The organism is Dictyobacter sp. Z7_2 (genome assembly GCF_057551105.1).
This window is the reverse complement of the sequence record NZ_BAAJPE010000001.1, coordinates 57,277-114,947: the sequence shown is the minus strand read 5'-3', so window position 1 is coordinate 114,947 and position 57,671 is coordinate 57,277. Positions and strand designations below refer to the sequence as shown.

The window sequence follows — 57,671 nt, the reverse complement described above, 5'->3', positions numbered from 1 at the left end:
AACACGAAGTTGAGCTTGCATTCACGAAAGAAAAAACTCAACGGCGCGAGATTCTTTTTCCTATTCGTATCGACGATGTCGTTCTCCAACGAACTAGTCACTGGGCCACGACACTCCAAGCCACACGTCATATTGGTGACTTTACCAATTGGACAGACCCAACAATCTATCCACACATATTTGATCGCCTGCCAAGGGATTTGAAGAAAGCTGATGAGTCGTAGCGTGTTTCTTTGAAGCATTGGCTCTCTTGATTATTGCTTTGTGCAAGCTTTCCCTGATTTCTGAAGATGTACATATGAAGGATGGAATTATTCGCAAAAATTAATGGATTTCTGGATGTTGATGTGATATATGGGGAGGCGTGACGGACAAGAAGGATTTCAACCCGTGATAGTGTTAATCGTGGGGAAGCGTTATCATCGAGATTGCAAAGCAGTTGCTGTCTTCTCCATAAAGAATGATTTTCAGTGCATAACATAAATGCACCAAGATAGTTCCTTAAAATTGAGCGAGACGAGAGAGATCAAATATACAGATATGCCCATGAGGCTGCGACCAAAGGAGAGGTGACGTTGCAACCTCATTCTGAGTTAGAAGTACTGCATAATATGCTTCTTTTCTACAGCCGAAGAGGGCAGCTGGTTGAAGCAAGTATCATGTTTGATCAGACATTCGAACGTCTTCAACGATTAGAAAAATTAACCTCAGAAGTGTATGCTCTTTTTTTATTTGACAAGGGAAGATTGATGTCCTATATGGCAGATCAGGAAATTAAAGCAGAAACATCATTAAATTTCACTCAGGCAAGTGCGAGTTATGTCAAAGATAGTATTACGAATTGGCGATCTAGTCTGAAGAACGCTTTGCCATTACAGGAGGGCTTCTACCAGTTTAAGTTGGCTCGAGCTCTTAATGACCTAGCATGCGATCTACGCACATTAAAGCAATATTCCGACGCACGTCAAGCAATTGAGGAAAGCATCAAGCTAAAGAAAAAAACTGGCACACCTTCTTATTCCATCGCGACAGCTTTAAGTGAGTATTCTCAAATACTGGCAGCCCAAGGCAAAATCCGCGACGCGCTTTCCATTAACGATGAAGCAAAGAACCTGTTAGAACAATCAGTCACGAATGGTGATGATTTGCATAAACCAGAGCTCGGCCTCGTTCTTAAGGAACAAGCTGATATTTTTTTGCTCCAGGCCTCTTTTACAAACGCAAAGTCTCTGCTTGAGCAAGCAGTAGAGTTAATGGGCAATAAGCCATTACGGCAAAAAGACAAAGCAAGAGCAAAGGCGCAAATTGAGCACATCCGACTGATCACAAGCTCTTCACAACCTTATCAGCTAGATAAGCGTTGGTTTTCTCGTTATGCCGATCTTGTCGACTTTGACGATACCAAATGGCTTACTCAATCGGGTCTTTTCACTGAAGCCGAAGCCGAGGAGTGGAAATATCTGAGCTCTTATGAAGATGAGCAAAGCCGCGATCGCAAATCGGAACTCATGGCGCTCTCTAAAAAGCGAGAGTTCCAACGCAGCTTGGATGAGAAAAGCGAGCCAATTATTCTACATCCATCACTTCATCTAGATGAGATAAGAAAATATGTCAATGGTTTAAAGAATTACCGTCAAGAGATCGAGTCACAGGAAGAAAATATGGTTGTACGCCATTTCTACCTTGATGCTATTGATGATAACTTGACCTTTTTGCTTCTTTGTGAGGCTATAGCTTTACAAGATCCAGTAGCCGCAATGCAATACAATATAAAGTTGTATGGTAAGCCCAGTGAGCGTGAATTTAAAATTGCTCTGCAACAACTCTGCCAAATACTTTTTGAAGCTAGTACCCATCCCCTTGCGAACACTCCAGCATTAGATGCCTTGGAACAACTCAAAGAATGGGGAATTTCGCCTGAGGATATTGTGACTAGAGATTTGTTCATTCCATCATTTAGTCCAATTCAACGGCAGATAAATCACAAAATGCTTGCTAACGAGAAAAAGAAGTTCTCCACAGCTACTATTTGCAGATTTTTCCAGGCGGTTCTAGAGCAATATGGCGAAAACGATTGGCATGTTTACGTCAATTCTGCTCGTGACCATACCACCGTTGATCCTAACATTAAAGAATTGATTTTGCCGGAAACAAATTTTTCTGTACGAAAAGTACGTCAATTGCTCGCGGAGGAAATTGAGACGCATTCCTATCGGGCAATCGCTGGACGGAACTCTTCGCTAGCGCTCTTGGGCTCCGGACTTGCCAATCATCTTGCTGCTGATGAGGGGCTCGCATATCATTATGTCCAGAGCGTAAGTAGTGCTGTGTATGGTGAATACGAAGAAAAAAGATGGAACGCCACCTTGACGACAGGCCTAGTTGCTGGCGTTCTTACACATGCGCTTTCGTTTCCTGAACTACGAAGCTTTCTGGACAAAATGTTTTTGGTGAACAAATTTTTAGAAGGCGATACCTACGAAGACGCTCTTGCATTTGCCATGCAAGCTGCATGGAGACGTTGTAATCGGGTTTTTCAAGGTGGTGGATGCGTCTCACTCAAAGACCGCGTCTACTTGCAAGGACATTTAGAGATAAGCGACTACCTTTCTCAAGGAGGAGAAGAACAGCGGCTCTATGTTGGATGCGTTGGGATTGAGCATTTAGAGGATTTGGCTGAATTAGGCATCACGGCTCCAAATTATCCGCATCAGCATCTTGCTCTTGCGACTGATCTTGCAGAACAACTTGCTTCATACGATAGATAAATCTATAGAATGCATGCTATAATGGTCAATAATGAAAAAATTGAATATTTCAATAAAATAATGTATACTAGTCGTAAGACAGGTTGCCAAGATACTTTTAAATGAAAGGAAGTATATATGGATACCACAAAGTTTTCCATCGATTACGGAAAAGATGATGATGATCCACCGGATAGCGATCCTCGGGGTAAAGACGACGACGAGGATTGATCAATTAGCCAAATTGTTTTCTTTGTAGAGCGAATAGAATGCAGAAAAAGCCTTGCAGCGCAAATCTGCAAGGCTTTTTCGTTTCAGGAAATCACCAGGTATATTTCCGTATTTCATGTCCAGAAAAAGAAGAATGCTACAAGACGTAAGAAAGGAAAGCACAAAGACATCGTGCTCATCTACGTATACAATGTGATAGCTCGCAGGACCAATATGAAGCCATTCGTATCGTTGCAACAAGTGTCTTCGCTTGTGGATGAACTGGCTAGCAAAAACGTCGCAGGGAGGAATAGATCTAGTCTGGGATTGACATTGTTTAATGGAACGTGCGTCTATTTTAAAAATGCAAGGTCGTAGGGAAGAGGCCTTCTCGTCTGAGATTGACATAACCAGAATTAGGCACTCGGCACACCGCTGGATGTGGTCGCAGGGAGGAAGGTATCTCGTCTGAGATTGACCTTAACCATGGACTCGGAGCCACACCCGATTTTGTCATGCGTCGCAAGGAAGAAACTATCTTATCTGAGATTGACATACATATACCGTTGCCAGAAGAAAGGCACTTTCGCTCACATTTGAGATTGAAATATATTGTCATCAAGAGTACTGGTCAGGCTGTCTTTGTGTCGCAGGGAAGAAGGTATCTCATCTGAAATTGACATATTGGAACAAGAGAGCCAACCCTTGAAGGGCAAAAAGTCGCAGGAAGGATGGTATCTCATCTGAGATTGAAATAGACAGGCAGTGGTTCTCGCATTATCAAGAACTCGGTCGCAGGGAAGAAGCCATCTCATCTGAGATTGAAATGAGCATATCGTACTCCGGCTTCCTCCCTGGACATCGCCGTCGCAGAGAAGGTGCCATCTCGTCTGAGATTGAAATCTGCAATGTGGCAATATGTCGTCATATCTACTTTTCGTCGCAGAGAAGGTGCCATCTCGTCTGAGATTGAAATTTCTTTCTTTGAGATCCAAGCGTCACCTCTGCCACGTCGCGGGGAAGATCCTATCTCATCTGAGATTGAAATCGTAAATAATGTTCAGCAGATCGGCAACGTAATTGGTCACAGGGAAGAAGCTCTCTCATCTGAGATTGAAATATAATGTATGGCTTGTCCGCGAGACGGGAAGGATTTAGTCGCAGGGAAGAAGCTCTCTCATCTGAGATTGAAATACTTTTCCCATGCTTTGGGGTCCTTGTCGGAAAGAGTCATAGGGAAGAAGCTCTCTCGTCTAAGATTGACATTACTTGAGTTTCAACGCGACCAGGGCGCATCGAAAGGTAGCCGGTGGGATGAAGACACTGTGCATCTGCTGTGAGACCTCTTCGATGATGTTTGCGAGGCACGCAGTGATGGACGTTCCAAGCTTGCTGCCTCGCAAATGAAGAGGATGTTCCCGAACGCGCTTGACACGACCTTTTATGCGTTGCATCCCTCTGCTCTACTCCTTACAAAGCCATCGCGTTTCTACATATATGAGGAGATTTTCTAGTGATGGCTCGCAAACGACCTTCTGAAGCAGCCTCCGAGGGGGATCGAGGCACATCGCCGTCGCGGGGAAGATCCCATCTCGTCTGAGATTGAAATTCCATACATCTTGTTGAAACCCTTTCACTGCCCCATGTCGCAGGAAAGATGTCATCTCTTCTGAGATTGAAATCGCAAAACTATTTATGAATGGCGGTACGACGATTCGTTGTAGGGAGGATGCTCTCTCATCTGAGATTGAGATTTATAAGGGTCTTCTAAATCAGAAAGGACTAGTTTTGTTGCAGGGAGGCTGAGCTCTCGTTTGAAATTGACATTTGCCGACTCTTACCTTTTGTGATGCGACGGCGATAGTCGCAGGGAGGAAGAGGTCTCGTCTGAGATTGACACAGGAACGCAGTGCAGGTGGCTACAGACCTTGGAGGTCGTGGAGAGGGAAAGATCTCATCTGAGGGTGGGCATTCATTCATTTGTAAAATTCCTGTGTTGATTGATTGCGCCCGTTGCAGTGCTCGTGTATTAATGATGAGATAGATGAGCGTATTGAGAATGTGGATGGAGCATCGGTTGCGCACTTTGGGTCGTTCAATTCCTCGTTCTTTGGCTTGACTGTTGATTCGTTCACACGACGTGCGTTGCCGGTAAATTGCCTTGTAGAGCGGGCTGGTGCGATCTATTTGTACACGCATCTGCCCCCCCAACTCGGCGTTGACATCCTTGACACAACCTTTCTCTTTGAGAAACTGAGGATGGTCACACGTCTGCCCATTCTTCTGAGGATGTAAAAGAAGGCAGCGATAACGTTGGGCTCGATACCCATTGGTGTGATGAAATTGATAGGTGGGGTACATACGCAGTTTCTTTGGACAGAGAGGAACCCCATCAGCATCACGTTCATAGACCGGATGGCCATGCTGATTGAGAGGAACGGCTGCTATTCCACCATGGTGGACGACGCGTTGGTACACATACCAGGCATCATAGGCAGCATCAGCGGTAAGGTTGATGGGAAATGCATCGATGGCTATCACCGTTTGCAGATACAATGGCTCGAAGTACGTCACATCACCTTCGTTGAAAGGTAAGGTGTACTCAGCGAGTACAACATCACCATAATCGGCGGTGGTGGCGGCGACCACGCCGCTTCCGTAGCCCCAAAGGCATTCCTTTTGCACCTTTTTTGACCCATCGGCTTGTTCCAGGTTCGTGCTTTTTTTGACGCCGACTTTGCAATCGGGATCGCCTGTCGGTTGACGATCAGGAAAGAAACGACCAAGAATGTTTACACGTGGATTGTTCTCTTTGACCCAGGCATAGATATGCTTGACATCGATAGCAATGGTTTCTCCCAGCGCAGGAATTTCGTGTTGTAAGGCATGAACGCTGGCCTGGAGAAGATCTTGTAAGAGTCCGTGATCAAGCGTCCTCTGCTTGGACGCCAGCCAACGCTTTTTCGGAAGCGTCCGCTGGACATCAAAGCCATGGGGTTGGTGAGGATCAAGGACCAGACGAAAGCCGAGCTCAATGATGAGAAGAGGATGTTCCAGCAAAAATGAGCGCAGTTATGTCACATACGGTTTACCTTCAATGAGTTTGACAAGGAACGCTTTGATGTAGGCAATCTCTGGATGAGCCGGTCGGCCACGAAACGTTCGTGGCTCGTGGCTGGTCAAAAGAGGGCGCCAGTCAATACAAGAAAAAAAGGTACGGTAGCGCTGAACCACAGCATCATGCTCAATCATGGAGGCAAGGGTGGGCTGGTCAAACGTCAGAGAGTACGGTATCATTGGAAACAACTCCTTGGGAAGGGGATTTTGATGATACATATACTCTGCCAAGGTGTTCTTCTTTTGTCAAACAATAAGTGACTTTTGAGTTTTAATCATATTCTTTTGAGTTTTAAATTAATGCGCACCCTCTCATCTGAGATTGAAATATGAAAACATGGTGGTCCAAAGCTTGGCAGGCTAAGTCGTGGGGAAGAGCCTCTCTCGTCTGAGTTGACAGTTAAGTAACACAGAACGATCACATTCCTGCCCTTAGCATTTTCCAATGTACGTGCTTTATGAACATGTTCCTGGTCAAAATGTACTTTGTGGTATATGGTGTTGCTACAGCTCATGTAGAAAGATGATGATCACTTGGTATGGTGTGCTGGTAGAAGCATACCTGCAGGGGTATTCTTGACCCATCAGGGGCATGCGAACGAGAGGTGTGCTGGTTTCGCATCCTCTTCGAAGCGTTGGCATGTCTTTTCTTGCCTTTTAAGGAGACACAATTTTGGCTTTTTGACAATGCTTTCTCTCTTTTGTTTATGCCCTCTGCTTGCTCGTAACTATCTTATTGCGTATATCGTGGGATAGAGAAGGTCTTCCTGGATATGATGTGATTATTCTACTTATTTATACCCTGGAGAGGTTTTTGCACACATTGAATGAAACTCGCTTCAAACTGTTGAGGACCAATGAGGGCAAACACGCATCCGAACGTATCATATTTTTTATTTTTCGGCTTATTTAGATGAGGTTGCCTTGACTTAGAGATCAACCAATCGTTCGCTGCTTTTCTTCTCATTCACAGGAGAGGATGTAATAGATAAAGTAGTCAAATCTTGCGGAACACGGCGTGGGTTATCCCATAAGAGGGTAAGATAGTGCGTAATATGATGTGTATGGTTCTGTTCTATGGCCATGGTGCGCTCTCGCCATAGGTGTTGAGGCAATGTGAAAAAATTCAGATTCAACAATAGTTTTTCACAAGCCTGCGCAATCTCTACCTCACTAAGTTCGTCAGAAGATCGTCCAAGCCAGAAAGCGATAGGGGTTCCTGCGTTAAGCATAGTAAGAATCGGATGAGGTCTATCAATTACAATTGATGACGGTACAAATGTGAAAATAGGCAATTTTTCCTGATTTAGTGCTCCTCGTAACACTGTAATAAAGTTTCCCTTCGCTTTTTGATAGGCTTCCTCGCTAAAAAATTTAAACTGTTGTATCCCGCTAGTTCGTTTTTCAAATTTGTTCCAATAGTTGCTCCATTTCCTACGCCTCTCCTCGTTCTGATCAGTAACACGTTCTAAAGATCTAACTACCACTGGGTACTCTTTAGTAATTGAGTTGAGTTCGTTTTCACCCACATCGATCATCCACTGATCGAGATCGGAACAAAGCAAAACGTAGGGTAGAAACAGCTCAATCACCAATTGGACTGATCCATCCTTAAGTCGGCCCGCAGCTTCATTGATGATGTTAAAAAATGCTGCTGATAAAGTGGTTATTTGCAACGCAATATGTTTGTGATAAAAATATGTTTTTGGTTCATTAGAGGCATCCCAAAGCCAAGCCTTCACTTCGAATGACGCCTGCTCTTGCCAGTTACCCGTTACGTCTGATGCCGGCGGTGTGAACGCAATTTGGAGAAATGAAACGCTCTCAGTTTGGGCCTCCAGCATATCTTTGTCCGATAAGCTTTCTAGAGTAGACTCGCGAACACAGGCTCCTCCTGAAGAGCTATGATAGCGCTCTTTTTTGGAAAATGACGTTCCATCACGCAATGCCGTTGTACTTTCGTTATTTTGACGTTCGTCAGTTAATAGCTTACCTTTCAACTTTGGACGATCTTCCAGTATCTTTCCTACCAAAACGCTATAGTTATCACGGTGTTCAAAGTGCTCAATTAAGACATAGGCCTTTTGAAGTAACGTATCTGCTCTCTTAAGCTTAGGTCGTAGTTCTTGTTCTACTTGTAGCGCTTTGCATAAGGTTTTGAAGTCTATATCATCATGAGTACGTCCAATTTCCTTAGCTAAAGCATCTCGATTTACTTTAGATAGATCATATTGGTTTTCTGGCTGCACTTTGATGCTCCATCTTTTCCATCGAAGAGACATGCTCTTATGATCAAACTTTTCTATTTACCCCTGAAAACTAGAGAAGCTTATTCTTTAAGGGCGGACGATCTTTGAGAATCTTCAGAACCAGCTGGTCATATGTTCCTTGACGCTGAAAATAGTCAATTAAGACATAGGCTTTCTGAAGTGGAGTTTCTGCTTTCCTAAGTCTACTCTGTAGTACTCGTTCTACTTGTAGCGCGATACACAGGGTGTTGAAATCAACATCATCGTAGCTACTCTCTATTGCCTTTGCTAGCTGGGATCTATCTACCTTTAGAAGGTCAGAAATAGCTATTGTATTTGATGCATTGGATGTATCGTTCACCTGATCTGCCATGTTTTTTCTCCTCTGAGGAACAAACGCAATCACAAATCTATCTCCTCGCATATTAATCTGAGGTATCTGAACTATCCCCTTTCCATAAATTGTTTGCACTGTTTCTGGCACTTTTTTACTGACATAATCGAAGATGCTTGCAACCGTTATCTCTGGTTCATGCGCTGAATTCGTTTCTCCATGTAGTACGGTGAGTAGATGATATGTAAAGATACTATGCTGTTTGTCTTGCATTAACCATGAGGATTGGTTCTGGTCAGAGGAGAGCATAATAGTGTATCCTCTCCCTGCTCCTAGTTGTTCATAGGTGAGTCTTGGCTCAGCGCTTTTGGTAAATGCTTCTGGAAGCTCAGTATCTGGCATTTTAACGTTATTGAATCCCCCGGCATGACAGCAATCCAGAATAATGAAGATCTTTTTGGCGTTGATGGGCCTTAGTGCCTTTGCTAGTTCTTCCAAAGAAATGGCGGTGTCGCTCAGATTTTTAAGATTGCAATTTCCTGGAATTAAATAGAGTAGCCCATCATCTTTAGAATGATCTGGTTCAACAGTCGAAATCCTTTTTGCGTGGCCTGAGAAATAAATGATTACAGTTGACGTGTTTGTAGTATTGTCTGCAAGCCATTCTAAGCCACCCAGAATATTATTTTTACTTGCCAAGTAGCTACCAGGGGTCTTGTTTACCAGCAAGCTTACGTGCGCGGAGGGGTAGCCACATGAATCTGGATCTATTAATACTTTCGCAAGTTCACTTGCATCATTGACTGTACCTGGAAGCGATAAACGTGGATCTGTACAGTGTCCTACTCCAATGAGTAGGGCAAAGCCATCTTCAAACAATTTTGATGCTGGTGACATTGTTCCCTCTTATAGCATTTACGAGAGCAGATAGATGTAAAAATCTCACTGCATAGCTGCGCGTAGCGCTAAACCCACTGCCTTACTACTTAAGTAGTTTGTAGAAGCATGGTGATTATCAGGACGATTGCGTACCTGTGCCGTTTTTATAATTTTTCCTGAGGTACTGAGGAACAGCGGTGTAAGCTCAGGAACTAGTGTGACAATGTCATCGGTATCATAGAAATTGTACCAAAACCCTTTTACGTTTTTTGGAAAGGGATGCAGATGCTCTTCTAGAGGAAGAAGCTCATTGTAAATGTAGCGTTGAATACCTAAAGGGGAGCCTAACGTGATAAACGCTAAAATGGATATTTCTGGATGAGTATTGATCACATCATAGGCAACTACAGTTCCCAGACTGTGTGCAACAAGAATGATTTCTCTTCCCTGTTCCACCTGATGCTTCAATTGATTAGCAATGCAATCTATAACCATCTTCCGGAGTCCCGGAAGATGAAAATATCTATTGACATCCTCAACCAAAAAGCGTAAAGTGAAACTTGAAAAACCCGGAAGCCTATCAAGTGATCTCAAAAAGGGTTTGGATTTCGCGGTAAGGCCTTTTTCGACCATATCCTCTTCTAAGGCTGAAGCAGCTTTCTCCCAATTGGTCCGATGAATCTGGCCACGATTTTCCGCCTCCTGAATCAAAATGTCTGCTAAACCTTCCTCAAAGGTATTATTGAGATCTGCCAACTCTGCTTGCAAGGGGATGCCTTTGCCCATATCATTAGCATCGGGTCGAAATAGGTCTCCATAGAATGCTAGAACAATTTGATTATCGAAGAGTGCTACTGGATCGGCTTGGCTACGTTTGATTCCTAGACGAATGGCATCGCGCCACTCACGCTGCAGAGCATCCTCTAAATGCCATTCTTGCGCTCGGCCATGTACGCAAACGATGCTTTTTTTCATTGATCTACTCCCTTAAGTACATGTTTTCTCAAAAAATTACATAATTGCATCTCCTCTCATATCTTAATAATACTTTACTTTAGATATTTTGTCACGGAATATCTGCTTCAATTAGGGAAGCAAAAAAATAAAATTTTCCAGATAACCTCTTGCTTAAGCATGGCATAATAGAAGTGTGGAAGCTATAGGAGGCTGGAAGATGGAATAATCAGAAGAAGTGAAATATTTATTGTTCAATATAACAAAATAATTCAAAGGGAGTACCTTTGTCTTTTTATGGTACAGGCGGTAAGAGTATTGGGTAAAGAAGGTCAGCAGTGAGCAGAAGAGGAATTAGGGTGGAATCGTGAAGATATCAGAAAAGGCGACCATGAATTCAAAAGTAGGTTGGTATGCGTGGATATCTTAATCAACGAGGGAGAAAACGTAGCGAAGAGCATCAGCGAAACTTGCTCAAGGACATCATTGCCATCGTGGATAGGCAAAGCCAAGCGCTGATCCTCAGTTGCGCAGTGCTTGCTTGTATACCCATTTGATGGCTGCAGAATTTCGTCGCCAACTGATTGCAATCTATCAGTACACAGATGCGCAATTACCAACCACCACTATTATCATGATCAAACCCAATCCCCTGGCCTACCTGCTCAAAAGCGTGGCGAAGACGCAATCCCAAAAAAATTCCAGAAACTAATGCCATCTTCGAACACTTAAAAGAGATCAATGTAGAAACCTATAGCGAATCTGGCGCCTTACGTATCTTGATGGATGCCAATGCCATCGTCAATGTTGGCCCCTTTGCACGTGGCGGCAAGACACGCTTCCTGACTAAAGCAGCCGATAATGATTTTGAGGCCTAATCAACGGTCACGCCTGTCGGCATTTTTCTTCCTGCTTTCGATGAGTTGTTTTGGTATGCAGTGACTTCCAATGCGACGAGCGACTGCCTCGTTGATCGGCTACTTAAGTGGTGGGAAAGTGCGAAAGAGCGTTTACTCAGATCAAACGGCTGGTTATCAATTTGGATAATGGGTCAGAGAACCACAGCCATCGGACCCCGTTTCTGCAACGTTTGCTCGAATTTGCTCACACATCTCAACTCACCATCTGTTTAGCATATTATCCGCCCTACCATAGTAAATACAATGCAGTTGAACGCTGTTAGGATATTTTGGAACATCATTGGAATGGGCCGTGCTCGATTCAGTCGATGCCATTGTCCACTTTGCTCAAACGATGACTTGGAAAGGAAAGCATCCGGTGATGGCTTTGGTCACGAACGCCTATCAGGCGGGCACGCTGACCAAAGAAGCCATGCCGGTAGTAGAAACCTATCTCCTGTGATGGCCTTCCTTAGAAAAATGGTTTGCTGATCTTCCTTCTTCTCTGCCATCGCTTCCATCCTTGCAAAGGAAAACATCGTCACAGAAGCGATCACGAGGTTGTCCTCGCACCAAGCCACTTCCTGGTCCAACACAGCCAAAACAATCACGAAGTCGTCCTCACAAACCTGTTCTGACGGAGAATATCAGCTCTGAGTTAGTGAAAACTATCTTTGTTTGATGGAGCGATTTTTTTTTTGCGTCCCTAAAGCCATTAACTAATAATTAAGGTGAAACGAGAAGTAATATTCGGGCGTATTCATGTGGTGTCAGATGAATCAATAGAGAGAACTCGTAAGTTGGAGTTGGAGCGTTCACAGCTAACTGCTTATAAAACTTGCTCTAATTTCAATATGAGGATTTTTGATCAGTCACAACAGAAGCTGGCTATTCCTCTTTTATGTTTACAAATCGTAGATGGCTCACAAATGCTCATGATTGACGTGAGAAAAGGGCACCATACGAGTAGCGGGTCTGTCGAGGATTTCTGGACAAACAATATAGAGGTCATCAAACATTTTGAACGTTATTTTGAGACTTTTTGGTCATTATGCACCGTTCTTAAAGAAGGCGATATTGTCGAGTGGAATAACTTACCGAAGGTATAAAACTCTGACAAAGAGCCTTTCTTCTATTCTAGGATGACTCATTTCCTCTTTGGCAATATTTCAATGTTTTTGCCGTTTTCACCTAAGCCATCTCGTTATTGCTCCACCGTACATCTCTTTAGAGGTGAAACACATCATCTAGCACCCAATCATAATCATGTAGCTGTTGTATCGCCTCATCTGCAGCGATGTGGATACAGGATTGGGCAGTTTCTTCCTATAGTTTTCCATATACCAAAGAGCATGTATCGCATTGGCACCTACTCAGATGTCGCTGGAGACGTGGAGCGCGAATCAGCAGTTGCATTGTCTCTTCGAAGGTGCTGATTGTTGAAACATCCATAATATGTGGTATGGGGTTAAGAAATCTTCGTTTATTCGCCAGGTAGCTGGTAAAAGAAAAATTCTTTGTTGGCATCTATTAATATATAACGATATTCAGTTATATAACGTATATTATCCCATCACTTATTCCTTGTATCTCTTGATCCAACTATGAGGATATAGAAACATTTCATTTCGCATTGTAATTTCTACTCTCATTAGAGATCTCTTCTCTTTTTACGCTGCTAACTTGCTGATAGCTCGTTGCGTATCCCGTGGGAAGAACTGAGCCATAGGGGAATTTCTATGTCTTTGCACGTTCTATAGGTGGGACCATTATCTTCGTATCTAGTATCGATCATCCTATTGAGAATTTATCCCCTTTATCTCTTATTTTGCATTACTTTTCCATTTGCTGGCAGAAGGTGATCGAGCAGTACAGGATATCGGGGCTTGGGCGGTATTCAAAGACAAATTTGGTTCAGTGGTGGCAAAGTTCACCATTGAGCGAACAGTCATGGAACAAAGAAAAGTGGCCGCATATTCTGTTTTGTATTGTGGAAGTCAAGGACTCCGAAAAGTTCGAAGAAGGGATATCTGATGCATAGATTCTTGTTTGCGCTTGGCCTTTCATTCCTCGTAATCTGCCTTGGCCTTTTCATTCTCTCTTTACTAGAGTATGGCTTAATACCTGCTACAGGGAAAAATTCTCTTGTGCAGCCAGTGAGATGTGTCCGATGTGGTTCTGGGGGTCCAGATTTCCCCCTTTACTTGATCAGCGCCGGTACTGTCAGTCCAGGCCTCATAGTTGAATATGACTGGCCTAAACACATGAATATAAATAGCTCCGAAAGCATTTCTGTGGCTCTAACCGTAGAAATACCGTCATCATCAGTTGATATGCCTTCTCCCGCTCCCATAGGAAATGTAAGTGATCGTGAGAAAAAGAGTCTTAGTCCAGTTAGTTTAGCAACAGAAGAATACGGTAGATGCACGGGAGATGCGAGAGCATGTCAGTTAAGCAAGCTGTTTGGCGACGGATATACCATGTCTATCGCTTCCGCAAACATAGTTGCAACCTCATTTGATGTCCAGTTGATGGGGCCAGTTGAGAGATCGACAGATCAGCCCTTGATTGAATGGGATTGGAATATCTCGCCCAAATTGGTAGGTTCGCAGGTGCTTACCATGGGTGTGAACTTGCAGTGGACACCAATCGGCAAAGCTAGAGGAGCACCTATAGTGCGACAGTTTTGGCAATCGTTTATAACTATCGATGTGCAGAAGCCATTCCTGGAGGCGGGACAACTCACCTTGAGTTCTGTTATTTCAGGTGTTGGTGGAATTGTACTCACCGGCATCTCACTTCCATCGATTCTAGGACAGTGGCAGCAAAAACGGGAGAAGAAGAAACAGAAAGTAAAATATTGCCAAAAGTGTGGAGCAGAAAACTCACAAGATTTTGAATATTGTCAAAAATGTGGAAAGCAGCGAACTTTTTCCCCAAGTACACCCATTTCCGTCCAGACAAAACCATTATCTTCGAGGTCTACGGAAAAAACGCATTCTTCTAGTGGAAATTCGACAGAAATTTAATACATTGAGAGAGGGAAAACGATGCCTTTTTGCGCCAATTGTGGGAATCAGGAATCAGAGGAGACAGTATTTTGTAGCACCTGTGGGCAACCAATGTCTACATCATCCATAGCGGCTCCAATCGGCCACATAATTCGAGCTGTTCCAAAGGCACCAAAGAAAGCTGAATCGCGTGACTCTGACGAAGGATCTAGCCCGAAGTGGAAGCATTGGAGAGGGTGTTATAACCACTCTACAAGTTGGCTTGTCGACAAGATTTTGATAGTCAGAAGTCTTCTCATACTGATAGTCTTGGGAGGAATGGTGATAGCAGGGATAAAGATTATTCCCTCTGCCTTTCATTTGAATGGTAACTCCAAATCTACTCGACCTAGCACTATTAGTAAGTTTGTCATCCCCGGTTCCCATTATTATCCTGGGGTAATTACATCTGGGCCGGATGGTAATCTCTGGTTTGCGGGCTCTAATGATAAAGATAGGTACAGTTTAATTGGACGGATTACCCCTGCTGGGGCTATCAAGACGTTTCCTCTGCCCAAGCTAGAAAGCGTCCCCGCTAAAATTTCGTCTCATCGCGGAGTAAGCAGGATTATATCTGGGCCCGATCGTAATCTCTGGTTTATAGAGAATATAACAAATTACGATACAACAATTTCTAAAGGTGACCCCCAGGGATTAATTGTTTCAAAGATGACCAAAATTGGACGTATTACCCCCTCTGGAGTTATAGCTGAATTCTCTGTACCCGTACCAGATGGATATGTAAATAACGTAGGATATGGTGATCAGCTGTTTTCTTCCACGATGCTGATATCTGGGCCGGATGGCAATCTCTGGTTCAATCTTGCTCTGGATACGATTGAAACGATCAACTCTGGCCTTTCCCTTCCGTCAATTCCTACTCTATGCGAAATTGGGCGGATAACTCCGGCCGGGGTTATTACTAAAATTTCTGTAATGGGGCACCAAAAATTATCTGATAATATCACATCTTCTTGTACAATAACTGCTCTAACATCCAGCTCTGACGGTAACCTCTGGTTTAATCTTAATAGCCGTCAAAAGAATAAAACAAATGGAGAGATCATCTCTACTGACCATCAAATTGGACGGATCACCCCTGCCGGGGTTGTTACTGAGTTCCCTATACCCAGCAGTGATATTTCTCCTGGATTGTATGATGATATATTGAGTCAAATTACGTCCGGTCCCGATAGCAATCTCTGGTTTATTTTGATAAGAATGCAAATTGACAATTCCTCTAGAGGGGAGACCTACTGGGGTAGCAAGATTGGGAGGATTACCCCTGCTGGAGTTGTTACTGAGTTCTCTTGGCTCCATGATAAATACGAGATTAACCCATTCCACCCAGACATAATCCCTGGTCCAGATGGCAACCTTTGGTTTACAACGCTGGAAGGCATCGGACGGATTACTCTCGCCGGAGTTATTGTCGAGTTTCCGGTATCTAATGGTTATGGGCCGGATAGTATCATATTTGGGCCGGATGGCAACCTTTGGTTTACAACACTGGAAGACATCAGACGGATTACCCCTGTTGGTTCTATCACTAAATTTCCGGCGCCAGATCCGAATGCATTCACATTCGGATCGGATCACAACCTCTGGTTTCTCGGAAATGGAAATAGTATCGGGCGGCTCATACTGCCTTCGGTGCCAAGAAGCTCTCCATGACATGGACGACATTTCCTAGTTCGATTGCTCGATTTGTTTTCATGGCAAAGGTAGATAATATCAACTTATTCATTGGAATGAACTATATTGATAGGGTAGAAGCTGTGCCATAAGGCATTAGAGGCTAGATTGTGCTAATCTCTGAGTCATCAAACGGAGGATCACACAGACATATATCCATTTTTTACTACTTCGAGGCAATAAATTATAATCACGGTGTAATCGATAATGAAAGGTGGGAAATGCAAAGGCTCGTTCCAGTTGCTCCCTTCTTTGGAAGGGGCGGGGATTGAAACATTAGGGATGAGGCACTTGGTGAGTGTAGTGGACCCCGAAAGTTGGTTCTGCGTCATCTTCCGTGCAGGATGATCTTATTAGAAACCTTCTCTCTTTCGCTCTCGGCTTCCCGAGCCGATCACTGTTTTTCAGTATGCTATTGATGAGATTTTTGCACACAAGATGACGCAGAGCCGATAAAATGGTTCTGGCTCACTTTTGATACCGCTGTCGAACCTTCTCAAGCTGCATCATAGAGGCGAGCAAAAGTGGAACGCCAGAGATAGTGCCTCTTTCCACGGATAGTGAGAAAGACCTCATCCATATACCATTTATCGCTGCAGCGAGGGCGGCGGCGACGCAATTCGTTCGCGTAATTCTGCCCGAATTTAAGACACCACTGTCGTACCGTTTCGTAAGTGACGATAATCCCACGCTCGGCCAAAAGCTCTTCAACATCGTGAAAACTAAGCGAAAAGCGGAAATACAGCCAGACTGCGTGGCTGATGATTTCCGCAGTGAACCGGTAGCCTTTGTAATCAGGGAGAGTGGAGTTTGTTTTCATGAGGTTATTGTAGCACACAGTTCAACGACGCTCCCAAGCTGACAATGCCCTTTGAGATGCACTGTAAGCGCTTTCTCATAGGTCACCTGCCTGTATCCAGATCGGCAAATTGAGGGACCATATCTCGCAACAACCTATACATATCGTCTTGTATCGTCGCTGGTAACGATCCATTTTCTAAAAGCTTCACAATATATGGTATGTCTGATACATTTGCTTTGTTTGTAGAATAAATGAAATGATCTGCAAGATATCCATGCACATTTTGTTGATGAAGCAAAGTAAGTACTTCTTCTACAGCGAGTGCCTTGTCGCGATAAGGAGCGTTATTCACAAGAAGTGGTATACTGGCAGCTTGAAGACGTAGGTCAGAAGCGATGCTCTGATTTTGTGCTAATTGCCAAAGCGCTTGAAAGGCTTGTAGCCGTTTATCAGTATCTTTTTCGCAACTCTTGTAAAGAGCTTGAGCAGCTAGTAGTGTTTGTTCAACAGAGTGGCCAGGGCTTTGAACAAGAGATGAGAGTATTTGCCTTGCTAATTCCCTTTCATCAGCGTCTTCAGGCGTATTCTCATAAAGAAACCAGCTTAAAGATATGAATTGCTCAACAGAAAGATCTGTACTCTTCGTAAGAGCTATGAGCATTTGCTTTGATGATTTCCATTCGTCTGTGTCTTTTCCACTTATTTTATAAAGAGCTTGAGCGGCCATTAGAATCTGCTCATCCGAAGTTTTTGAGCCGTAAGCAAGAGCCGAGAGTCTTTGAAATGCGACAAGCACTTCATGGTTGTCTTTCGGATGATCTTGACAAAGCGCCTGTGCGACGAGTATCGTCTGCTCGATGGAAAGGACGTTATGATGAATAAGTGTGACGAGTACTTGCCTTAGTGCCTGGTGTTGCTCCGAGCTTTGATTGCGAAGTTCCTCAATAACGAGCAAGACTTGTTGGATTGATATGGATAAATCTGGACGACTGGCCCACTGCGAGAGGATGTGATTAGCCGTTTGTCTCTCTTTTGAGCCTGAGGAACCATTTCTATACAGAAGACGAACAATCTCCATAATGTGGTCAATACAGAGATCAGGTTGCTGGGCCAATCTTGAGAGAATTTGAGTCGCCCAGTGATCGTATTCTTCTTCAAATATAGTCTTACTCATGCTTCTTACTCCACCCATAATTTCCTTGATAGAAATGCCAGGTTGCCTTGAAGGGCTTAAAAGAGTTTGGGCGGCCAACTCATATTCAGGAATACTGAACGAATAGAGAGCTCCTGCTAATTGTATCGTATTCTCAATAGAAAGGTCAGGTCGCTCTGATACGTGTAGAAGCGTTTGAAGAGCCTGTCGCTCCCCATTAGAGTCGAGAATACTATACAGATAGAGAGCTTTTGCGATTTGTATAATATTCTCAATAGAAAGATTAGGCTTTTGTAATATGGATGAAAGAACTTGTGTGACGATGTTTCTTTCCTCTGATTTCTGAGAAGTATTGTGCCATATGAAGTGAGCTGCTTGTATAACATATTTGATGGAAAGATCCGCTTGTCGAAGCATGTTTAAGAGCTGCTGGATAGCATTGTTCTTTTCTTCTGATCCTGTTGGACTGCGTATACAAAAAAACGCCACGATTTGTAATGTCTGGTCAAAAGGTATGCCAGGATGCTGGATAAGCTCCAAAAGAACGTGAATGGCTTTCTTCTCTTCTGCGGATCCCCTTGGACTTATATAGTAAAGCATTTCGGCAGCGTGAGCAGTCTTCTCAAACAAAAGATCAGATCGTTGTGACAGTTCTAACAACATTTGAAGTGATCTTTCTCGCTCTTTTGAAGTACTTATTCCACTTTGATAGAGTGCATCAGCAACTTGAACAGTCTCCTCAAACAAAAGATCAGGTCGTTGTGACAGTTCTAACAACATTTGAAGTGATCTCTCTCGCCCTTTTGAAGCAGATTTGCAAACACAATAGAGCGCTTCAGCAACTTGAAAGGCCTGCTGAAATGAAAGATCAGGCCGTTGTGATAGCGTGGATAGGAGCTTTGCTGGTATCTCATCTAGATCGCGAGGAATAATTTCATCTTGAGGTAAGGATGTACGCCATTCATAAAAAAGCTTAGCCACTTGCATGGTTTGTTCAAATGAAAGACTGTGATGCTGAACTAAGCTCTTCAATCCTTGCATGGCTAGTATTACATCTGACTCATCCGGGCTATTCTCATAAAGAATCTGCGCAGCTCTTATATTTGCAATAATATCGCTTAAAGGATCCGCTGTAATAAGAAGCATTAATGCTTGCCGAGCTAAATGCGCATACTGCCGCGTCCACAACAACGAGTTGAGAGTCTCCAATGCCTTCATCCTTTGCGATGAGTACGGAGATTTTCTTGTAAGGTCACTCAAACGCGAGATAATGAGCTCTGCGAACTCGTTTTCTACAGTAATCTCCTCTATGAGACATGTGCCCAGAAAGAGGAGATCCTGCTGTATAAAATGAGTGTAATGGCTACGATCGCTTTTTATTTTGTTCTCAAAAACCTGACGTAGTTGAGAACTGACAGGTTTGCGTTTCGCCTTAGCGAGAAGCAATACAATTACCTCTTGCCAGTGAGGATCATGTAAATGTGCCTGGAGAAATGCACTAATGATAGATGGGTCTTCTTCTTGCTGATATTGTTCATAGATATGAGCAGCTGCAAAATATTCTTGGAAAGTGCGGTGCACGAACCCATAGAGCAATTCCCCTCCTTCGTCTGTTCCTCGTTCAACAATGAGCCCTGCTTCAACCTGCATTAACTCAATAAAACGTTTTGCTTCGCTGCGCTGTTCTGCAGTTGTGGGAAACAATCGCCTATTACTGAGAAAGCGCTCAATTTCTTGTAACAGCAATCTTGTTGTTACATCATTGGCGTTATTATCCTTGCCATCTGTTTTTTTTGTGCTCCTGCGATCGCTCATGCAGTACAAAACCGAGGTATGCAACACATGCATATTGGTCCTCTTTGATCATCCTCATCTCTTTCCAGCGAGTATGTGTCCCTTTGATTTTAGCCCAGGTTTCTAATAAAAGGTCCGCACAGCGATCGTAAATGAGCACTCTTCGATCTGGAAGCCGTTCATATCGATGTAACGCAGCGATCACAGTAAGGAGGAGGGGATTGACAGCTAACTTATGCAGTCGAGGATTCTCCTGAAGCGTAAAGAAAAGCAGTTCTAGTTCATCTTGATCGTCCTGAAAAAGGGGGGTTAGCCTTAGTACATGTCTATACCACTGCTCTAAAAATTGTCGAATCTGCTTGTTGTCAAAGTCTAGGATCTGAGCGTGGGCAAATTCTTGAGCAGATAAGGGTGTCAGTTCATAACCAACTGGACGGGAGGTAACAATGACACGATTGCCTGGATAGCTCATCGCAAAATGCTCTATTTCCTCAACAAGCCGACGACGCTCATCGAGAGTAGCTACTTCATCAAGCCCATCAAAGAGTAAAAGCATTGCTCTTCGCTCAAGCAGTACCTTAAACATCTCAGGATGAATATCAATACCCTCTCGTCCTAATAAGACTTTTGTCGCGTAGGATATAAAGTTGTATTCTGGTTGTTGCCTTCGATCTTCGTTAAGACGACGCAGTTCAATGCGAAGTGGTAATGGATTGCCTGGAAGGAGGGGAATATTTGGTAAAGAAGTTGATGATCGGAGATGTACGAAGACATGGCACCAAGTAAGGTAGCGTGTAGCGGTCGATTTTCCTGAACCTGGTCCCCCCAACAAAACCACATAATCAGACGCTTTAAGCCGTGAAATAATGGAATCTTTTGTAAGATCAATCGAAGCTCTTAAAAAATCATTATCGTCATCATCGTGGGCATATCTCATTTGCTTTTGATTTCCAAAAGGTGCAATGTTGAGAGGCACAAAGATACCACTTAATTCAGGATCTACATTCTTTTCAGTTCGATCTTTGGGAACGATACCGACTAACTTCAGGTGGCGATAAATTCTTTCAATGTGTGCTGTATATGTGGCGATATCTTGTTCAAATGTATCAGGAGTATAGTGATCAGAGATTGCTTCGCCTATGAGATGAAGCGTTGTAATAACTTCTGTTAATGAGCGTTGAGCATCTAGAGCAGAGCGTACTTGAAGTGCGTCACTTATCCGTTGCCGAAAAAAAGGATCAACATATAACTCAGCGACTATGGCCTCGAAAAAACGAATAAGGTAGGGTGCAGCATCTATCTCGGAGGGTGGAGTTGGGCGTGAGAGGGATCGTATACGAAGTGAACGATTATACATATCATTTAAATTGTCGTAGTTAGGTGCGTAGGAAAGCGTAAAGAGAGAGAGAGCCTCACGGCGGAGTTCCTCGCTATGGATGCCAGGTTCAGAGAGAACAGTGAGGACGCTGCGGTACTGATCTCGCTCTTCAAGTGTATGAAATTTAGCCAAGCCTCGCTCCACCGCGTTTTTTAAGACCAGTTCTAAGTGGCGCACCTGTTCTTTTTCATCGAGATGTAGAATGCCTTGGCCATAACCAATACTCTTTTCTATAAGAATCTCTTTCCCTTTACCAATCAGTGTTCCCCCAATACTATCTAACCAAGCAGGCGCATTTTTGACAAGATACCCTGCTGCGATAGCAAGAGAAATTGGTTCTACCATTATCTTGGCCTCTTTTTAAAGTCAAACCATAATTCTGATATAAAATCAATCGATGTACCATATAAGTGCTATTATATGATATCAGACGCAATTTTGATAGTTTTTTTCATCTACTCTCTTCGCCTGCCTCTAATCTTTTGGCGTGATCTATATAGGTCGTGTGTTTTTGGTAGTGCCCCGCCCTAGCTCCTAACCGCTTGATGCTAGCAGTCGCCTCGCTTCCTCACGGGAGTGAGACCACCCTTACGGGTGTGGCTACATTGTCCCAGACGCTCTTGATTCAGCCTGGTAGGGCACTGGAGGCAGAACTCCAGGTAAGATCCTCCTTTCAAGAGTCCTTACAGCTACACATGCGACTTCGTGTCGCACAAAAATCATCAATACCAATCTGTGAGACCGGCCCAACTCGCTCTGTAGGCAACGCCATGATGCGCCGAAGGATGGTCGTTTTGCTGGTCTGGATGCTCAGGCGGTCGGTCACACGAACGCCGAGCCTGCCGCCGGTAGCAAGATCAATCACTTGAACAATCTGAAAGAGTCGTGTTATTACGCGTGCCCAAGGGGCGACGAAAGCACTCAAACGCTCCGTAAAGATTTTTCGCTGACAGGTCTTTCTTTCACAAAAGTATTTGCGCACCAGAACCTGGAAACGGACATGCTGTCCTCCACATGGTACGTCTGCGATCTGCCGAATGTAGCGACTGTGTACGCGTGAGGTTGGCCCACTACACAGTGGGCAGCAGGGAGAGATCTGTGTGGAAATAACTGTGATTGTTACCATCTCATCACGTATCTCGATTTCTTCCAGTTCCAATCCTTCTTGTAAGGCAAGGACATGTTTCACTTCCATCTTCTTCTGATCCTTCTCCAAAAATATGCCTATTCCTGTAGAACGATCTATCGATCTATTTGTAGCAAGCGAGTATCACCAAAAGTGACACTGTTGGGAAACTCCTTTAAGCTGCGAGATAAAGCTTCTGAAAAGTCGAGACGCGTGTGGGAGCGAGATCATCCCCATCGAGCCATGCCACTACACGTACTACGTTGATCGCAGCAGCAATCCCAAGGTGTTGCACATGTGTTTTGGCCTGGCCGATATAACGGGAGCGGCGCAGACCAAAGGCCCGCACGCTTTGAGAAATCGTTGCTTCCACGCCTTCTCGCAACGCATACTGGCTGGCAAAAGCGGGCGTTTTTTGCCGACGACGAGCGGCTTGAAGCGCTTCATGTTGGGCTTGGGGTCGAATGGTGAGAGTGCGCCGCTTGTACTTCTTTTCAGAACGGATACAGTCGCCCTGGCGCGGACAGCGACCGCAATCGGTGGTGGAGAACTTGATCTTGATCACCTCATTTTTCCGGTCGTCGATGGCAGGAGTCCAATTGATACTGTGTTGCCCTGTGGGGCACATGGCCTGCTGATGTTCCCAATCGATGTGGAACTGGCTGGCATCGATACCTCCCTCGGTATTGGCTTGCCACTTGACATCGGCACGAGCGGGACCAATCACTTCAATCCCATACTGGTGTTGACTGCTGACCAGGATAGGTGCTGTAATATACCCCGAATCGAGCCAATGCTGCTTCGGGGTGAGCTCACTCTGCTGAAGCTCGGCATGGATCGTCTCCGTCATCGCCTCATCGGTCGTTGCCGCAGCAGTCGTGGTTACATGAATGATGAAGTGAGGGGCGTCTTCTTCGCACGTCTCAGTTAGGTGGACTTTGTAGCCAGTCCACCTTGTCTCGCGCTTTTTGCCATAGCGAGCGTCCAGATCATAGGGCGAGTTGATGAATTGGTTGCTTGGAGGAAGATTGTCATTACTTCTCCAGTGGAGCTGACTATCGGCCCAGGCGTAGTTTTGGAGCCAAATACGCCGAAGGGTCACAACTGCTGGGATCTCACGCAAAAAGAGAGGGGCATCGGCAGCAAAGATATCTGCTAACAAATTCGAGCCATCTCGACCGATGAGTTCGGCGACTGCTTCGCGCTCCCCCTGGCTTTTGGGGAGGCGCATCTCCTCAATCCGATGTCCATAGCGATCAACCCATTCGAGCTCACTATGGGCTAGCAGCCAGTCACCCGCAACAACGGCGAGGCTATTGAGTGCAAAGCGCATAGCCTCACCAACGCACATGAGTCGATTGAGCGCACGCACTTTCGCTAGCACATGGGTCGAGTCAGTGCGTTGGCGTTGGCGTTGTTTGAGCCAGCCCTGTTCTTTGAAGGTTGCCAACATGGCATCTAACAACACCTGTTCAGCTTCCCTTTCCACCAAACGCTTGCGAAAGTCGGACAAGATGGTAAAGTCAAAGCCAGTATCAGTCAGTTCCAAGCCGAGGGCATATTTCAGATCAATTCGCCCCCGAACAGCGTCAGCGGCTTGTCGATCGGGAAGTCCCTCAATGAACTGGACCACGGTAAGGAACGCAAGTCGCCAGGGAGCCTCGGCAGGGCGTCCATTGTGAGGAAAGATATGGGCAAAAGACTCATCCTGGTACAAGATTCCCAGAGTATCGCGCATCTTCATATACAGATTCCCTTTGGGGTAGGCTGCACGCGCCACACGGATCGTTTCTTCCGGAATTGAAAACTCGTTTTGACTGTGTAATGTCATCTTTCGTCTACCTTTCGCTATTTGTTCTGACACCTTCTTTCATTTCTTATCCTAACATTTTCAGGCAGGTGAGGCGAGATGGGTTTCCCAACAGTGTCACTTTGGTGAAGCAATTTGATACAAAATAAGATATAATAGAGAAGAAACACAATCTTCTTCTTTCTCCCTGGAGTTACATATACACACGATGCAATCTTCTCTTCTTCTTGCCTTACCTGATGGACTTGAGCTTTCTTCTGTCTCTCAAGAGAATCAATCTCTGATTGTCTCTCTTGCGTCGCTCGCACCTTCTTCGGTTTGTCCGATCTGCTCTCAGCCAGCACAACGTATTCATAGCCAGTATCATCGAACGCTTGCCGATGTTCCTTGTGGTGGACAACACATTCGTTTGACGCTGACTGCCCACAAATTTTTCTGTGATACACAAAGCTGCTCTCGCCGGATTTTTACTGAACGATTTCCTTCCTTTGTTCGTCCTTGGGCACGCACAACTCAACGTCTGCGTGATCTTCTTACCACATTGGGATTTACCATGAGTGCCGAGGCCGGATCTCGCTTTGCTCAGCAGATGAGTATCGCAACATCGCCATCAACGCTGCTTCGTCTCGTTCTTGCTCACACGCCATCCTTGCCCTTTTCAGGAACGTCAGTTGGCATTGATGACTTTGCTTTTCGTCGCGGGCGGACCTATGGAACACTTCTCATTGATCTTGAAACGCATCGAGTGATTGATATGCTTCCTGATCGGTCAACATGTCAAGACGAGATTAGAAGCCACAAAGAAGCCTGTCCCGTGTCTCGTTCCATCAACAATCTTAAGTGTACACCTACGTAGCAGATCGGTGAGTTGTCTGTACATCGATATTCCTCATGGGATGCTAGTGAGTTGCGGCTTCGCCCCACTCTAGGGTGATTTTCAACGTTGAGGTTCCTGTCCCTTTCACCAGAGGTGCGGTGAGTTGCCCCACTTCCAATGCGATTTCCAGCCCAAACTCGACACAAGCTCGCTGCGGTTTCACTTTTTGTAAGGTAGTCACGACGGATGTTGCAATTCCCTCAATGGCGTCTGTGATTGTCTCAAAAGAGGGTAAAACAGATGCCACGTTTTCTTCGCCTCCTAAAACAGTTGCCTGTACATGCACGAAGGCTCCATTTTCTAATTCTGTCTTAATCAGCTCTGTTTTCGTTTCCATTGCACCCTTTTTCTCTCTTCTAAAGGGAAAATAGCGTCACATAAATGTAAAAGGAGTAAAATATAGCTTTATTCTCCTTACAACAACCAGGCCTAAAATATCTTTAGCTACTCTTATTTCTCCTCTAAGTGTTGTAAAAAGCGAGAAGAGCAAGCCTCAAAATAAACGTATTTCAAGATAGACTTGCCATCCTAGAAAAAAGCTGCCTTTTGAAAAACTCCAAGGGAGGGATCAAAGAATCTCTCTTATTTTATAAACGTGCTAACGTGGTGAAATTCATAAGCGAAGTATCAGAGGTATGTTATCACAAGACAAAATATCACGATCTCTTTGACTCTCTCCACTTTATAGTTCAGTTCAAATAGCGATCGTTTTTGGGAGAGTATTCGATACTCTCTCAGTGTTTTTGTCTGTGATAGGGTTAATACCATAAGATAGTAAAATATCGGGCAATTGCAGATTGAGGTGGAATGCATTATACTCTGGGTACAAGACTTTGTTTTGTTGTGGGGAAGGATATTATCAAACGTATGCCTCAGTCACTCGCACCCGTTGAAATCGTCTGCTCCTATGTTGAAGAAGACGCTTCTTTCCAGGAGATGCTCGAACGGCATCTCAGTGTGCTGCAACGTTCAAAAACCATTGTGCTTCGGCATCAGCGGAAGGTCACAGCCGGAGGAGACTGGAAACGCGAAATTGATGCTCATCTGAATACGGCATCACTGATTCTGCTACTCATTAGTCCCGATTTCCTGGCCTCTGATTCTGCTTATGGGGTTGAGTTGCAATGTGCAATGCAGCGCCATGAGAATGGCCAAGCACGGGTGATCCCGATCTTGCTGCGTCCCTGTGATTGGGAACAGACTCCCATCGCCAGACTTCAGATGCTCCCTCGCAATGGCATTGCCATCAAGCTCTGGAGCAATTACGATAAGGCATTCAACCAGGTGGTCAAGGAAATCCGTAACGCATTGGAAACTATACAATATGTGATACCAACCACTCCATTGGCGATGTTCCCAAAGATTTGGCAGGTCCCCTATCAACAAAATCCATTCTTTACAGGTCGGAAGCAGATTTTGGCACATCTTGCCAAAGCATTGCAGACGAGCAAAGCGACGGCATTATCCCAACCACAAGCACTCAGTGTCTTGGTGGGATTGGGAAGACTCAGATTGTAGTGGAATACGCCTATCGCCACCGCCAAGACTACACGGCGGTGTTCTGGACACATGCAGATACCCGCGAGGCGCTCATTTCTGGCTATGTCGAGATTGCTCGCGAACTCAACCTGCCACAAAAAGATGAACAGAATCAGACCCTGATTGTAGATGCGGTGCTCCGATGGCTCAAAACACAAACCACATGGCTTCTGATTCTCGATAATGCTGATGAATTGACTATGGTTCGCGAGTTCCTGCCCTCCTCCGCAGGACATGTCCTATTGACGACACGTGCCCAGTCAATAAGCAGGCTGGCGAAGCGGATCGAGGTAGAAACAATGGACATGGATACGGGAGCATTATTGCTCTTGCGTCGTGCTGGCTTGATTACACAAAATGCGTTCTTGAAGGCAGCTTCGTCTTCAGATAGTGACTTGGCTAGAGCACTGGCACAGGAGTTGGGTGGACTGCCCCTCGCTATTGATCAAGCAGGTGCGTATATAGAAGAAATTCCTTGTTCCCTCTCAGAATATCAGATGCTCTATCGCACCTATAAGACCAAACTGCTTTACGAGCGCCGAGAACTGGTGAGAGATCACCCAGATCCAGTTGGCACTACGTGGTCTCTTTCCTTTCAAAAGATCGAACAGCAGAATGTCGCAGCTGCAGATCTCCTGCGTTTTTGTGCGTTTCTCGCTCCTGATGCGATTGCCGAAGAGATCCTAACCGCCAAGCCAGAGGTGCTGGGACCTGTGCTGGGACCTGTGGGGATTGATGTACTGCAACGCAATCAAGCTATCGAAGCCCTGCGTGCCTATTCACTGATCCGACGTGATCCTAGAGAGAAACTGCTCTCGGTCCATCGATTGGTGCAGACCGTCCTGCGAGAGACACTGAAGAATGAAGAACAGCAGATTTGGGCGCAACGAGTGATGCTGGCCGTCAATGCAGCATTTCCTTGGCCAGAATATACCACTTGGTTACAATGCGAACGGTTGCTGATCCAAGCTTTTTCCGCCGCCGAACTCATCGAGCAGTATCACCTCACCACTTGGGAGGCCGGGCAGGTACTGAACGCATTAGCCTCGTATTTGGATGATCGTGCACGCTATTCGGAAGCGGAACCGCTCTATCAGCGAGCGCTGCATATCTGGGAGCAGAGGCGAGGTCCTGACCATCCCGATGTGGCCTCTGTGCTCAACAACTTGGCAAGCCTGTATTACCGACAGGGCAAATATGCAGAAGCGGAACCGCTGTGCCAGCGAGCGCTGCACATCTGGGAGCAGAGACGGGATCCTGACGATTCCAATGTGGCCTTTGCGCTCAATGGATTGGCGATCTTGTATCAAGAGCAGGGTAAATATGAAGAAGTGGAACCACTCTACCAGCGGGCACTGAGCATTTGGGAGCAGAGGCGGGGTCCTGACCATCCTGATGTGGCCTTTGCGCTCAACAACTTGGCGGGCTTGTATTACCTACAGGGTAAGTATGCAGAAGCGGAACTACTCTATCAGCGAGCGCTGCACATTAGAGAGCGAAGTGTGGGTCCTGACCATCCTAATGTGGCCTCTACTCTCAGCGGATTGGCCGACTTGTATTACCGACAGGGCAAGTATGCAGAGGCGGAACTGCTGTGCCAGCGAGCGCTGCACATCTGGGAGCAGAGTGTGGGCCCTGACCATCCCGCGTTGGCCTCTGTGCTTAACAACTTGGCGACCCTATACTCTGGTCAGGGCAAGTATATAGAAGCGGAATCGCTCTACCAGCAAGCGCTACACATTTTCGAGCGGAGCGTGGGTCCTGACCATCCTCGCACTCGACAGATAAAGGGCAGTTATGCTATTTTTCAGCAGGCGATGAGATCGAGAGAGGTTCCCTGAAATCTGTCATAAATTCGTGGCATTTGACAGATAAGGTTCATACACAGCTTTGGTGAAACAACGTTCGCTTGTTTCTTACAAAGAAGATGGTACAATAGCTCTAAAACGAGACGAGACAGTCCGCGAGAAAGAGCGAAACGATGGCAGAGTACGAGGTATGGATGACTTTCACTAATGAGAGAGAAACCCCATTTACCTTCATCTTAGAGCCTTGGGGAGAAATCTATCCTATCGAGCCGCATAGAAGGATGACCCTGTCCTTTAGCAGCCCCATTCCTCCAGCATCTTCACAGGCTGTAGAGGTGGAGTATGGTGTGGATCAGGTAACGGTCTATGCCTGGGAAGGATGTATCGTTACTCTTTTCCAAAACGGAGAGGAGTTAGGCATGAGTGCTTTTCCAAGATCCCGTGTTCCTCAAGGCTTAGAGACGCTCAAAGGATTAGGTTTTTTTCGAGAAACGATGAAGGACGTGTTGGAGAAAGCGAGCGAGATCGATGAGAGGTAAGAGATGAGTGTTTTTAGGGTTGTGACCAAAACCCTGGGTCAACAAAAGAGAGATACCAGTTGTGATAGGATACAAAAAAACCTTCACCAAGCACAGAAAGGAATCTCTCATGTCACTTCAAGTATCGCTCATGATCGAGATGGATGCAACTACTGATGTGCTGACGCTGGAGCATCAAATCCAGGAAGCGGGTCATCAAGCCATGCGTCACGCCCTCAGAGATGCTGTCCATCAGTGGGAACTCGTGCATCGACATTGTCCTTCTTGTGGCAGTTCACAGGTCCGTGGAGAAGGAACTGTTTCTCGAACCATTCATGCTCTTTTTGGCAAGGTGCGCCTGGCTCGTCAACGCTTCCGCTGTCAGCAGTGTTTGCATCGCTTTACTCCGGCGAATCAGTTGTTGCACGCATTGCGAGGCACGCGAGTCAGTCCTGCCTTAATCGAAGCCGCCACCGTGGCAGGCTCCTCCTGGCCCTATCGGCAAGCGGCTCACCTGCTCTCGCACCTCTCCGGAGCCCAGATCAGTGCGGAAGAGATTCGCCTGCTGACCAATCTGCGTGGTCGAGCATGTGTCCAAGAACAGGAACAAGCGTCCTGTTCGATGGAGACCTCAGCACTCGTCCCAGAAGAGCCGGGACAAGCAGCGTCAGACCCAACGGATCGGCTGATCATTGGGTTGGATGGAGGCTGGGTGCCAAGCCGAGAACAACGAAGAGGGATGGAAGGCAAAGTGGCGGTGATTGCCACTGGCAAAGAAGTCGTACGAGAACCGAGCCAGCCATCCAAGCACATGACCTACTATGAGTTGGAAAAGTATCTGCGCCGTCATCGCCATCCATCGGTACAACGATCCCGCTGGACACATCGGCGGTATGTTGCCACCTTCGCCCCATCCTCAGTGGTGGGGCAACAAGCGGCTGAGGCAGTGCGTCAGATCAGTCATGTCCAGCAGGAGCACGTCGTGATCGCGGATGGAGCTGGATGGATCAAGACCGAAACAGACAAACATTTTCCTGAGGCCACTCGTATTCTGGACTGGCCACATCTGTGGCGTACGATCGCCAAGGCGGTGCGTGGGGTGGCGCTGCAACAGGAAAGAGATCAGGCATGGGTACATCAGCAGTGCAAGCAGCTGGGGACGTGGTTGTGGAAAGGGGAGGGACAAGCAGCTCAAAGCAGACTCTTGAGGTGGCAAGAGGAACAGAAAGGTCATCCGCCAGTGAAAGTGCTCAAGGCAGCAATCACCTATCTCAAGACGCAAGAGGAATGGATGGGCAACTATGAGCAGTGGAGACAACAGGGGTATCCTGTAGGCAGTGGGATTATTGAGCGAGCGGTCGCAGTCGTCATCAATCGGCGCATGAAGCGACGAGGCATGAGTTGGTTGCGCAAGAATGCCACCGCTGTGGTCGCCTTGCGCGTGGAACTTCTCAACGAGGATTGGCTTTTGCCTCCCACCACGCGCAGGTATCCTTAACACGATTTTTTGTTGACCCAGGGTTTTGGGTGGAACTCATTCAAGCTTCTACCACAGCCTCACATTGCTTTTGGGCCAATTTTTCTCGCAATGAGTCCTTTCAATAGGTGCCGCCCGTCGTGTGAACCGGGGTCTCCCCGCAACTGCGCAGTCGATGCCTCCCAGCTTACTAATGAACTCTTCCACAACTTCGTTGCGCACTTCGTGGGAAAATGGAACTGTTGAAGACACGCGGGGGACGTGTACGTGATCATCCTGAACCCGTGACGACGACTTGGTCACTTTCCTTCGAGCAAGTGAAGAAGCAGAATTTACTTGCTAATGAGATTGTTGAGATACTTCACTTGTCTCAGCTTGACCGATGCTGGGAGGGCACCAGCAGCTTTGAGCTCGGCAATCGCTTTGGGGTAGGCGACGTTTTTATCGACAGTGATGACGCGAGGTGTCGGTGTGGTGGGCTGGATCATCAGATCCTTGACCGGACCCCCTTGAGGCACGCAACCAGCAGTAATGTGTAATGCTTTGCAGAAAAAGCCTTTGGCAACCTCAGAAATCAGGGTATAATCTGAGTCGATGCTTTCTGAACATGAACCCAAAAGCTCCGAAACGGGAACTGATCTGAAAAATATGACTCCATTTTTGTTTCATAGCTGCCATCAAGCAACCTCTCGATATGAAATGTGGGCCATTGTTCCAGATAGCGTCGTTCCTCCTTGGAAAAAGTTTTTTCCGGCAAGGCCAGATGCACTATTAATATGGTAAACATAAATAAAATCGGTAGAATACACACAATATCGCTTAAAACAGAAAGTTTTTTGATCTGAACTCGCATATCGACCTCCGGACTAAAATCGGAAATATATAAACGGGTTAAAGGTCGAACCGACCATATACGCCGTTGAAAAAAACAGAAGCACGCAATAATAAATGGCCAAGGCTAGCTTATAAATGGCACGGTGAAAATTGCTCCTCAAGGAGAGTGCTAGTTTTTTTGGCCAGGGCGAGGCGGCGATGATAGAGATAAGAAATAGGATGGAATAAGCTTCAAGCTTTGCGATTGTTTGGGGATTGATTAACGCAGTATCGCCCCACCCGAACATAGTGTGCAGAAAGTTCAGCGCGTTCGTCAGGTTGGTAAAGTCAAAAAACACCCATCCGATCACCACAGATAGCAGCAAATAGATATGTCGGACAGCTTTCGGCCATCTTTTCAGATGTTTCTCTAAAAACAGTTTTTCTATGAATATCAAAGCCCCGAAATAAAGCCCCCATACGACAAAATTCCAGCTCGCCCCATGCCAAAGTCCTGTAAGAAACCATATGATGAACAGGTTCACTATCATTTTTCGTGTACCGGTGCGGTTCCCACCGAGAGGAATATAGACGTAGTCCCTGAACCAGGATCCGAGGGAGATATGCCACCTGTGCCAGAACTCCGTGACACTTTGCGAAATATACGGGTACCGGAAGTTTTCCTTGAAACGGAAACCGAGCATTTTCCCCAATCCAATAGCCATGTCGGAATACCCGCTGAAATCGAAATAAATCTGTAGTGTAAAGGCAATGATTCCAGCCCACGCCATGAGCACGGAAAGTTCTGTAACGGGCATGGCTTTTACTTCTGTCCATAGAAGGCCAATATTGTTGGCCAGAAGTACTTTTTTCGCCAGGCCGCATAAGAAGCGGTCCATCCCGGAATGAAACTTCCGGAAGGTCATGCTCCTGTCGGTCAACTGCGATTCGATGTCTGCATACTTCACAATCGGTCCGGCTACTAGCTGTGGGAACATCGAAATATAAAGGGCGAAGAGAACCGGGCTTTTCTGCGGTCTGATTTTTCCCCTATAGACGTCAATTACGTAAGACAGAATGTGAAACGTGTAAAACGAAATGCCCAAGGGAAGGGCAGGAGCACCGGTAAGCAATTGCACGCCGCTCATTGATGTAACAGTATGTATGAGCATGCTGGCATATTTAAAATAAGCCAGCATGCCTAAATTGAACACCAGGCTGATGATGAAGAAAAGCTTTCGGCCTCTTCTGGTATCAGCTCTCCCCAAAAGAATTCCCATAAAGAAATTGATCATGATGGAAACGCACATCAACAACACATAGATGGGCTCTCCCCATGCGTAAAAAAACAGGCTCACGATAAGCAGAACAATATTCCTTAAGTGCTTTCCCAACATGTAATACAGCATGAGTGTGATGGGTAAAAAAGCGAATGTGAAAAACAAACTACTGAAAACCATATGTCCTCCGCCACGATAATGATTTTGATAGTTCGTTCAGCCACAGCGGATAAAATTCTTTCTTGAAATGGATGCCGTCTTCAGCGAATAAACCTGTGTTTTTCTTTGCCACTGCACCTATGTTTACATAATGAACCGGCAGCTTATCAGCCAGTTTTTTTAAGAGCGTGTTGTAGTCATCTATATTTTTATAGCGTGGCTCATCTTTTAATGCCTCCTGTGTGACAGGCGTGATGGATTCAAGGTATATTACCGTATTGGGCAGCTCTTCCTTTATCTTTTTAATCAGCTTTGTCATATCATTTTCGAAGAGTGCCCTGGGGTCACCTTTTGGCCATAGCATGTCATCCGAGCCTAGCATAATAAAAACGTGATCCGGTTTCCTTTCAACCAAAGCGCCAATTTTTTCATACATAAAGCCGGCCGTTTCTCCCGCCTCGGCTATGACACATTCCTTGGGCAGAATTTCATTGATGGTAAAGCCTTCGGTAATGGAATCTCCCATGAATACGCTGTGCTTGAACTGGGTCGCAACGTCTCTATTGGGGGCGGGGTCTCCGCAGGCTGTGATACCCAGAAGAAAAATGCCTACCATAAAATACAGTACTATTTTTTTCATAACTGCCTCTTTCCTTTCTTCGATAGACTGATATTACAGCAGAAAGATGCAGATGAGATGCAGATGAGATAAAGTCTAGATGCGGTTTTTTAAATTACAAAAACAGCTGTGCATAATCATTCACAGCTGTTTTGCTTTTGCTTATTCGATTATCTGCGGCTGCAAACTAAATTGGTAGTGTAAAGAAAAAGCAAACACCATCCGCAGTATTTTCCACACCATACTCAGCATGGTGAAGCTTCAATATTTCTTTGGAGATGGAAAGGCCGAGACCCGTACTTGATGTGGATGTCCGTGACTCAACGAGGTAGAACTGGTCCCATATCTTTTTCCTGTCTTCCTCTGATATCGGACTGCCTTGATTTTCTATGCTGATTTCTGCTATGTTCCCTTTGCGTTTTACCACGATGGCAATTGCATGTCCATTCTCTGTATGTCTGATCGCATTCGTAAGAAAATTCGTGATAACGCGGCTGATGAGCCCCCTATGCCCAATAACTATTTGAGGAGAAAACCTTTGAGTGAGAGCTAAATTTTTCTGCTTGATCTGCCCCGCCAGTGATGCACATACCTCCTCAATCGTCTGGTCTATTGCAAAAGACGCTATTTTGGGCTTATAGGTGCCGGATGCAAACTTGGCAAGATCCAGCATATTGACAACCAGCGCGTCCATCCTCTGTATTTCGTCCTCGATTGCCTGAAAATAATGGTCCCGTTTTTCAGATGCAATTCCGTCTTTCAGGATAATCAGGCAGCTTTTTAAAACGGCAAGCGGTGTTTTGAGCTCATGAGAAACCCCGGCAATAAACTCCTTTCGTGTTGTTTCCAGTTTTTTCTCAGCATCCAGGTCCTGCTTTAGCTGTCCAATATAGGTCTCCATCTGGCTGGAAAGGTAATTGATATTTCGCGATAGCTGCCCGATTTCATCCTTGGACCGAACTGGCAGCTTTTCGGTAAAATCCATATGTGCTATTTTCCCTGTGATCCGGTTTATGTAAATGAGCGGTTTCGCCAGCCATATGGAGAACAGAAATGCCATTAGAAGAATACACAGAACAGCAAAGCCAAAAAAGTAAGGATAAAATTGCCTGGTGACCGATATTGCTTCATCGACCGGCTGAAGGGCGGTCATAGCAAAAATATATTTCATTGTTCCATGTTCAACAACCGGTTCAATGATGATCTTATATTTCGCTAAATTTTCTGTGGCGCTAATTTCTTCCGTATGCTGAAGGGGTTTGGTGTTATCAGCCAACTGGTCGACCTGAAATTCTTTTACCTGTTCTAGAAAAAAGCTGTCGTTGTAAGGAAACGGAATATTCTCTGCCTTGTCTGGAAGGATGGTTTTTGTGATCGTTCCTAGTAACAAGCCTGTTGCAAGGTGACGGTAAGCCGGGTCGGCATTCTGGCCGTTCACCTTGTTTGCAATGTTGATGTTCATAATGCCAACTCCGTGCTCATGAGTCTGTACCAAATACGGTATACGCTCATCGGCGATATTGACTGTATCAACAAATGCCTCATCACCCACTTTCAAAGCAGAAAAATCCCATAAATCCCCTTTAAATGAGTACAATGGTATTCTCATATGATCCGAGGGGCCGTTTTTCAATTTTAATTCGAGATAGTAATTTTCTACGTCATTGATACTGCCGTATTCATCCAGCGTTGTTATCCAGACATTGTAATTCTTATAAAAGTCTCGCGATGCTGCCTCTGTTCCTGCTGTCGCTTCCGTTTGAGTATATTTGGTCATGTATGCTTTAAGCGCATCCGACTTTTTATCAAGGTAGTATTTCTCAAAAAGATAATTCTGAGCGACTCCGATGCATAAAAGCAACGTTGAGAAAGTTAAACCTGTCAGCAAAAACCATTTAAAAACGATACTGTTTCTCATGGCTGCTCCTGTTCGAATTTATATCCAGAACGGATAACCGTAGCAATATATTTGCCTTTGTCGCCTAGCTTAGCACGCAGGTTTCTGATATGGCTGTTGATCGTCTTTTCGTCACCATAAAAATCATACCCCCATATTTTAGCAATTAATTGTTCTCTCGTAATGACGAGTCCCTTGTTTTGCATCAAGTACGCAAGAATTTCGAACTCGGTATGGGTCGTAGAAATCGTCTCGCCGTCCACGAAAACAAGCCTTGATCCTACATGAACAACGATTCCAGATGAAGAAATCAGCATTGCATCATCCATAGAGCTCGTGGGTATTTTTAGAAAACGTTTCACTTTGGCGATTAAAATTCGCGGATTGTACGGTTTAATCAGATAATCATCTGCCCCAAGTTCATATCCCAGCAGCGAATCATCCTCGTCTGAACGCGCGGTCAACATGATTATCGGGATGCTGGAATGTTTCCGTATTCTCCGACAAACTGACCAGCCGTCGAGCTTCGGAAGAACAATGTCGAGTATAATTAAGTCAACTGAATTGGACTCAAACAACTCCAGCGCGACCTCTCCGTCGGGGGCCTCTAATACCCTAAAACCTTCATCGATGAGATAATCTACAATCACTTCACGTAAAATATCTTCATCTTCGACAACCAGTACTTTTTTCATACAAGCTCTCCCGTCATACCATACACGTAGGGTTAAATATGGCATTTAAATAGATATAGCTAGTTGCGTCATAACTGAAAAGAACTTCTATGTCAAGACCCCGCAGAAACAGAGAGGAGAGCAATGAAGCCACAGAGCGCTTGGATCAGGCATGAGGAAATCTACCACATGGTCGGCTGCGGTCTGAAAAGGTTGGAAGCAAGCTGGATTGCCTGCTCTCTCCTGGTTTCCACCTTCTGGAACGAGGAAAGGTAGTTAAGCAACCTGAACTTGACCCGCTAAGATGGAGAGAGGAAGCTTGGAGAAAGAATCCAAGAGGAAGGGTCAAGAACATGGCAAAAATGATACGCACGTTTACGAAAGAATTCAAGCTGGAAGCAGTGCAGCTCTTCCAATCGAGCCAGAAATCGCAAGCGCCAATTGCCAGGGACCTGGGCATTGCGGACAGCACGCTCAGCAATTGGTGTAAACAGTTCATCGAAAGAGGAGAACAAGCATTCCCTGGAAGTAGACATCTTCCTCCATTAGAAGAGGAGAATCGCTAACTCAAGCGAGAAGTCGATGTCATTCGGCAGGAGCGTGACATCTTAAAAAAAGCTATCGGCATCTTCTCATGCCACCAGATCTGACGTATCAGTTTATTGTGGATCATCGTCAGGACTATGTTATTCACGTGTTGTGTCGAACGTTGGACGTCTCAGAAAGTGGCTATTATGTCTGAGAAACCCGTTCTGCCAGCATGCGGGCTACGATCACTTACGACCACAATCACACCATCCTTCAGGCATGCACGAACGTTCATCTCTAAAGAATGAAAGTGCATCTTTCGTCAAAACCGAATAGTTCTGCATTGATATTGCACACTGCACGCATTATACTAGAAACATCATCCTGAAGAGGATGAATCACCTCTTGTAGCTCAGAAAGAATAGCTACAGCATAGGGACGTACCGTGACAGCTTGCATCACCACTCTCTAGCTGCTCTCACGGGCCTGTAGATGTACTTGTTTCTAGCATTAAAGCTGATCAAATGCCAGGCGTATGAGCGATAAATACAATCCACTTAGTTTTTTTGTGGAAATAATCAGGTAGATAGTTGTCCTATCACAACAGCGAGCGAAGAAAAGAAAAACAGTATAATCTTTATGCCTTGACAAATAAGGAGATTTCGATGCTACGGATCTGTGTGTTCGATGTGAATGAAACGCTTTTGGACTTGCGTGCTCTTGATCCCTACTTTGCACGCGTTTTTGGAAATACAGCACTACGATCGGCGTGGTTTACCCAGATGCTCCAGATCTCGCTGGTGGCAACGATCACAAATGTCTATACAGATTTTGGCACAAATGGCGTTGCTGCTCTCGATATGCTGGCTGAGCGACAACAGGTTACGCTTACGCGTGAGGATCGTCAGGAGTTACGCGATGGTATGCAACATCTCCCTCCCCATGCAGATGTGGTTGCTGGCCTCGAACAGTTACGTGCAGCTGGTTTTCGTCTGACAACCTTGACGAATTCAACCTCTCAAGTTGCTGAAGCACAGCTTGCCAACGCAGGTCTTACAAACTATTTTGAGCAGATTTTTTCGGCCGATAGCGTTCATCGTCTGAAGCCAGCTCCTGAACCTTATCAGATGGTTGCTAGACAACTAGGGGTGGGTATAAACGATCTCCTTTTAATTGCGGCTCATGCCTGGGATATTGCGGGAGCCCTACGAGCTGGATGTGAGGCTGCTTTTGTCGCGCGCCCTGGTGCAGTGCTTGATCCCCTGGTTCCTCCCCCAACTATCGTTGGCCTGGATGTGCGCTTGGTAGCTCAGCAGATCATTGAGAATGAGATGAAGCGCAATCGCGAACAGTGAGGTTTTTTGGATTGTGGCCGACAATACGCACGCCGCACAACACAGGGGACCGAGCAGCTTGCTGAACTGTTTTTTGCGCAAGGAGGAAATGCGAATGCGTCGAGAACGGCGAGGAGAGGGGCTGGATGGGTGGTTACGTACCACTTTTCATGCTGGCATTCCTGAACTGCGAGCATTTGTCAACATATTACGCCAGAATCAAAAAGCTGTTACGCAACATAGCTTGAATTAGCACAAATATTCTTTGATAATTTGCTCCAATCCAGGCTTTTGTCCTGCCGTCTTTGAACTGACGGCAGCTTAAGTAGCGATAGGTCCTCAAGATGAGATTGGTGAGTTAAGTGGGCTCCTTGAACAGTAACCCAGGTCCCAACTTGATCCTCATGGCAAGTAGCACCCATAAGCGATACTGCTCATGTGAAAGTGATGGCGTACAATCAAATGCCAAGTAGATGTAATAGCAGATACAGTGATATCAGATTGCACAAATCGGTTGCCGTTGGACTCAAAGAGCCCACGGTAGTTATCCGTTTCAATAATATTGTGAAGCCGGGCCCCGCTTTTGGTATCGACAAAGTAACCTAACTTGTCATTGAAGAGATATAAAGTGTTGTCGTCGAAACCGGCATCCACAATATCATTTTGAAAGTCGAATGTTTGAATGATTCGTTTGCTGGTTTTATCAATGACATAGGCATGAGCCAGGAACGGTGCTTTCCCATAGTTGGCTGCTACTACCACCGCCATACTCATATTCTCAACCAACAACGTACCTCTGCCCGCACCTGGTAGGGTATAATCACGCGACCTGGGCAACTGAGATACAGAAGTATTGCAGTGAGAGGGAACTTGAACGCTATCAAAATGGGCAAGGACTGGTTGCACGACAAAGTAACCAAGCAAAATACTGAAAAGGGTCAAGATGATAACTCCACTCAGCAGTATGCCCTTCCTCGATAAGACCTGGTGCCAGGCATTCATAAACGAGATCATATACCCCCAGTAAGCAAAGAGAAGTGCTTCTAAACAACATGGTTGGAAATGCTCAGTTCATATTACCAGGAATATGACTCTGAAGTTAGAAGTAATCAGCGATCAGTAACCTCTCCTTTGACAGTTGGAGGATGCCACCAAATGGCGGAGCCGACAGCAAGGAGCCCAAAGACAACAGGCAGCAATACGCCGAGAAGGGTTCCACCGACGGAAAAGCTGCAGAGAACGACGAGTAGCAGCACTACAACAGAAACTCCCATCAGGATAGACCACTTTTTCCCCCTCATTCCCTTTCGATGATAGACATACTCAGCCACAGCAAACAAGATGGTCATGGGCAAAAAATCAAGGATAAGATTAAGTAAAAAATTCATACTGGTACCTTCAGACGTAGACAAAATTGAGTTTTATTGTCCTTTCTTCTTTGGTAGAACAATAGTTGCCAGTTTACAGGAGGAACATTACAGATGATGGTAAGAAACGATGAACAACACATTAACAGTTACTCAACAATTGCTAACCATACGTTGTACTTCTAGCGACTTAAACGAAAATGGAGCATAATGAAGGAGATGGAAGGAGCGTATAGAGTATGATGAACCAACCGACAATGATTCTCATTGTGGATGATGATAGCGCCATTGCCTATCTACTCAGAGACTTCTTTAAAGCAGAGGGTTTTCAAGTCCTGGTCGCGTCAGATGCAAACAAAGCCCTCAGTGTGGTGCAAGAGATGCCAGTGGCGTGCATGATCCTCGATGTAATGATGCCCGGACGCTCTGGCTTTGACCTCTGTCGCCAGATTCGTGAAACCAGCGACCTGCCAATTCTCTTCCTCAGTGCATATGACAGCGATAGAGAGAGATTGTGCGGCTTTGGCCTGCAAGGAGACGACTATATCGCAAAATCGGCTTCGCCCAGCGAGATTGTTGCGCGCGTAAAGGCTGTCCTTCGGCGCTGCCAGAGGGAAAAGCCGTCGAGCAGAGTCTACAACTTTGGCCGCTTGATGATTGATCCAGTGGTGCACGAAGTTTTGCTAGATGGATGTCCTGTGCCCTTTACGACGAGAGAGTTTGCGCTGCTGTGTCTGTTGGCAGAGTATCCTCGCCAGGTGTTCACGCGTGAGCAACTCTTTGAGCGTTTTTGGGGTGAGATTGGTGATCGGCAGACTGTTACCGTCCATATTCGGCGTATCCGGGAAAAGATAGAGGAAAATCCAGCCGATCCACGTTACATTATCACTGTGCGCGGTGTCGGCTATCGCTTTGAAGGAGTGAGCCAGTGAAGAAACGTCCCATACGAAGGTGGTTCGCCAGGGTCTGGTTACTGTATGCCGTGCTGATGTTCATTGTGGTAGGAATGATCATTATCACGTTGGTAGCGGCGGGATCTGGCAATACAGGCGGGCAGCCACTTCCACCCGTTCCCCGATTGTCGCTTATCGCGGGATTGATTCTGGTCATCCTGCTTACCATGCAAGCGCTGCTTGTGACGATGACAGCGCGCTTTCTCTACCGATCCATCTTGATGCCCCTGGATGCTATAGGGAAGGCAAGCAGACAAATTGAGCAGGGAAATCTCTCATTTATGCTGCCATCTTCCTCTACCATGGAGATGGCCGAAGTGATAACAGCCTTTAATGCGATGGGGAAAGCATTGCAGGAAGCACTAGCCCGTCAGGAGAAACTGGAAGAGGAACGGCGTTTCTTCATTAGCGCGGTGGTGCATGACCTACGCACGCCACTCTTTTCCCTGCGCGGCTACCTGGAAGGGATCGAAACTGGTGTTGCTGATACGCCTGAAATGGTTGTTCATTATCTGCGGATCTGTCGGGAGAAGGCTGATGATCTTGAGCATCTGATTACTGACCTCTTTACCTATATCCGGCTGGAATTGCTAGAATTGCAACCACAACGCGAACACGTAGATATGGATGCATTGTTGCAAAAAATAGTGGAAGACATGAGCCCAATTGCAAAAAGCTCGGGGCTCACGTTGGCGGCAAGGTGCGAGGGCTCGCCAGGAGTAGACACAATGGTGATAGATCGGCGACTGATCACGCGAGCTTTGGAGAATCTGCTGGATAATGCGATTCGTTATACTCAGCGCGATGGTTCTATTGCGTTTACCTGGACCTGGTGCAAAGAACATTTGCAGTTCACCGTAGCCGATACAGGGCCTGGCATTGCTCCTCAGGATCTTCCACATATATTTAAGCCGTTACATCGTGGGGAGGCATCGCGCAATCGGCAAACAGGAGGAGCAGGTCTTGGTCTGAGCATCGCGCAGCAGATCTTTCAGGCCCACGGTGGAGAACTTTCCACTACGAACCGAGCCAGCGGAGGAGCCATTTTCCTTGGTATTTTACCATTATCCAGAACATCTCTATGAGTCTGAAGCAACCGACGATGATGACGACTTATACGTTGCTCATTACCAGCGCTTGCTGCTGCTGGTGCATATAATCTGACTTCCAGGGGAGCAGGAGCGACTCCCAACTTTCGCCTGCGTCAGCCGAGCGGTAGCAACCTTTGTTGCTCAGGGCATAGAAGACGCCTGGCTCTTCGCCGTTGCTGGCCAGAGTATACGCGAGCGTTCCCTGTGCGCCTGGTAGCCCTTGCGTTACCTTGTGCCACGGCTGACCAGAGGTCTTGCGATAGATAAACGACTGGACATTTCCGTCTAAGGAGTGTGCCAGATCAGGACTCTGCGCCGCTGAGACAAGAATAGTATCGGGATCAACTGGATCAACAGCGGCCCCCCACAGGTAGTGGTGCTCTAATCCTCCGGTGGGATGCTGCCATGTCTGGCCGCCATCATAGCTCTCATTGTAGCCTCTTCCTTGATATATAAAGCCATCACCTGCTGCCGAGTACAGGCGATGAGGAACCCGAGGATGCATCAGCAGCGTATGCGTATCGCGTGGTCCATCGGGTTGACGATCGTCCCAGTGTATTCCGCCATCCTGACTTCTGACCAAGGCACCAGCCTCGATTGCCACGAAAAGGCGCCCGGCGATACCTGGATCAAGTGTAATCACGCGTACGCGGCTTCTGGAGGGCCGATCTGGCAAAGCCCAGGTTGAGGCAGAAGGAAGCTTAAGCAGTTCTTTCAGTTCTCGCCAGGTATTGCCTCCATCTTCGGAGCGATACAATGCTGTTGGCGATGTACCAGCATATACTATGCCATAGTCCCCTGCACGCTCTGTAAGGCTCACAGCAACCGCAATCAGCTCTGGATGGGTAATCCCTTCCCCATTCCATGACCTCATGCTGTCCTCTCCTACCGCTTCCCAGCTACGGCCTGCATTGCTACTTCGCCATAAGCCTTGCCTCAATGTCCCACAGTAGACGCGCTCCGGTCGCAAGGGATCAACAGAGACGCAGGTAGGGTGCATCCCAACAAGATGCACTTCAATCTGCCATTTCCCTTGCTGTTGATGGGCTACGACCAATTCTCTTTCCATAGCGAGATACATATGCATGATTGTTCTCTCTTTCAGCCATCGATTTCCTCGATTGTTTATGTTAACATACGATTGCCGACGTCAACTCGTGCTTATCTTCTTGCTTCCAAAGACGGCTTTTCAAACCGAATTCACAACAGGAGCATTCACACCATTCCAACTGCTTCCTATCAAAATGGATACCTTTTCTCAACAGGAAGCAGCCAACACTCATAAAGAAACACATGTTATACTAGTCATACAGGTGTCTCTTTTCAAGAGTAAAAGCTCTGAGCCAGACCGTCAAGTCACAATCGCATTCAGGCTGTTGCTTAAGCAACAGAGGAGCCAACAATGTTGAGAAACTCATCCTTCAATGCGGAAGACCCGCGCGTCAAACGAACCCAGAAATGCCTTTGGGAAGCGCTTCGTACGCTCTTAGAGGAGCGCTCCTTCGAGCAGGTCAGTGTCACAGATATCTGTGAAGAGGCCACAATCAATCGAACGACCTTTTATAAGCATTTTGAAAGTAAATATGAGTTGTTGTCCTATGGCCTCACGTATGATCAAGAAACCGCTCAACGAAAACGACGCCGGGTCAGGAGTGTAGAGGAACGGGAACAGGAGATCGCCCAGTTTCTCGAAGAGATTTCCTCAGATCGCCATTACTACAGGCACTTGCTGATAGACAAAGAGGATCTATTACTCTCCACACTGCTACGGCGCCAGACAGCAGAGGATATCGAGGTAAGGCTGGCGAACGCTCAGTCCCATGGACGCCGTTTTACTATTCCCTTGCCTGTCATTGCCCAATTTTATGCCGGAGCCCGTCTGGCACTGATCATCTGGTGGCTAGAGAACGAGGGGGTGATTTCGCCGGAAAGACTTGCTCATTACTGGCTTTCCCTGTGCCAAGGAGAGGTACCATTACGAGAAGTAAAAGCGAAATCATATCAGGCATAAGAGGCAACAAGAAGATAAAAGGTAGGTACAGTTCCTGCTTGCGGTGCTTCCCTCCCTGTAAGTTTTCTCGAATGGAGCATAAAAATCTGCTAAATGCCTTGGATCTTCTTAAAAGGGTCTAGCGAGAGGTTTGTTGGAAGTGTTCGGGATTGTCAACACGAGGCTGTTGGAATTGTTTATTTTTCTTAGATCGTACGATGAAGAAGTAGGCAATGGCACCCCAAATATGGGTAAAGAGGATCAGAAGAAACCAGAGAATTTTCTCGTTTCCTCCCAGAAACTTATTCCATCTACAATCAATCAACATCCAGAGCCAAAATGCGGTTGGAAGGAGTAAAATAATACCCTCAAGAAGATGACTAATAAACATTGAATGTTCCTTTCTAATACTATATAACGAGCTGAAGTACACTACGGTAAGTAGAACGAGACTTGTTCGAACAAATCAAATATGAGCGTGTTAGTGAGAGGATAAAGACTTTTTATTTCTAAAATTTTACTTCTATGATATTGCCCTTCGCGATCAGATGAGCATGGTGACTGCAATGAATGATATTCATCATGTTATGGTAATCGAGCGGGATTTTAAAGACCAAATTTTTATGCTTATCGTGGTGTCCACTATGCCAGTTTGGCGTACACCAAGCGACTTCAGGAGATGAGAAACAGATCAGCATATCGGTAATGGGTATGTCTCTCCTGTTGGCCACCGAGGGACCAGGCGGCCGGTGACTGACCACGAAGATGGGGATGCCGTGATGGTCCCCTCTCCAGTGTTCGATCTGCTCCGCAAGCCGCCGACCTATGAGGACTGCGCCAGTCGCGTTTATTTCGTCTCTCAATTGTCCGGCCTCCCTGGACGGTCGGAAGAACTCCCCGCCTGGAGTGGGGAACCACTCATGCAGCCGCATGAAGCCGTCGCCGCTGGGGTTGCCCACTTTGTCGTTGGGGCCGGCGATGTAGCCGTCAAGGGAAGAGCACTGATGTAGACATTTGACCTCCTCTTTTCTCGATTCACCTTTCCATGGGGCGAGCGAAACATCTCGCCAGAACTGCTCAGCCTTCCCCTCGCTTGAGATAGAGCACGCATGGACCAGTCATGGTGGCCTTTGGAGTGAAGGTGATGGCTCCCGATCTCTCGACGATCTTCTCACCATCAGATTCTGTCTGACGGAGGCTTATGCTCAACCACTCGACCGTGTAGGTGCCCGACTCCAACTTCACGATGAAAGGAGAGACTCCTTCGTTGGGCTGGAGCACCAGATATTCTTTGCCTGGATTGGCGAGGGCGTAGCTGGTTGAGCTGAGGTCAGAGCGCGGCTCCATCGAGATCAAACGCATGCGCGCGGCAAAGCGCAACGTATCCCCCATCGCGTAGCGCGCGGGTTCCAGCGACTCGTAGGAGGGAACGCCAAGCTTTGGATCAAGCGGATGAACGACATCAATGATCCCGTAGTCCATCAGAATTGGATGATGGCCGCGCAGGAACGTTTTCCAGGCCCACAATGCGTCACCTCCACCAGGGGCGTAGTGGTCGGTATCACTGAGCACCACTTTCTTGCCCTGATTTTCGGGTGGATTCGTCACCCATTGGCCATTGAACATCTCATCCTCGTAGCCAGGCGAAATCCAGTCAGCCGAGCTGTTCCACAACGTCTCATTGACGGTTGCTTGATTCGGGACAGGAACCTGCATCGTCATCCCAATAAGATGCCTCTCATATCCCTTCTGCTGCTCGTAGCGCCTGACAAAATCCATCACCCAGTATTGCCAGGCGGTGGAGTCGCCCCACTCAATCGGACCGGATAATCCCAGGACGTCTGCGAAACTCTGATCGACAGGCCCACCCCCCGACGATTCATTGGCTACCTCATAGAGGACATTCGGAAGGTCCGCTACCATGTCCACGACCTTGCGCATATATGCCTCCTGCAACTCCTGGACACCTGGATCGAGCGGAAGCACCTGGTAATCAACGATAGAGGTGATCGAGATCCCGTTCATGTTATTGGCCGCGTGGAAAGGATGGCCCTCGACATTGTCGGGTGGCGGGCTGAGATGAAGCCCCCAGCCATCGAAGAACATAACTGCAACATAGATACCTGCTTTGCCCGCAGCAACTACACGCTCACGCAGCCGGGCGAAATACGCATCGTTGAAGCGGGAGAGGTCGAACTTCGGCTGGCCATCTTTTGCTTGCCCCGGACCGGTTCTTTGCCAGGGCTGAGGCGTCATACACAGATGGAACCCGGCTCCGACTGACTGAGACTGAAAGTGTTCCCAGCGCCATAGCCGGATAAAGTTGTGCCCATGAGCCTTGAGAAACGTGAGGTACGCACCGTAATCGTTCTGTTCTGCTACCTGAAAGCCGGTCGGGCCGGGACCAAGCCCATCGTGGAAGTTATTCCAGATATGCGAGCCGGTCAGGTAGACTGCCTTCTGCACATCAGGCGAGCCAGAGGCAATGCTAAAATAGCGCGGATTGGTGGTACAGACAACCAGGGGCCCTGGAGCATACCCAGAAAAAGGGGAAGCTTGTGATGATAGATGTTTCTCGGACATATGTAGTTACTCCATCTCTTTTCGCATGTACTTCTGCCACGATATTGTTTCAATAAACGAACAGGTGCCAATTTCCCTGCCCTCGCGGCTCGCATGGCGGTACTGGAAACGATAGATCTATCCTATCAAAAGGCGTGGTTCCTCTGCTTGTAAAAATTCAATCAATTGGCAGCTGGCCAAGAGACTGGGCCTGGTGGAGGTTTTGAGCCGAGATCAGGCGGCGCAACTGCAAGTAGTCGGTCGGGTTGTAGCCAGTGAAGGTCACAAAGTCCTTGTTGAGGTGAGATTGGTCATAGAAGCCGGCCTGGTGCGCGCTGAGTGTCCAGTCAACCGGTTGCGTTGGGTCAATAGAGCGCAGGACAGAGAAAAATCGCGAAAGCCGCGCGAACTCCTTCGGAGAGATGCCAACGAGCCGTTTGAATTGATTGTTCAGATGGTTCTGGCTGATCCCGAGTTGCTCACTGAGTTGGCGAATCGACAACGTGCCATGATGGCGGGTGATCTCCCCAAGAGCATACTGCGCCAGCTCCAAATGCTGCGACGACCAGGAGAGGCGCGCAAGCAAACGCTGCTCGAAGCGGGCAAACGCTGCCTGAATAGTCGGCGCGTCGTGGAGTTGTTCCCGTAGTTCGGCGGCAAAGTGTCCCCAAAGGTCATCCAGCGCTACCACCTGATTGTGTAATTCAGAAAGAGGAATGTGCAAGAATGGCGCGGCTCCCCCCGGTTTAAAATGGATGCCGAAAAATTGGACGGAAGACGGCCAAGCGACGATGTGATAGGTGCTAAACATTCCTACCCACCAGCTCTGTGTGCAGGTTGCAAAGGGTTGCGCTTGATCTGACATAGACACGGAGAAAGCCTGGCCGAAGTTCACCATCAAGTGCAATGAGGGTACCGGGAGCGTTTTCAAACGGGAATGGGGTGCAGGGCCATCCAGGTAATAGAGGTCATCAATATAAGCGTTGAGCGGAGGAGATGGGATGTGGCTCGTGTAAATCATGCAAAAACCCTCCTTTGTTTGTATGGAGAAAAAATCCGAGCTCTATGTGTGGATGATGCGGCATCGTTGGTCTTGGTGCGGAGCCAGCTTTGTTGTTGTGAGAACGCGCACCTCTTCATTTTCCTTTGGTTTCCTACAGAGCTAGCTTCCCTTCTCAGCCACTGATTATGAGGCAAGTTTGAATATTCGTCAAATGGGCACCCTCGGTCTGGCTCTGAGAATGCACAAAGTTGAAGGAGTCGAAGCGTTCCTCCCGAGCAGCGAACTCCTCTTTTTCATTTTTTCAAACACAGGAATGAGGATAGCGTGATGATCATCTTGATACTCCGTTGGTGCTCCCTCCATTCGGCTTGAATTGCGAAGCGTAAGGGGAGTATCGTTGCTTGTTGGTTGATCACGGTCGTGTTCACAAATGCTGCCTGACGAACGTAGAAGGCTGCTGAGCTCGCTTCTTGAGCGAGCCAAACCCAACCCGTTTGCATTCAATCCCCGGTAGGTGTTTCCAAGTCAGCGAGGTAATCGAGCAAGAGACGATGAGGAAAGCTATACCCTCCACCAACTCGTCGCAAGAGGATACGCGCTGTCGCTTCCTCTAGAAACCGTTGTGAGCGTCGAGGCAATTTGTGTGTATGAACCAACTGCCAGCGAATTACAAAATGACCCAAGACCGCCAATCCACCACGCAAAGCAGCAATAAAAAGAGCACCAACGAGAGCAAAACCTATACCGTAGAGTGGCATTCGCGTGAGTTCCTCGCGCATATCGAGTAATATGGGATTAAAACCTTCTCCATGAGAGAGTACGATAGTCAATATACTGCACAAGAAAAAGCTAAGTAAACCAGCCAAAGCGAGCATGACACCGCTAATGGCACCCACGATAAGGCTGTTAGATAGTGAGCGCCTGATGCCTTGATTAGGGTGGCGGCGTTTTTCATCCTCGATCTGCTTGGGTAAGACTCCACGCACCAGTCCCGTGAACATCCAATATAACAGCCCTATACTTAGCATTGCAGTTAAGGCGATGCTTATCCCTGTGGCAATGCAATCAGGTAAGATCATGTGAATGTCTTCACTGGACCAATTAAACAGCATGGAAATCAAAGCATCTGCTACACCCAGCAAGAGCCCAAGACCACCCCCTACCAGAACTGTCTTTCCCAGGTGTCCAGGCGCAACCAAACCTTTCCAAAAACTCCACCAGGTCCAGTGTAGCCGTTCAATAAGTACGATACCCTGTGCATAAACGCCTTGAAGAAGATTCAGTAAGACGCTACTTACCCCCACACTAAGACCAAATAGCAATGCAGTTGCCAGTCCGTTCGTTGCTCCCTTAAGGAGATTCTGGCTCGACCATTGAAAGAGAAATGGAAGGATGAGCCCATTGCTCAATCCGCTACTTATGCTCGTGATCACGATGATGGGCCGGATACGTCGTATATCAATGATGTGATAGACACGTAACGGAAACGAGAGGTGTGTATCGAACAGATGGAAAATGGATAATGACCCGGCGCGAGGCGTGAGATCCAGCGAACTGAGGAGAAGGGTGCCAATGACCACAGGAATAGCCACAACGCAAGCAATACCGGGGGAGATAGAGCCTCCACTGCAATGCAAAAGGTGAAGCCAAGACCCACCAGCAGACTGGCATATAGACCATGGCCGGCACGGCGTAGCCAGAACCACGGGTGCTTTGTTATCTGCTTGGAAGAACCATCACCGCTCGCTGCTTGTTGTGTGAGCAGCCAGCCGATCAAGCCACCGAGTATCATATTTTCGAGCGTGAACGGCAAATTGACTCCGTCTCCCAGGAAAAAAAGCATGATAGCGAAATGCACCATCATGCCCAGCAACATCGTTGGCACGCGGACTGCCCACCAGTGATAGGCTCGTCGCGCCCCAGGTGGTAGCCAGCTTGGCTGGAGATGTTCCAAATAGAAGATCGTTTGATAGCGCTGACGCATCTGCCGGGCGAGCCATTGCAGGCTCTCACGCATTTGTCCGGGCGATATGTGTGTGAGTGTTTTCTTACGGGTGATCATACTGTCAACATAGCTGGCAAAGAGCTGCTGCTTCTGCTCGTCCTCGTCTGTCAGAGCACGCAACTCGCTGGTGGTTCGCTCCTGATTGGTGAGTAGGAGAATACTCAGTAACAGTGGCGTCGTGGTGATGTCTCGCAGTGCTGGATTGTTCTCCATGAGGGTGCGCAGCGCTAGTGTTGGCTTGCCTGCCAGATTCAGGACTGCATCAATCTGCTCGTTATTGAGGGGTTGAACAAGCACTGCGTTATGTAGCGCCAGCCTGCTCTTTTGTGCTGCCACTTTATATTCAGCCTGGCGGCTGGCGACAATCAAGGGATGCAGATGAGCGTGGTGATAGGTATTGATGGCTGCCAGACAATCAGCACGTTCCTCCTCTGCAATCTCATCCAGGCCATCCAGAAGAGGAAGCAAGCATTCTTCGTGCATCCATAGCTCTGCCAGGCGTCGGGGGATGTCATAGAGTAACGCGACTTGTTCGGATAGCCAGTGTTCGAGAGGGAGGTGGCGGCTTCGCCACGAGGAGAGAGGGATAATAACAGGAAGTAACAGGCTTGCATCCTTTTCAGCTTGAGCAGTCAGGTCGGCGGCCAATTCCAGCAAAAGTGTTGATTTGCCTGAACCTGGAGCTCCCAAAATCAATAACTCCTGCCCAACTTCGAAATAGATCTGCGTGAGGGTGGTCCCTACTGGGATGGTATGCGCCTGTTGTTGGCCTGTTTGATGGAGGAGTTGCACAGGAGGAGTCACGGCTTCGGAATGCTCCACAAAATTCAGCCTTAAACGTATGACACCATAGAGTGATTGTGCAAGGAGATCACGATATCGGGTGCGCAAACGCGTCAGAAATCGTTGCCGGTTCTGATCAACGGGTCGAGGAGGAGTCGTGTACACCTGAATCGTCGCAGTGCCCCCGCTTGCGGCCTGAGCAATATAGCTGCCATAGGTCTCCTGTCGGATCTTTTGTTCTTCTGACATTCTTCTCTTTCCTAATGCCTCTGTCAGGGCTTTGGAGACAAGGGAGGTCCCTCAATGGTAACTGATGCGTTACTCCCTCGATCAGCTTGAGCGATATAATTCCCCGTCGCTTGTTGATACGTCTGAGAAGATGTTGGGATTACTAAGAGCACCGCTTGAGCTGCATGAAGTAGATCTGGATCTTGAGCGGCCTGAGCAGCGGCGATCTCTTCGACGAGAGCCGCTTTGCGCGCCTCTGATGCTGGTTTCGCCTCTATATTGGAAACTGCTTGCACGACGTCACTATCGTGCCCGAATTTCTTGATCAGAAGTTGTTTCAATCGTCCATAGGCGTCGCTTAGAGCCGATTTACCAGTTTCCGCAATACCTTCCATAGCACCCGATGAGATCGCTGTTATAATTGCTGTGGCAATAGGGTCCATGCTCACTTTCCTTTCTTCGTGACAGGTTCTGGGAAGTATCTTGATTGATATATTATTAAACGTATATATGTCATCTTTGTCACATCAATATCTTTTTAAGCGATGTTTTGTCTTTCGTTATGTCTTGTCTACACAATTGTGCCTGCTCTGGGGATGTCCAAACAAAATGTTGCGCCTTGAATAGCCTTTTGAGATGGATAGTAATCCTGAGGCCACTCTTTTACAGCACATTTTACGTGAACTATTTGAAAGTTTTACTGGTGCCAGACAGGGCTTTTTAATTTTCGGCCAGATGCCGTTGCGTTCCCCGTAACGTTTTCCCATCTAAGATCACATGCATTTGCTCTTCCTTCGCTCGCTTCTCAGCGCGCACACGGATGAAAAGATCCATGAGGACCTGGTTCACCTGAACTGGATCAATCGATCGCAAGACGTTACTGTACGTGGTAACACAAGGAAATGTTGCTCGTGTATCAGTGATGAAAAGCATCACTTGATACACCGAGAATACTTCGCTAGCTGATATTACAATTGAGTAACAGCTGGTTCTGTCGTGATGTGCTCAGGTTCTTCTATTCATGTACAACCGAGTGCTGAGCAGGGGGGCAAATAATAGGAGTTGTGAGCAATTAAAATAACATCAACTATGTTCATGTTGTGTTTTATAGGGGAAGCAAGATGTGATGTGTGCAGTTTTCTTTTTTCAGATGTGGGTTGTGAGAAAAATATTTCCGGTTCTGGTGGGCTTCATGGGTATAAAGAGAGTAGGAGGATTGGAGGGGAAGAGGGAAGGAGGGAAAGGATATATCAGAAGGTATTGGTATGACCTTAGAGGAAGTCTACAAGCTAATGGAGGCTGAAGGTGGCGTAAAATGGGAAATAGGTAAAGGGGGAGGCAGTCAAAAGCCTCCTCATTTTTGTGTTTCCGTTGCTACCATATCGTCTAGCTGAGAATCGACAGTATCAAAGTTGTTATGTGCCATGTACCTAAGCAATATCCAATAGTGTGAGACAAGAGACACCTTCGATACAAACCCGGCCCGGTGTATGTCCCATGTTTTTCTACCGTCCCACGAATATCTTTCTGGACAATAGCCCCACTCCCATCATTATGGAAAAAGAACCTGATGAATATATCCATTGCGATACCGATAATCCACAAAACGTCCGAGATGAAACGTTCAGCTTGTATCCTGCGTCCAAAAACGAGAACTATTTGTGGTACAATATCTCAACAGTACTATCACAATGAATGAAAGGTGCTTACCCGAATGGAGTGGGTTGAAGGCTTCTATGCCAGGCAAGATGAATGGTCAGGATGCTACACAGGTCTCCCAGGGCCAGTAGATCACAAACGCGCTCAGATTGTCACCGCAGCCCTCGCTGGACAGACGGGACGGGTTTTGGAGCTAGGAGCTGGAGGGGGACAAAGTGCCCTGGCCACTGCAAAACTTGGGCATGAGGTCACGGCTATTGAACTGGTGGCACGAACGGCAACTCATGCCCGAACATTGGTCACTCAAGCGGCCCCAGGAACGTTGCGGATCATTGAAGGCAGCTTTTATACGGTTCCCCTGGCAGAGACATTTGATGTCGTTTGTTACTGGGATGGATTTGGGGTCGGAACAGATGCGCAACAACGCACGCTCCTCCAACGAATTGCCCGCTGGCTCGCCCCATCAGGAATAGTACTGATAGACATCAATACACCGTGGTATTGGGCCACGGTCTCTGGTCGTCAGATGTCTACCTCAACATTTGTTCGTCAGTACGACTTTGATGCTGATGGCTGTCGCATGCTTGACCACTGGTGGCACGCTGAACGCCCGGGCGAACAAGTGACACAATCGCTCCGCTGCTACTCACCTCAAGATCTGCGGTGGCTTCTCGAAGGAACAGGGCTCGTTTTGGAACAGGTGGAGCCAGGAGGAGCGGTTAATTATGAAGCAGGCACCTATGTTCCCTCTGTTCCTTTAGAGCAAGCCATGCAGTTTCGCGCGCTCTTGCGCTATGACTCAGAATAGGGAGAAACTAGTAGCGCGACGTAAACTACGCCTTATCCCAATGGAAACGGTGGTTTTGACACCTCAACAAACTGCTCGCCAACACTGCCCACTGCGCTGGCGAGTGGTTTCCCCTCATCGCTAAACGGTTGTCGATCTCAAAGGATGATGATGACTCGTTTCGATCATGCGTCGCTGCCTTGGCCCAACCTGCAATGCTTATTGCTAGGTTGTTCGACGGGAAACGCAGGGAACGGCTCTTGCGTTTGCGACATTCCTCCCGCCTAAGCAAGAGCTCGCTTTCTCATAACGAACCCTTCCGCCCTCGTATGAGTTGGCAGCCTCGTAAGCAAACTATTTACACTTTATCCTCCTGATACCTGAGATGTAAAGCGGACTCTTCACTAGAGAATGGTTTTGCTGTTCACTCTTCGCACCGATTGTTCACTCTTTACCTTAAAATCTATCAACTCGTCGCGCTTACTACCACGTGCTGCTCGACCCGATGGTAAATTCGACCAATCCTCGACTAAATTAAACCGAATGATCGACATTTTGGCTCAATGACGGGAGTAACCCACGAACTGGAAGGAGGTCAATGGGACGATGGGTCTGTAAATCGACAAGGATGGTACCATACGTGCGCCCTCGTCGGAAGGCAAAATCATCCACCCCTAAGATCTGCGGAGCAGTGATCATGGTCATATCATCCTTCTTCGCCAGACGGAGCAGGGTATCGCCACTCACGGTCATGCCTATCTGACTCAGCAGGCGTGAACCTGCTTGTCCACTCAGGTTATGAGTAAAAAGTATGAATGTATCTTTCAGGCGGGTCGTCCGCCGCGCCGAGCAGGCAACGACTTCTGGTACCCGTTCAACAAACGTTTACCGCTGACAGTATGAATTCCAGCCGCGAAAGCGACGAATGTGTAATATGAGTTGAACGTCTTGCCCGCTCATTGGCAAATCTTGCGGTGAACGTGTGTAGTAGCTATGTATATGTGTTGATGATTGCTGGCAGGTTGGACACATTGCTGATGGATTGGCTGCATGAGCAGTTACGATCAGGCCTCCCAGCCGATCTCTGGATGAGGTACGCAATTGACACGTTTGAGAAAGAGTATACCTGATGGGGAGCGGTTTTTCCAGGAAACGCGTGTGAACGTCGCTCATAAGGCGTCCACCCAGATGTTGCTGAGACACAAAGCGCGAATGAGGAGCGCTGACCACTGAGCACAAGGTTTGCGCAGAAGAAGCTCATTCAAAGATATGTGCTTGCCAAGCGACTTCAATACTAATGGTGAGCATGGAGAGAAGATATCTATCAGAGAAATATGATGGGAATACGAGTCACTGGAAGGAGATTCGAGCATCTACTACAATAGAACCAGGTGGCAAGCTCTTGTATCCTGCCGCCGTTGCATCACCTCCAGAGAGGCGATGAGGATTGAAACACTATGATTAGTGATAACGCCGCTCCCGTACTGGAGTTGTATCGCCTCTCCGGAGACGGTGAGGATTGAAACTATAAGAATCACAGGCTGACCCTCATACTTGTTGGGTTGCATCGCCTCTCCGCTCACAATAGAGACAATGGCCTGTTTTGTGCTGAAACCTCAAATACAGTGATGAGCAGCCATTAGATCGCTACCAGAATTATGAGCAGATGAGAGTCATAAGAACACATAGAGTGACTAAAATAGAGTATCGAGGAGTGGAACCAATGGCTACTACAACAACCCCTAATCTATCGCGGCTTTAGTCATACCGGTCTCACTAGTAAAGAAGAGGAGATATTATATTTGTGAAACCGCAGAAACCTCTAAAAATTTTTTATGCGTATGCTTTTGAAGATGAAGACTTACAACAACGCTTAGAAATGCATTTGGCAGCGTTGGAAAGTCAAGGCTCTATCATTGGATGGAGCAAAAGTAGTGTAGATCCAGGAAGAGATTTGGAAGCGGAAATTGACAAAATGTTGGAAACTTCTGACATTCTTCTTCTCCTTCTATGTATGATAAAGTCATTATTAGTTTATATAGTACAAGCTCCTTTGTCTCCTCCTCGATATGTGTTTCACTTATATGGGTTTTGCACCATTTTATTGCTCATCCACAGTTTGGTTACTTACGCCAGAAGATTTCAAGGTTTTTCCCTTACTTTAAACGTAGCATGGACACACTATCATCTACTCTTTATCAACATCCGGCTTATCATGCGGCCATTGGTGCATAGTCACTATCGACGATATCTCAAAGATGTTCCTTGTAGAGGGCAAGCCGTTTACCTCCAACTCATCGTCCATAAGTTTTTTGCTACAATCCTCATTGACAGCGAAAAATCTTCACGGAGCGCATACCAGATTTTGTTTGCTCCCTGGGCGCAAATGACACGTCGTTTCATTGCTGCGGTGCAAGCCATTGGTTTGTCCTCATCAGGAAGCCTGGGAGCTCGGCTTGCGGCTCGCTTGGGAATTGTTACCTCATGGATGACCATTCTTCGATGTATGATGGCACTCCCAACGCCGGTCCCCGAGATTGTGACCGTTTTGGGAATTGATGATTTTTCGTTCAAACGAGGACGCAAGTTCGGGACAAGTCCAGAGAGAGAGATTGCTCAACGACTTGGGATAGGAGTTCGGGCTGTGCAGCGCTGGCAAAAACGAGAAGAGCAGACCATAAGCCAACCTCGGCGCAAACGTCAAAGTATCTTTGATCCCTATGCCCCGCTAGCCAGGAACTGAGTGACTTGCATACCCTTGCCCAATCATTTGGGCGGATTGTTCGTCAACGTGAGGGGCATCAACTTCAAGACTGGGTGAATCAAGTCACTTCCGGGGACTTCCGCTTACCTGTCTTTTCTTAACTAAATATCTCCTATAAGGGATGCACAATTTATTGGGTTTATATGCAAGGTATCGCATGCCCTTCTCTATGTATTTTGATGTTCGTTTCTGCGAGATATTTTTCCTAGTGGACACAAGGAGATCGATGCTCTAAAATAAGAGAAAACACAAAAATAAAGGCACAAAGGAGCAACGATGGCAAGCGATCAAGAGCTGGTGAAACAGCTTCAACGACATCTGAGGAATTGGGACCTTGATAGAGAGTGTAGATCCCACGAGCCTCTGGGTCCGCGTACAGCATACGACGAACAAGGGCTACTGATTGAGCTACATCTCTGTCAATTAGGGTTCACCCATATTCCTTGGGAAGTATGGCAATTTTCCTCTCTGCGAGGGCTTTACCTGTCAGACAACCGACTCAGTTCCCTACCAGCCGAAATTGGCCACCTCACCTCTCTCCAAGTGCTTTATCTGCCTAACAATCAACTCAGCTCCCTACCAGCCGAAATCGGCAATCTCTCTTCTCTACAACGGCTTAACGTGGCGACCAATCAACTCAACTCCCTACTAGCCGAAATCGGCAATCTCTCTTCTCTGCGAGAGCTTTACCTGCCTAACAATCAACTCAGTTCCCTACCAGCCGAAATCGGCAATCTCACCTCTCTCCAAGATCTTATCGTGGATAATAACCGACTCAGTTCCCTACCAGCCGAAATTGGCCACCTCACCTCTCTCCAGGGCCTTGACCTGATCACCAACCGACTCAGTTCCCTACCAGCCGAAATTGGCTACCTCTCCATGCTCCAACATCTTTATCTGGCAAACAACCAGCTCAGTTCCCTGCCAGCCGAAATCGGTTATCTCTCTTCTCTGCAATATATTGAGTTAGATACCAACCAGCTTAATGCTTTGCCTGCTGAAATTGGCCACCTCACTTCTCTCCAGGGGCTTAACCTGGTCAATAACCAACTCAGGGCTCTGCCTACTGAAATTGGCCACCTCACCTCTCTCCAAGGGCTTGAGCTAAGCAACAATCAGCTTAGCTCCCTGCCTGCTGAAGTTGGCAATCTTACCGGGTTGCGATGGCTTGGGCTAGACCACAATCAGCTTAGGGCTCTGCCTGCTGAAATTGGTCACCTCACCAGGCTCATAAAGCTTCGTCTGGAAAATAACCCGTTGCAAACACCTCCACCAGACATTGTTGCGCAGGGTATTCGAGCCACTCTTACCTATTTGCAGGCGCTGTAATGAGTAGAAGATGGAACGTTTTGATGCGAAGGTGATTACGTCTTCCTTCCTCATGCAGCAAAATGTTTCTGACGAGCTACGACCAATGCAGATAAGAGCCACAATGGAGTCGCGAACAAAAGTCGCAAGTGACAGAAATGCAGAAGGTAAGAAGCAGATGAACACTTTAGAGTGTGTAAAGTAACTTTTGACGCAGCAGGGCAAATACAGCTCTGCACGGAGCGGTGCTATGCCATTGGGACGCTCATATCGAAACAGATGAATGTGGGGAGCCTGAGATGTTCACGGCTGGAGCACGTCAGATCGGCTTATCAGGTGAGCATGGAAGAATCAATGCCAACGTCCTGCAGAAGTACCTGGAAGATGCACGCTTCGGTGTTGTTCATGCGGTTCAACCTTCTGTTCTCCGCTTAACTCAACTGATAGAGGCAGGGACGCGTACAGCATAGAGGAACTTGCAACGCTTACAGGTATCGCTCGATCTTTCCAACTCAAGGTTCATCTGGACGGGGCAAGGTTTGCCAATGCACTCATCTCTACGGGGCTAGTCCAGCCGAAATGTCGTGGAAAGCGGGTGTGGACATTCTTTGCCTGTTGTGTGGCGAAAGCGTTGGCGAAAGTACTGGAAAGATGCCCCGATGTGAAGATCATGCATCCAGTCGAGGGGAACGAAGTCTTTGCCGCTCTGCCCGATACTCTCGTTGAAAGCCTTGTGGCGAAAGGGTTTACATTTCATCGGAACTGGCGCCTGGACCCCCGACACCACCGCTTCGTTGCTTCATGGGCAAGCTCGCTCAAAGATGTTAACGTGCTGGCTGCAGTTTGTTCTCAGATTGACTCTGCTGCCAGATAAGAGAACACATGGGTGAGGGAACGCGCTTTGTTACGTGTCTGCTTACCTTACTCTGCCCGATCGGGCAGAGTAAGGTAAGCAGAAGAGGTCTTTTCGAATTTATGATTATCTATTCTGGTTTATTAGAACGCTTGCATATGAAGAAGCAGGCAATTGAGCTGTATTTTATTACTCTTTTCTCTATCGGAGCTATGGTCTTCATGATTGAGGACGATGCGTGTATTCGGCTGGAGCGAAGAAGACGAGGATATGAAGGTCTTCACTAATACTGTGAAAACGATGTTCGTCTGCTGCGGCTACGAAGACAAGTGAACCAGCGGTGACAGAAATATCGTCATCCTCAACCTGTAGCGAGGCACGTCCCTGGACAACATAATATAACTCATCTTCCGTATGTGGTAGCTGTGTATCGACGGAGCCAGTAGCCAGCTGATATATTCCTGCACTCATGGCCGGGACACGTAAAAATTCGTGATAGGTATGTCCCGACTGTTGACATTGTTCATTCAAGCGAGCGATGGTCCAAGACAACGTTTTTGACATGTGAAAGTTCCTCCTGCTAATCATTCTTCTGTAC

At 46.9% G+C, this 57,671-nt stretch carries 53 protein-coding genes and 3 pseudogenes (1 of these 56 running past the window's edge); 26 read left to right on the top strand and 30 right to left on the bottom strand.

Going from position 1 to position 57,671, the window contains the following annotated elements; genetic code table 11:
• Together AC27N8_RS00585 and AC27N8_RS00580 are read left to right on the top strand one after the other, a co-directional pair.
• Positions 1-224: the 3' portion of a toll/interleukin-1 receptor domain-containing protein gene (locus tag AC27N8_RS00585; protein ID WP_487067868.1), read on the top strand. 172 nt of this gene lie to the left of the window's left edge; the window shows 224 of its 396 coding nt (coding positions 173-396); its start codon lies beyond the left edge, outside the window; it ends in the stop codon at positions 222-224.
• 351 nt (positions 225-575) lie between these two features.
• Positions 576-2,768 carry a tyrosine/phenylalanine carboxypeptidase domain-containing protein gene (locus AC27N8_RS00580; RefSeq protein ID WP_487062900.1) on the top strand — a complete coding sequence of 731 codons (2,193 nt, stop codon included), beginning with the start codon at positions 576-578 and terminating at the stop codon, positions 2,766-2,768.
• Between the two features lie 1,454 nt (positions 2,769-4,222).
• Here AC27N8_RS00580 and AC27N8_RS00575 read toward each other — a convergent pair.
• The 6 genes from AC27N8_RS00575 to AC27N8_RS00550 all read right to left on the bottom strand — a co-directional run bounded on the left by AC27N8_RS00575 (position 4,223) and on the right by AC27N8_RS00550 (position 10,511).
• Complete coding sequence (locus tag AC27N8_RS00575; RefSeq protein ID WP_487062898.1) at positions 4,223-4,411, bottom strand: hypothetical protein; 189 nt, start codon at positions 4,409-4,411, stop codon at positions 4,223-4,225.
• Between the two features lie 328 nt (positions 4,412-4,739).
• Positions 4,740-6,017 carry a hypothetical protein gene (locus AC27N8_RS00570; RefSeq protein WP_487062896.1) on the bottom strand — a complete coding sequence of 426 codons (1,278 nt, stop codon included), beginning with the start codon at positions 6,015-6,017 and terminating at the stop codon, positions 4,740-4,742.
• A 12-nt stretch (positions 6,018-6,029) separates the two neighbouring features.
• Entirely contained in the window at positions 6,030-6,254 is a 225-nt protein-coding gene (locus tag AC27N8_RS00565; RefSeq protein WP_487062894.1) for a hypothetical protein, read from the bottom strand.
• Positions 6,255-7,003: 749 nt separating this feature from the next.
• Complete coding sequence (locus tag AC27N8_RS00560) at positions 7,004-8,323, bottom strand: VMAP-C domain-containing protein (protein ID WP_487062892.1); 1,320 nt, start codon at positions 8,321-8,323, stop codon at positions 7,004-7,006.
• 70 nt (positions 8,324-8,393) lie between these two features.
• Positions 8,394-9,554, bottom strand: coding sequence for a caspase family protein (locus AC27N8_RS00555; protein ID WP_487062890.1), 1,161 nt, complete (start codon positions 9,552-9,554; stop codon positions 8,394-8,396).
• 45 nt (positions 9,555-9,599) lie between these two features.
• The gene (locus tag AC27N8_RS00550) at positions 9,600-10,511 is read right to left on the bottom strand and encodes a lipase family protein (RefSeq protein WP_487062888.1); all 912 of its coding nucleotides are present in this window, start codon (positions 10,509-10,511) and stop codon (positions 9,600-9,602) included.
• A 535-nt stretch (positions 10,512-11,046) separates the two neighbouring features.
• On the opposite strand from AC27N8_RS00550, the gene AC27N8_RS00545 reads away from it, so the two are divergent.
• The 7 genes from AC27N8_RS00545 (at position 11,047) to AC27N8_RS00515 (ending at position 16,113) form a co-directional block, all read left to right on the top strand.
• Positions 11,047-11,202 (top strand): hypothetical protein, encoded by a 156-nt coding sequence (locus AC27N8_RS00545; RefSeq protein WP_487062886.1) that lies wholly within the window; start codon positions 11,047-11,049, stop codon positions 11,200-11,202.
• Complete coding sequence (locus AC27N8_RS00540; RefSeq protein ID WP_487067866.1) at positions 11,138-11,368, top strand: ISAzo13-like element transposase-related protein; 231 nt, start codon at positions 11,138-11,140, stop codon at positions 11,366-11,368. Before AC27N8_RS00545 ends, AC27N8_RS00540 begins: the two co-directional genes overlap by 65 nt.
• Before the next feature lie 107 nt (positions 11,369-11,475).
• Positions 11,476-11,673 (top strand): ISAzo13-like element transposase-related protein, encoded by a 198-nt coding sequence (locus AC27N8_RS00535; RefSeq protein WP_487062884.1) that lies wholly within the window; start codon positions 11,476-11,478, stop codon positions 11,671-11,673.
• A gap of 29 nt (positions 11,674-11,702) precedes the next feature.
• The gene (locus AC27N8_RS00530) at positions 11,703-11,852 is read left to right on the top strand and encodes a hypothetical protein (protein WP_487062882.1); all 150 of its coding nucleotides are present in this window, start codon (positions 11,703-11,705) and stop codon (positions 11,850-11,852) included.
• Between the two features lie 304 nt (positions 11,853-12,156).
• The gene (locus tag AC27N8_RS00525) at positions 12,157-12,498 is read left to right on the top strand and encodes a hypothetical protein (RefSeq protein WP_487062880.1); all 342 of its coding nucleotides are present in this window, start codon (positions 12,157-12,159) and stop codon (positions 12,496-12,498) included.
• 1,155 nt (positions 12,499-13,653) lie between these two features.
• Positions 13,654-14,418 (top strand): zinc ribbon domain-containing protein, encoded by a 765-nt coding sequence (locus tag AC27N8_RS00520; RefSeq protein WP_487062878.1) that lies wholly within the window; start codon positions 13,654-13,656, stop codon positions 14,416-14,418.
• 300 nt (positions 14,419-14,718) lie between these two features.
• Positions 14,719-16,113 (top strand): Vgb family protein, encoded by a 1,395-nt coding sequence (locus AC27N8_RS00515; protein ID WP_487062876.1) that lies wholly within the window; start codon positions 14,719-14,721, stop codon positions 16,111-16,113.
• 547 nt (positions 16,114-16,660) lie between these two features.
• Here the strand turns inward: AC27N8_RS00515 and AC27N8_RS00510 are convergent.
• The 5 genes and pseudogenes from AC27N8_RS00510 to AC27N8_RS00490 all read right to left on the bottom strand — a co-directional run.
• Positions 16,661-16,954 (bottom strand): annotated as a pseudogene (locus AC27N8_RS00510) (IS6 family transposase); the annotation flags it as partial.
• Positions 16,955-17,036: 82 nt separating this feature from the next.
• Positions 17,037-19,937, bottom strand: a complete 2,901-nt coding sequence (locus tag AC27N8_RS00505; protein ID WP_487062874.1) for an NACHT domain-containing protein — start codon at positions 19,935-19,937, stop codon at positions 17,037-17,039.
• Positions 19,861-21,606 carry an NACHT domain-containing protein gene (locus tag AC27N8_RS00500; RefSeq protein ID WP_487062872.1) on the bottom strand — a complete coding sequence of 582 codons (1,746 nt, stop codon included), beginning with the start codon at positions 21,604-21,606 and terminating at the stop codon, positions 19,861-19,863. Before AC27N8_RS00500 ends, AC27N8_RS00505 begins: the two co-directional genes overlap by 77 nt.
• A 352-nt stretch (positions 21,607-21,958) precedes the next feature.
• A pseudogene (locus AC27N8_RS00495) lies at positions 21,959-22,456 on the bottom strand (transposase family protein); the annotation flags it as partial.
• 106 nt (positions 22,457-22,562) lie between these two features.
• Positions 22,563-24,218: an IS1182 family transposase gene (locus AC27N8_RS00490; RefSeq protein ID WP_487062870.1), complete on the bottom strand. Its 1,656-nt coding sequence runs from the start codon at positions 24,216-24,218 to the stop codon at positions 22,563-22,565.
• A 187-nt stretch (positions 24,219-24,405) separates the two neighbouring features.
• Here AC27N8_RS00490 and AC27N8_RS00485 point away from each other — a divergent pair, with 187 nt between their 5' ends.
• A complete protein-coding gene (locus tag AC27N8_RS00485) occupies positions 24,406-25,053 on the top strand; it encodes a transposase family protein (protein ID WP_487062868.1) in 648 nt (215 codons plus the stop codon).
• 43 nt (positions 25,054-25,096) lie between these two features.
• Here AC27N8_RS00485 and AC27N8_RS00480 read toward each other — a convergent pair whose 3' ends face one another.
• Positions 25,097-25,411: a CU044_2847 family protein gene (locus tag AC27N8_RS00480; RefSeq protein ID WP_487062866.1), complete on the bottom strand. Its 315-nt coding sequence runs from the start codon at positions 25,409-25,411 to the stop codon at positions 25,097-25,099.
• A gap of 530 nt (positions 25,412-25,941) precedes the next feature.
• Here AC27N8_RS00480 and AC27N8_RS00475 point away from each other — a divergent pair.
• The 4 genes from AC27N8_RS00475 to AC27N8_RS00460 all read left to right on the top strand — a co-directional run bounded on the left by AC27N8_RS00475 (position 25,942) and on the right by AC27N8_RS00460 (position 30,437).
• Positions 25,942-26,592 (top strand): toll/interleukin-1 receptor domain-containing protein, encoded by a 651-nt coding sequence (locus AC27N8_RS00475; RefSeq protein ID WP_487062864.1) that lies wholly within the window; start codon positions 25,942-25,944, stop codon positions 26,590-26,592.
• A complete protein-coding gene (gene fxsT / locus AC27N8_RS00470; RefSeq protein ID WP_487062862.1) occupies positions 26,592-28,454 on the top strand; it encodes an FxSxx-COOH system tetratricopeptide repeat protein in 1,863 nt (620 codons plus the stop codon). The genes AC27N8_RS00475 and fxsT overlap by 1 nt, the downstream gene beginning before the upstream one ends.
• 140 nt (positions 28,455-28,594) lie before the next feature.
• Positions 28,595-28,960, top strand: coding sequence for a hypothetical protein (locus tag AC27N8_RS00465; protein ID WP_487062860.1), 366 nt, complete (start codon positions 28,595-28,597; stop codon positions 28,958-28,960).
• Positions 28,961-29,069: 109 nt separating this feature from the next.
• The gene (locus tag AC27N8_RS00460; RefSeq protein WP_487062858.1) at positions 29,070-30,437 is read left to right on the top strand and encodes a hypothetical protein; all 1,368 of its coding nucleotides are present in this window, start codon (positions 29,070-29,072) and stop codon (positions 30,435-30,437) included.
• Between the two features lie 314 nt (positions 30,438-30,751).
• On the opposite strand, the pseudogene AC27N8_RS00455 reads toward AC27N8_RS00460, so the two are convergent.
• The 5 genes and pseudogenes from AC27N8_RS00455 to AC27N8_RS00435 all read right to left on the bottom strand — a co-directional run.
• Positions 30,752-30,880 (bottom strand): annotated as a pseudogene (locus AC27N8_RS00455) (IS6 family transposase); the annotation flags it as partial.
• Between the two features lie 402 nt (positions 30,881-31,282).
• Positions 31,283-32,689 (bottom strand): MBOAT family O-acyltransferase, encoded by a 1,407-nt coding sequence (locus AC27N8_RS00450; protein ID WP_487062856.1) that lies wholly within the window; start codon positions 32,687-32,689, stop codon positions 31,283-31,285.
• Positions 32,676-33,308, bottom strand: coding sequence for a GDSL-type esterase/lipase family protein (locus tag AC27N8_RS00445; protein WP_487062854.1), 633 nt, complete (start codon positions 33,306-33,308; stop codon positions 32,676-32,678). The genes AC27N8_RS00450 and AC27N8_RS00445 overlap by 14 nt, the downstream gene beginning before the upstream one ends.
• A gap of 166 nt (positions 33,309-33,474) precedes the next feature.
• Positions 33,475-35,205, bottom strand: a complete 1,731-nt coding sequence (locus AC27N8_RS00440) for a HAMP domain-containing sensor histidine kinase (protein WP_487062852.1) — start codon at positions 35,203-35,205, stop codon at positions 33,475-33,477.
• A complete protein-coding gene (locus AC27N8_RS00435) occupies positions 35,202-35,879 on the bottom strand; it encodes a response regulator transcription factor (protein WP_487062850.1) in 678 nt (225 codons plus the stop codon). The genes AC27N8_RS00440 and AC27N8_RS00435 overlap by 4 nt, the downstream gene beginning before the upstream one ends.
• Positions 35,880-36,211: 332 nt before the next feature.
• Between AC27N8_RS00435 and AC27N8_RS00430 the strand changes: the two genes are divergently transcribed.
• The 3 genes from AC27N8_RS00430 to AC27N8_RS00420 all read left to right on the top strand — a co-directional run bounded on the left by AC27N8_RS00430 (position 36,212) and on the right by AC27N8_RS00420 (position 37,973).
• A complete protein-coding gene (locus AC27N8_RS00430; RefSeq protein WP_487062848.1) occupies positions 36,212-36,424 on the top strand; it encodes a transposase in 213 nt (70 codons plus the stop codon).
• A 627-nt stretch (positions 36,425-37,051) separates the two neighbouring features.
• Entirely contained in the window at positions 37,052-37,741 is a 690-nt protein-coding gene (locus tag AC27N8_RS00425; protein ID WP_487062846.1) for a haloacid dehalogenase type II, read from the top strand.
• A gap of 94 nt (positions 37,742-37,835) precedes the next feature.
• Complete coding sequence (locus AC27N8_RS00420) at positions 37,836-37,973, top strand: hypothetical protein (RefSeq protein ID WP_487062844.1); 138 nt, start codon at positions 37,836-37,838, stop codon at positions 37,971-37,973.
• Between the two features lie 149 nt (positions 37,974-38,122).
• Here AC27N8_RS00420 and AC27N8_RS00415 read toward each other — a convergent pair whose 3' ends face one another.
• Both AC27N8_RS00415 and AC27N8_RS00410 read right to left on the bottom strand, forming a co-directional pair.
• Positions 38,123-38,662 (bottom strand): hypothetical protein, encoded by a 540-nt coding sequence (locus AC27N8_RS00415; protein WP_487062842.1) that lies wholly within the window; start codon positions 38,660-38,662, stop codon positions 38,123-38,125.
• Between the two features lie 167 nt (positions 38,663-38,829).
• Positions 38,830-39,108, bottom strand: a complete 279-nt coding sequence (locus AC27N8_RS00410; RefSeq protein WP_487062840.1) for a hypothetical protein — start codon at positions 39,106-39,108, stop codon at positions 38,830-38,832.
• Positions 39,109-39,326: 218 nt separating this feature from the next.
• Between AC27N8_RS00410 and AC27N8_RS00405 the strand changes: the two genes are divergently transcribed.
• Together AC27N8_RS00405 and AC27N8_RS00400 are read left to right on the top strand one after the other, a co-directional pair.
• On the top strand, positions 39,327-40,019 hold the full coding sequence (locus AC27N8_RS00405; RefSeq protein WP_487062838.1) for a response regulator transcription factor: 693 nt from the start codon (positions 39,327-39,329) through the stop codon (positions 40,017-40,019).
• On the top strand, positions 40,016-41,125 hold the full coding sequence (locus tag AC27N8_RS00400; protein ID WP_487062836.1) for a sensor histidine kinase: 1,110 nt from the start codon (positions 40,016-40,018) through the stop codon (positions 41,123-41,125). The genes AC27N8_RS00405 and AC27N8_RS00400 overlap by 4 nt, the downstream gene beginning before the upstream one ends.
• 28 nt (positions 41,126-41,153) lie before the next feature.
• Here the strand turns inward: AC27N8_RS00400 and AC27N8_RS00395 are convergent, their stop codons facing one another.
• Positions 41,154-42,218: a WD40/YVTN/BNR-like repeat-containing protein gene (locus AC27N8_RS00395; protein ID WP_487062834.1), complete on the bottom strand. Its 1,065-nt coding sequence runs from the start codon at positions 42,216-42,218 to the stop codon at positions 41,154-41,156.
• Positions 42,219-42,533: 315 nt separating this feature from the next.
• On the opposite strand from AC27N8_RS00395, the gene AC27N8_RS00390 reads away from it, so the two are divergent.
• Entirely contained in the window at positions 42,534-43,142 is a 609-nt protein-coding gene (locus tag AC27N8_RS00390) for a TetR/AcrR family transcriptional regulator (protein ID WP_487062832.1), read from the top strand.
• 118 nt (positions 43,143-43,260) lie between these two features.
• On the opposite strand, the gene AC27N8_RS00385 is transcribed toward AC27N8_RS00390, so the two are convergent.
• The gene (locus tag AC27N8_RS00385; RefSeq protein WP_487062830.1) at positions 43,261-43,512 is read right to left on the bottom strand and encodes a PLDc N-terminal domain-containing protein; all 252 of its coding nucleotides are present in this window, start codon (positions 43,510-43,512) and stop codon (positions 43,261-43,263) included.
• Positions 43,513-43,870: 358 nt separating this feature from the next.
• On the opposite strand from AC27N8_RS00385, the gene AC27N8_RS00380 reads away from it, so the two are divergent.
• A complete protein-coding gene (locus tag AC27N8_RS00380; protein WP_487062828.1) occupies positions 43,871-44,131 on the top strand; it encodes a hypothetical protein in 261 nt (86 codons plus the stop codon).
• A 67-nt stretch (positions 44,132-44,198) separates the two neighbouring features.
• Here the strand turns inward: AC27N8_RS00380 and AC27N8_RS00375 are convergent, their stop codons facing one another.
• The 5 genes from AC27N8_RS00375 to AC27N8_RS00355 form a co-directional block, all read right to left on the bottom strand.
• Positions 44,199-45,704, bottom strand: coding sequence for a hypothetical protein (locus AC27N8_RS00375; RefSeq protein WP_487062826.1), 1,506 nt, complete (start codon positions 45,702-45,704; stop codon positions 44,199-44,201).
• Positions 45,705-45,861: 157 nt separating this feature from the next.
• Positions 45,862-46,704, bottom strand: a complete 843-nt coding sequence (locus AC27N8_RS00370; protein WP_487062824.1) for a DUF6597 domain-containing transcriptional factor — start codon at positions 46,702-46,704, stop codon at positions 45,862-45,864.
• Between the two features lie 482 nt (positions 46,705-47,186).
• Entirely contained in the window at positions 47,187-48,095 is a 909-nt protein-coding gene (locus tag AC27N8_RS00365) for a hypothetical protein (RefSeq protein WP_487062822.1), read from the bottom strand.
• A gap of 20 nt (positions 48,096-48,115) precedes the next feature.
• Positions 48,116-49,723 (bottom strand): NACHT domain-containing protein, encoded by a 1,608-nt coding sequence (locus tag AC27N8_RS00360; protein ID WP_487062820.1) that lies wholly within the window; start codon positions 49,721-49,723, stop codon positions 48,116-48,118.
• A 23-nt stretch (positions 49,724-49,746) separates the two neighbouring features.
• Positions 49,747-50,145, bottom strand: coding sequence for a hypothetical protein (locus tag AC27N8_RS00355; protein WP_487062818.1), 399 nt, complete (start codon positions 50,143-50,145; stop codon positions 49,747-49,749).
• Between the two features lie 1,271 nt (positions 50,146-51,416).
• Between AC27N8_RS00355 and AC27N8_RS00350 the strand changes: the two genes are divergently transcribed.
• A complete protein-coding gene (locus AC27N8_RS00350) occupies positions 51,417-52,169 on the top strand; it encodes a class I SAM-dependent methyltransferase (RefSeq protein ID WP_487062816.1) in 753 nt (250 codons plus the stop codon).
• 513 nt (positions 52,170-52,682) lie between these two features.
• Here AC27N8_RS00350 and AC27N8_RS00345 read toward each other — a convergent pair.
• From AC27N8_RS00345 to AC27N8_RS00335, 3 genes are all read right to left on the bottom strand, one after another.
• A complete protein-coding gene (locus AC27N8_RS00345) occupies positions 52,683-52,895 on the bottom strand; it encodes a hypothetical protein (RefSeq protein WP_487062814.1) in 213 nt (70 codons plus the stop codon).
• A gap of 138 nt (positions 52,896-53,033) precedes the next feature.
• Complete coding sequence (locus tag AC27N8_RS00340) at positions 53,034-53,321, bottom strand: transposase family protein (protein WP_487062812.1); 288 nt, start codon at positions 53,319-53,321, stop codon at positions 53,034-53,036.
• 203 nt (positions 53,322-53,524) lie between these two features.
• Positions 53,525-53,716 carry a hypothetical protein gene (locus AC27N8_RS00335; protein WP_487062810.1) on the bottom strand — a complete coding sequence of 64 codons (192 nt, stop codon included), beginning with the start codon at positions 53,714-53,716 and terminating at the stop codon, positions 53,525-53,527.
• Positions 53,717-53,952: 236 nt separating this feature from the next.
• Here AC27N8_RS00335 and AC27N8_RS00330 point away from each other — a divergent pair, with 236 nt between their 5' ends.
• The 4 genes from AC27N8_RS00330 (at position 53,953) to AC27N8_RS00315 (ending at position 57,094) form a co-directional block, all read left to right on the top strand.
• Positions 53,953-54,891, top strand: a complete 939-nt coding sequence (locus AC27N8_RS00330) for a hypothetical protein (RefSeq protein WP_487062808.1) — start codon at positions 53,953-53,955, stop codon at positions 54,889-54,891.
• Positions 54,892-55,188: 297 nt separating this feature from the next.
• Complete coding sequence (locus tag AC27N8_RS00325; RefSeq protein WP_487062806.1) at positions 55,189-56,241, top strand: leucine-rich repeat domain-containing protein; 1,053 nt, start codon at positions 55,189-55,191, stop codon at positions 56,239-56,241.
• Between the two features lie 278 nt (positions 56,242-56,519).
• Positions 56,520-56,690 carry a hypothetical protein gene (locus tag AC27N8_RS00320; RefSeq protein WP_487062804.1) on the top strand — a complete coding sequence of 57 codons (171 nt, stop codon included), beginning with the start codon at positions 56,520-56,522 and terminating at the stop codon, positions 56,688-56,690.
• Between the two features lie 125 nt (positions 56,691-56,815).
• Positions 56,816-57,094: a hypothetical protein gene (locus AC27N8_RS00315; RefSeq protein ID WP_487062802.1), complete on the top strand. Its 279-nt coding sequence runs from the start codon at positions 56,816-56,818 to the stop codon at positions 57,092-57,094.
• 198 nt (positions 57,095-57,292) lie between these two features.
• Here the strand turns inward: AC27N8_RS00315 and AC27N8_RS00310 are convergent, their stop codons facing one another.
• A complete protein-coding gene (locus tag AC27N8_RS00310) occupies positions 57,293-57,637 on the bottom strand; it encodes a cupin domain-containing protein (RefSeq protein ID WP_487062800.1) in 345 nt (114 codons plus the stop codon).
• Positions 57,638-57,671 lie beyond the last annotated feature (34 nt).

Bases quoted from the DNA above. Each gene is read 5' to 3' on its own strand.
- AC27N8_RS00310 (WP_487062800.1), bottom strand. From the start codon at position 57,637: ATGTCAAAAACGTTGTCTTGGACCATCGCTCGCTTGAATGAACAATGT.
- AC27N8_RS00390 (WP_487062832.1), top strand. From the start codon at position 42,534: ATGTTGAGAAACTCATCCTTCAATGCGGAAGACCCGCGCGTCAAACGA.
- AC27N8_RS00360 (WP_487062820.1), bottom strand. From the start codon at position 49,723: ATGTCAGAAGAACAAAAGATCCGACAGGAGACCTATGGCAGCTATATT.
- AC27N8_RS00435 (WP_487062850.1), bottom strand. From the start codon at position 35,879: ATGAAAAAAGTACTGGTTGTCGAAGATGAAGATATTTTACGTGAAGTG.
- AC27N8_RS00425 (WP_487062846.1), top strand. From the start codon at position 37,052: ATGCTACGGATCTGTGTGTTCGATGTGAATGAAACGCTTTTGGACTTG.
- AC27N8_RS00520 (WP_487062878.1), top strand. From the start codon at position 13,654: ATGAATATAAATAGCTCCGAAAGCATTTCTGTGGCTCTAACCGTAGAA.
- AC27N8_RS00395 (WP_487062834.1), bottom strand. From the start codon at position 42,218: ATGCATATGTATCTCGCTATGGAAAGAGAATTGGTCGTAGCCCATCAA.
- AC27N8_RS00405 (WP_487062838.1), top strand. From the start codon at position 39,327: ATGATGAACCAACCGACAATGATTCTCATTGTGGATGATGATAGCGCC.
- AC27N8_RS00460 (WP_487062858.1), top strand. From the start codon at position 29,070: ATGTCACTTCAAGTATCGCTCATGATCGAGATGGATGCAACTACTGAT.
- AC27N8_RS00465 (WP_487062860.1), top strand. From the start codon at position 28,595: ATGGCAGAGTACGAGGTATGGATGACTTTCACTAATGAGAGAGAAACC.
- AC27N8_RS00370 (WP_487062824.1), bottom strand. From the start codon at position 46,704: ATGATTTACACGAGCCACATCCCATCTCCTCCGCTCAACGCTTATATT.
- AC27N8_RS00475 (WP_487062864.1), top strand. From the start codon at position 25,942: ATGCCTCAGTCACTCGCACCCGTTGAAATCGTCTGCTCCTATGTTGAA.
- AC27N8_RS00430 (WP_487062848.1), top strand. From the start codon at position 36,212: ATGGCAAAAATGATACGCACGTTTACGAAAGAATTCAAGCTGGAAGCA.
- AC27N8_RS00545 (WP_487062886.1), top strand. From the start codon at position 11,047: ATGGCTGCAGAATTTCGTCGCCAACTGATTGCAATCTATCAGTACACA.
- AC27N8_RS00515 (WP_487062876.1), top strand. From the start codon at position 14,719: ATGGTGATAGCAGGGATAAAGATTATTCCCTCTGCCTTTCATTTGAAT.
- AC27N8_RS00550 (WP_487062888.1), bottom strand. From the start codon at position 10,511: ATGAAAAAAAGCATCGTTTGCGTACATGGCCGAGCGCAAGAATGGCAT.
- AC27N8_RS00340 (WP_487062812.1), bottom strand. From the start codon at position 53,321: ATGAGCGACGTTCACACGCGTTTCCTGGAAAAACCGCTCCCCATCAGG.
- AC27N8_RS00575 (WP_487062898.1), bottom strand. From the start codon at position 4,411: ATGCAACGCATAAAAGGTCGTGTCAAGCGCGTTCGGGAACATCCTCTT.
- AC27N8_RS00555 (WP_487062890.1), bottom strand. From the start codon at position 9,554: ATGTCACCAGCATCAAAATTGTTTGAAGATGGCTTTGCCCTACTCATT.
- AC27N8_RS00445 (WP_487062854.1), bottom strand. From the start codon at position 33,308: ATGAAAAAAATAGTACTGTATTTTATGGTAGGCATTTTTCTTCTGGGT.
- AC27N8_RS00490 (WP_487062870.1), bottom strand. From the start codon at position 24,218: ATGACATTACACAGTCAAAACGAGTTTTCAATTCCGGAAGAAACGATC.
- AC27N8_RS00565 (WP_487062894.1), bottom strand. From the start codon at position 6,254: ATGATACCGTACTCTCTGACGTTTGACCAGCCCACCCTTGCCTCCATG.
- AC27N8_RS00385 (WP_487062830.1), bottom strand. From the start codon at position 43,512: ATGTTTATTAGTCATCTTCTTGAGGGTATTATTTTACTCCTTCCAACC.
- AC27N8_RS00505 (WP_487062874.1), bottom strand. From the start codon at position 19,937: ATGCATGTGTTGCATACCTCGGTTTTGTACTGCATGAGCGATCGCAGG.
- AC27N8_RS00410 (WP_487062840.1), bottom strand. From the start codon at position 39,108: ATGAATTTTTTACTTAATCTTATCCTTGATTTTTTGCCCATGACCATC.
- AC27N8_RS00485 (WP_487062868.1), top strand. From the start codon at position 24,406: ATGCAATCTTCTCTTCTTCTTGCCTTACCTGATGGACTTGAGCTTTCT.
- AC27N8_RS00480 (WP_487062866.1), bottom strand. From the start codon at position 25,411: ATGGAAACGAAAACAGAGCTGATTAAGACAGAATTAGAAAATGGAGCC.
- AC27N8_RS00375 (WP_487062826.1), bottom strand. From the start codon at position 45,704: ATGTCCGAGAAACATCTATCATCACAAGCTTCCCCTTTTTCTGGGTAT.
- AC27N8_RS00500 (WP_487062872.1), bottom strand. From the start codon at position 21,606: ATGGTAGAACCAATTTCTCTTGCTATCGCAGCAGGGTATCTTGTCAAA.
- AC27N8_RS00450 (WP_487062856.1), bottom strand. From the start codon at position 32,689: ATGGTTTTCAGTAGTTTGTTTTTCACATTCGCTTTTTTACCCATCACA.
- AC27N8_RS00420 (WP_487062844.1), top strand. From the start codon at position 37,836: ATGCGTCGAGAACGGCGAGGAGAGGGGCTGGATGGGTGGTTACGTACC.
- AC27N8_RS00320 (WP_487062804.1), top strand. From the start codon at position 56,520: ATGTTCACGGCTGGAGCACGTCAGATCGGCTTATCAGGTGAGCATGGA.
- AC27N8_RS00355 (WP_487062818.1), bottom strand. From the start codon at position 50,145: ATGGACCCTATTGCCACAGCAATTATAACAGCGATCTCATCGGGTGCT.
- AC27N8_RS00325 (WP_487062806.1), top strand. From the start codon at position 55,189: ATGGCAAGCGATCAAGAGCTGGTGAAACAGCTTCAACGACATCTGAGG.
- AC27N8_RS00335 (WP_487062810.1), bottom strand. From the start codon at position 53,716: ATGCAACCCAACAAGTATGAGGGTCAGCCTGTGATTCTTATAGTTTCA.
- AC27N8_RS00440 (WP_487062852.1), bottom strand. From the start codon at position 35,205: ATGAGAAACAGTATCGTTTTTAAATGGTTTTTGCTGACAGGTTTAACT.
- AC27N8_RS00350 (WP_487062816.1), top strand. From the start codon at position 51,417: ATGGAGTGGGTTGAAGGCTTCTATGCCAGGCAAGATGAATGGTCAGGA.